Annotated in this window: 52 protein-coding genes and 1 riboswitch (2 of these 53 cut by a window edge); of the genes, 27 read left to right on the top strand and 25 right to left on the bottom strand. The window is 40.4% G+C overall.

The features are described from left to right. From T7867_RS03105 to T7867_RS03095, 3 genes are all read left to right on the top strand, one after another. A protein-coding gene (locus T7867_RS03105) for a segregation and condensation protein A (protein WP_273277394.1) crosses the window boundary here: on the top strand, nt 1–424 show its 3' portion. The gene continues 341 nt to the left of window position 1, outside the view; the window shows 424 of its 765 coding nt (coding positions 342–765); its start codon lies off the left edge, out of view; the stop codon is at nt 422–424. Further along, nucleotides 417–1,448 (top strand): lysylphosphatidylglycerol synthase transmembrane domain-containing protein, encoded by a 1,032-nt coding sequence (locus T7867_RS03100; protein ID WP_273277396.1) that lies wholly within the window; start codon nt 417–419, stop codon nt 1,446–1,448. Before T7867_RS03105 ends, T7867_RS03100 begins: the two co-directional genes overlap by 8 nt. Nucleotides 1,449–1,857: 409 nt before the next feature. Then, on the top strand, nt 1,858–5,403 hold the full coding sequence (locus T7867_RS03095) for a prolyl oligopeptidase family serine peptidase (protein ID WP_157717471.1): 3,546 nt from the start codon (nt 1,858–1,860) through the stop codon (nt 5,401–5,403). 36 nt (nt 5,404–5,439) lie between these two features. On the opposite strand, the gene T7867_RS03090 is transcribed toward T7867_RS03095, so the two are convergent. Continuing rightward, nucleotides 5,440–5,859 (bottom strand): nucleoside-diphosphate kinase, encoded by a 420-nt coding sequence (locus T7867_RS03090; protein WP_068215652.1) that lies wholly within the window; start codon nt 5,857–5,859, stop codon nt 5,440–5,442. A 190-nt stretch (nt 5,860–6,049) separates the two neighbouring features. Here T7867_RS03090 and T7867_RS03085 point away from each other — a divergent pair, with 190 nt between their 5' ends. The 7 genes from T7867_RS03085 (at nt 6,050) to secDF (ending at nt 13,164) form a co-directional block, all read left to right on the top strand. Then, the gene (locus T7867_RS03085; protein WP_068215650.1) at nt 6,050–7,075 is read left to right on the top strand and encodes a DHH family phosphoesterase; all 1,026 of its coding nucleotides are present in this window, start codon (nt 6,050–6,052) and stop codon (nt 7,073–7,075) included. Further along, the gene (locus T7867_RS03080) at nt 7,072–7,947 is read left to right on the top strand and encodes an FKBP-type peptidyl-prolyl cis-trans isomerase (protein WP_068215648.1); all 876 of its coding nucleotides are present in this window, start codon (nt 7,072–7,074) and stop codon (nt 7,945–7,947) included. Before T7867_RS03085 ends, T7867_RS03080 begins: the two co-directional genes overlap by 4 nt. After that, the gene (locus tag T7867_RS03075; protein ID WP_068215646.1) at nt 7,947–8,414 is read left to right on the top strand and encodes an FKBP-type peptidyl-prolyl cis-trans isomerase; all 468 of its coding nucleotides are present in this window, start codon (nt 7,947–7,949) and stop codon (nt 8,412–8,414) included. The genes T7867_RS03080 and T7867_RS03075 overlap by 1 nt, the downstream gene beginning before the upstream one ends. Nucleotides 8,415–8,425: 11 nt before the next feature. Beyond that, the gene (gene rdgB / locus T7867_RS03070; RefSeq protein WP_068215644.1) at nt 8,426–9,007 is read left to right on the top strand and encodes an RdgB/HAM1 family non-canonical purine NTP pyrophosphatase; all 582 of its coding nucleotides are present in this window, start codon (nt 8,426–8,428) and stop codon (nt 9,005–9,007) included. A 26-nt stretch (nt 9,008–9,033) separates the two neighbouring features. Then, entirely contained in the window at nt 9,034–9,660 is a 627-nt protein-coding gene (udk, locus tag T7867_RS03065) for a uridine kinase (RefSeq protein WP_068215642.1), read from the top strand. Nucleotides 9,661–9,695: 35 nt separating this feature from the next. Next, a complete protein-coding gene (locus tag T7867_RS03060) occupies nt 9,696–10,058 on the top strand; it encodes a hypothetical protein (RefSeq protein ID WP_068215640.1) in 363 nt (120 codons plus the stop codon). A gap of 82 nt (nt 10,059–10,140) precedes the next feature. Then, complete coding sequence (gene secDF / locus T7867_RS03055; protein WP_322299830.1) at nt 10,141–13,164, top strand: protein translocase subunit SecDF; 3,024 nt, start codon at nt 10,141–10,143, stop codon at nt 13,162–13,164. 565 nt (nt 13,165–13,729) lie between these two features. Here the strand turns inward: secDF and T7867_RS03050 are convergent. Continuing rightward, the gene (locus T7867_RS03050) at nt 13,730–14,281 is read right to left on the bottom strand and encodes an REP-associated tyrosine transposase (protein WP_322299829.1); all 552 of its coding nucleotides are present in this window, start codon (nt 14,279–14,281) and stop codon (nt 13,730–13,732) included. Nucleotides 14,282–14,475: 194 nt separating this feature from the next. Here T7867_RS03050 and T7867_RS03045 point away from each other — a divergent pair, with 194 nt between their 5' ends. Then, entirely contained in the window at nt 14,476–14,952 is a 477-nt protein-coding gene (locus T7867_RS03045; protein WP_322299828.1) for a hypothetical protein, read from the top strand. A gap of 334 nt (nt 14,953–15,286) precedes the next feature. Here the strand turns inward: T7867_RS03045 and guaB are convergent, their stop codons facing one another. The 3 genes from guaB to T7867_RS03030 form a co-directional block, all read right to left on the bottom strand. Next, on the bottom strand, nt 15,287–16,756 hold the full coding sequence (guaB, locus tag T7867_RS03040; RefSeq protein ID WP_322299827.1) for an IMP dehydrogenase: 1,470 nt from the start codon (nt 16,754–16,756) through the stop codon (nt 15,287–15,289). 105 nt (nt 16,757–16,861) lie between these two features. After that, a complete protein-coding gene (locus T7867_RS03035) occupies nt 16,862–18,022 on the bottom strand; it encodes an aminotransferase class V-fold PLP-dependent enzyme (RefSeq protein ID WP_322299826.1) in 1,161 nt (386 codons plus the stop codon). Then, a complete protein-coding gene (locus tag T7867_RS03030) occupies nt 18,022–18,591 on the bottom strand; it encodes a thioredoxin family protein (protein ID WP_068215632.1) in 570 nt (189 codons plus the stop codon). The genes T7867_RS03035 and T7867_RS03030 overlap by 1 nt, the downstream gene beginning before the upstream one ends. Nucleotides 18,592–18,603: 12 nt before the next feature. Between T7867_RS03030 and pnuC the strand changes: the two genes are divergently transcribed. From pnuC to T7867_RS03005, 5 genes are all read left to right on the top strand, one after another. Further along, entirely contained in the window at nt 18,604–19,242 is a 639-nt protein-coding gene (gene pnuC / locus T7867_RS03025) for a nicotinamide riboside transporter PnuC (RefSeq protein ID WP_322299825.1), read from the top strand. After that, on the top strand, nt 19,243–19,752 hold the full coding sequence (locus T7867_RS03020; protein ID WP_322299824.1) for an ATP-binding protein: 510 nt from the start codon (nt 19,243–19,245) through the stop codon (nt 19,750–19,752). 37 nt (nt 19,753–19,789) lie between these two features. Further along, a riboswitch (TPP riboswitch) is annotated at nt 19,790–19,903 on the top strand. A 49-nt stretch (nt 19,904–19,952) separates the two neighbouring features. Further along, on the top strand, nt 19,953–22,409 hold the full coding sequence (locus T7867_RS03015) for a TonB-dependent receptor (RefSeq protein WP_322299823.1): 2,457 nt from the start codon (nt 19,953–19,955) through the stop codon (nt 22,407–22,409). A 199-nt stretch (nt 22,410–22,608) separates the two neighbouring features. After that, the gene (locus tag T7867_RS03010) at nt 22,609–23,607 is read left to right on the top strand and encodes an ROK family protein (protein ID WP_068215625.1); all 999 of its coding nucleotides are present in this window, start codon (nt 22,609–22,611) and stop codon (nt 23,605–23,607) included. Between the two features lie 89 nt (nt 23,608–23,696). Continuing rightward, the gene (locus T7867_RS03005; RefSeq protein ID WP_322299822.1) at nt 23,697–24,344 is read left to right on the top strand and encodes a hypothetical protein; all 648 of its coding nucleotides are present in this window, start codon (nt 23,697–23,699) and stop codon (nt 24,342–24,344) included. A gap of 63 nt (nt 24,345–24,407) precedes the next feature. Here the strand turns inward: T7867_RS03005 and T7867_RS03000 are convergent, their stop codons facing one another. The 5 genes from T7867_RS03000 to prmC all read right to left on the bottom strand — a co-directional run bounded on the left by T7867_RS03000 (nt 24,408) and on the right by prmC (nt 30,573). Beyond that, entirely contained in the window at nt 24,408–25,604 is a 1,197-nt protein-coding gene (locus tag T7867_RS03000) for a 6-bladed beta-propeller (protein WP_322299821.1), read from the bottom strand. A gap of 99 nt (nt 25,605–25,703) precedes the next feature. Then, entirely contained in the window at nt 25,704–27,425 is a 1,722-nt protein-coding gene (locus tag T7867_RS02995; protein ID WP_322299820.1) for a M56 family metallopeptidase, read from the bottom strand. Beyond that, on the bottom strand, nt 27,425–29,191 hold the full coding sequence (locus tag T7867_RS02990) for a M56 family metallopeptidase (RefSeq protein WP_322299819.1): 1,767 nt from the start codon (nt 29,189–29,191) through the stop codon (nt 27,425–27,427). Before T7867_RS02990 ends, T7867_RS02995 begins: the two co-directional genes overlap by 1 nt. Further along, on the bottom strand, nt 29,191–29,559 hold the full coding sequence (locus tag T7867_RS02985) for a BlaI/MecI/CopY family transcriptional regulator (protein ID WP_273514972.1): 369 nt from the start codon (nt 29,557–29,559) through the stop codon (nt 29,191–29,193). Before T7867_RS02985 ends, T7867_RS02990 begins: the two co-directional genes overlap by 1 nt. Before the next feature lie 153 nt (nt 29,560–29,712). Continuing rightward, nucleotides 29,713–30,573, bottom strand: a complete 861-nt coding sequence (gene prmC, locus T7867_RS02980; RefSeq protein WP_322299818.1) for a peptide chain release factor N(5)-glutamine methyltransferase — start codon at nt 30,571–30,573, stop codon at nt 29,713–29,715. On the opposite strand from prmC, the gene ribD reads away from it, so the two are divergent. Both ribD and T7867_RS02970 read left to right on the top strand, forming a co-directional pair. After that, complete coding sequence (ribD, locus tag T7867_RS02975; RefSeq protein ID WP_322299817.1) at nt 30,572–31,633, top strand: bifunctional diaminohydroxyphosphoribosylaminopyrimidine deaminase/5-amino-6-(5-phosphoribosylamino)uracil reductase RibD; 1,062 nt, start codon at nt 30,572–30,574, stop codon at nt 31,631–31,633. The two genes, prmC and ribD, sit on opposite strands and share 2 nt — an antisense overlap. A 382-nt stretch (nt 31,634–32,015) precedes the next feature. Continuing rightward, a complete protein-coding gene (locus T7867_RS02970) occupies nt 32,016–32,498 on the top strand; it encodes a GAF domain-containing protein (RefSeq protein ID WP_322299816.1) in 483 nt (160 codons plus the stop codon). A gap of 105 nt (nt 32,499–32,603) precedes the next feature. Here T7867_RS02970 and T7867_RS02965 read toward each other — a convergent pair whose 3' ends face one another. The 5 genes from T7867_RS02965 to T7867_RS02945 all read right to left on the bottom strand — a co-directional run bounded on the left by T7867_RS02965 (nt 32,604) and on the right by T7867_RS02945 (nt 36,652). Continuing rightward, nucleotides 32,604–33,266, bottom strand: coding sequence for a phosphatidylserine decarboxylase family protein (locus tag T7867_RS02965; protein WP_273276355.1), 663 nt, complete (start codon nt 33,264–33,266; stop codon nt 32,604–32,606). Between the two features lie 4 nt (nt 33,267–33,270). After that, complete coding sequence (locus T7867_RS02960; protein WP_068215607.1) at nt 33,271–34,548, bottom strand: Glu/Leu/Phe/Val family dehydrogenase; 1,278 nt, start codon at nt 34,546–34,548, stop codon at nt 33,271–33,273. Between the two features lie 82 nt (nt 34,549–34,630). After that, nucleotides 34,631–35,443, bottom strand: coding sequence for a phosphatidate cytidylyltransferase (locus tag T7867_RS02955; RefSeq protein ID WP_322299815.1), 813 nt, complete (start codon nt 35,441–35,443; stop codon nt 34,631–34,633). Further along, nucleotides 35,436–35,648, bottom strand: a complete 213-nt coding sequence (locus T7867_RS02950) for a putative signal transducing protein (protein ID WP_068215602.1) — start codon at nt 35,646–35,648, stop codon at nt 35,436–35,438. The genes T7867_RS02955 and T7867_RS02950 overlap by 8 nt, the downstream gene beginning before the upstream one ends. Then, nucleotides 35,645–36,652, bottom strand: a complete 1,008-nt coding sequence (locus tag T7867_RS02945) for a CPBP family intramembrane glutamic endopeptidase (protein ID WP_322299814.1) — start codon at nt 36,650–36,652, stop codon at nt 35,645–35,647. The genes T7867_RS02950 and T7867_RS02945 overlap by 4 nt, the downstream gene beginning before the upstream one ends. Nucleotides 36,653–36,687: 35 nt before the next feature. Between T7867_RS02945 and dusB the strand changes: the two genes are divergently transcribed. Next, on the top strand, nt 36,688–37,683 hold the full coding sequence (dusB, locus tag T7867_RS02940; RefSeq protein WP_068215597.1) for a tRNA dihydrouridine synthase DusB: 996 nt from the start codon (nt 36,688–36,690) through the stop codon (nt 37,681–37,683). 53 nt (nt 37,684–37,736) lie between these two features. Further along, nucleotides 37,737–38,639 carry a DMT family transporter gene (locus T7867_RS02935; protein ID WP_068215596.1) on the top strand — a complete coding sequence of 301 codons (903 nt, stop codon included), beginning with the start codon at nt 37,737–37,739 and terminating at the stop codon, nt 38,637–38,639. A gap of 182 nt (nt 38,640–38,821) precedes the next feature. Here T7867_RS02935 and T7867_RS02930 read toward each other — a convergent pair whose 3' ends face one another. Then, nucleotides 38,822–39,682 carry an endonuclease/exonuclease/phosphatase family protein gene (locus T7867_RS02930; RefSeq protein ID WP_068215590.1) on the bottom strand — a complete coding sequence of 287 codons (861 nt, stop codon included), beginning with the start codon at nt 39,680–39,682 and terminating at the stop codon, nt 38,822–38,824. 122 nt (nt 39,683–39,804) lie between these two features. Between T7867_RS02930 and T7867_RS02925 the strand changes: the two genes are divergently transcribed. Next, complete coding sequence (locus tag T7867_RS02925) at nt 39,805–42,207, top strand: ABC transporter permease (protein ID WP_322299813.1); 2,403 nt, start codon at nt 39,805–39,807, stop codon at nt 42,205–42,207. 40 nt (nt 42,208–42,247) lie between these two features. Here T7867_RS02925 and T7867_RS02920 read toward each other — a convergent pair whose 3' ends face one another. From T7867_RS02920 to T7867_RS02910, 3 genes are read right to left on the bottom strand one after another with little or no spacing between them, the layout of a single operon-like run. Continuing rightward, entirely contained in the window at nt 42,248–42,427 is a 180-nt protein-coding gene (locus T7867_RS02920; RefSeq protein WP_068215585.1) for a hypothetical protein, read from the bottom strand. Between the two features lie 28 nt (nt 42,428–42,455). Continuing rightward, nucleotides 42,456–43,019: a DinB family protein gene (locus T7867_RS02915; protein ID WP_068215583.1), complete on the bottom strand. Its 564-nt coding sequence runs from the start codon at nt 43,017–43,019 to the stop codon at nt 42,456–42,458. Between the two features lie 54 nt (nt 43,020–43,073). Next, nucleotides 43,074–43,706 (bottom strand): Crp/Fnr family transcriptional regulator, encoded by a 633-nt coding sequence (locus tag T7867_RS02910; RefSeq protein ID WP_157717469.1) that lies wholly within the window; start codon nt 43,704–43,706, stop codon nt 43,074–43,076. 112 nt (nt 43,707–43,818) lie between these two features. Here T7867_RS02910 and T7867_RS02905 point away from each other — a divergent pair, with 112 nt between their 5' ends. After that, nucleotides 43,819–44,349, top strand: a complete 531-nt coding sequence (locus tag T7867_RS02905; RefSeq protein WP_273515745.1) for a hypothetical protein — start codon at nt 43,819–43,821, stop codon at nt 44,347–44,349. A gap of 161 nt (nt 44,350–44,510) precedes the next feature. Here the strand turns inward: T7867_RS02905 and T7867_RS02900 are convergent, their stop codons facing one another. The 5 genes from T7867_RS02900 to T7867_RS02880 form a co-directional block, all read right to left on the bottom strand. Further along, the gene (locus tag T7867_RS02900; RefSeq protein WP_273276331.1) at nt 44,511–45,257 is read right to left on the bottom strand and encodes a sulfite exporter TauE/SafE family protein; all 747 of its coding nucleotides are present in this window, start codon (nt 45,255–45,257) and stop codon (nt 44,511–44,513) included. Nucleotides 45,258–45,273: 16 nt separating this feature from the next. After that, nucleotides 45,274–46,731, bottom strand: a complete 1,458-nt coding sequence (locus tag T7867_RS02895; protein WP_273515746.1) for a M28 family peptidase — start codon at nt 46,729–46,731, stop codon at nt 45,274–45,276. Nucleotides 46,732–46,800: 69 nt separating this feature from the next. Then, nucleotides 46,801–48,114, bottom strand: coding sequence for an MFS transporter (locus tag T7867_RS02890; protein WP_089082257.1), 1,314 nt, complete (start codon nt 48,112–48,114; stop codon nt 46,801–46,803). A gap of 50 nt (nt 48,115–48,164) precedes the next feature. Beyond that, nucleotides 48,165–50,567, bottom strand: coding sequence for a glycoside hydrolase family 31 protein (locus T7867_RS02885; protein ID WP_068215575.1), 2,403 nt, complete (start codon nt 50,565–50,567; stop codon nt 48,165–48,167). A 116-nt stretch (nt 50,568–50,683) separates the two neighbouring features. Next, on the bottom strand, nt 50,684–51,730 hold the full coding sequence (locus tag T7867_RS02880; RefSeq protein WP_068215573.1) for a LacI family DNA-binding transcriptional regulator: 1,047 nt from the start codon (nt 51,728–51,730) through the stop codon (nt 50,684–50,686). A gap of 388 nt (nt 51,731–52,118) precedes the next feature. Here T7867_RS02880 and fbaA point away from each other — a divergent pair, with 388 nt between their 5' ends. After that, the gene (gene fbaA / locus T7867_RS02875; RefSeq protein WP_068215571.1) at nt 52,119–53,183 is read left to right on the top strand and encodes a class II fructose-bisphosphate aldolase; all 1,065 of its coding nucleotides are present in this window, start codon (nt 52,119–52,121) and stop codon (nt 53,181–53,183) included. A gap of 74 nt (nt 53,184–53,257) precedes the next feature. Here fbaA and T7867_RS02870 read toward each other — a convergent pair whose 3' ends face one another. Further along, nucleotides 53,258–54,340, bottom strand: a complete 1,083-nt coding sequence (locus tag T7867_RS02870) for an alkene reductase (protein WP_068215569.1) — start codon at nt 54,338–54,340, stop codon at nt 53,258–53,260. A gap of 105 nt (nt 54,341–54,445) precedes the next feature. On the opposite strand from T7867_RS02870, the gene T7867_RS02865 reads away from it, so the two are divergent. The 4 genes from T7867_RS02865 to T7867_RS02850 form a co-directional block, all read left to right on the top strand. Next, a complete protein-coding gene (locus T7867_RS02865; RefSeq protein WP_068215567.1) occupies nt 54,446–55,315 on the top strand; it encodes a pirin family protein in 870 nt (289 codons plus the stop codon). A gap of 11 nt (nt 55,316–55,326) precedes the next feature. Next, nucleotides 55,327–56,232 carry an AraC family transcriptional regulator gene (locus T7867_RS02860; protein WP_157717467.1) on the top strand — a complete coding sequence of 302 codons (906 nt, stop codon included), beginning with the start codon at nt 55,327–55,329 and terminating at the stop codon, nt 56,230–56,232. A 110-nt stretch (nt 56,233–56,342) separates the two neighbouring features. Continuing rightward, nucleotides 56,343–57,245: a nuclear transport factor 2 family protein gene (locus tag T7867_RS02855; protein ID WP_068215564.1), complete on the top strand. Its 903-nt coding sequence runs from the start codon at nt 56,343–56,345 to the stop codon at nt 57,243–57,245. 2 nt (nt 57,246–57,247) lie between these two features. Further along, nucleotides 57,248–57,671 carry the 5' portion of an alpha/beta hydrolase gene (locus T7867_RS02850; protein ID WP_068215563.1) on the top strand. The gene runs 569 nt beyond the window's last position, so only the first 424 of its 993 coding nucleotides appear in the window; the start codon lies at nt 57,248–57,250; the stop codon falls past the right edge of the window.

Here is a 57,671-nt window from a genome sequence, read left to right as displayed (position 1 = left end):
GGCTCGATCTCAAAAGGAATCTAGAGGTAATATTGTTCGCGAGCTGAAGAAGTTGGCAGAAGGGAATGATGTGGAATCTGAACTTCAAGATGTCGATTTGTATAAGCTGCTGAAGGTGTATCAACGATTAATGTCTCGTTATGAATACGAGCAGAATAAGCCAAAGCATGAAGTAGTCCAGTATCCTTATACTATCTCAGGGCAGCGAGACTATATTATTGAGAAGCTTCAGGAAGCACCAAGGCTTTCTTTTGAAGAACTGATTGCCATGGAGCCAAATAAAATTGCTGTAATATTCAACTTTCTCTCCATTTTGGATTTACTGCAAATGAGACAAATTACCATGCACCTTGGGGAAGGCTTTAATAATTTCTGGATAGAAAAAATCGAAGAAGACCTGGTGACGCAAAATCAAAATGGATAACGGCAAAGCGCAAAAAGTTCTCAATCCCAAAAGCGTTTGGCTGCCTGTTTTACTCGGTTTTGTAATTATTGCTTTTCTCGCATATCGCGATGATCAATTTTCAAAAGAATCTCTGCTTCTCTTTTCAGATTTTCGTTTAGTCAACATTCTAATAGTTCTGCTATTTATAGTTTTTAAGGATGGATTGAATGCTCTTAGGGTACGACTACTATCTCATTCTGAAATTGATTTTTATCCAGCTATTCGGGTTGTCTTGTTGTGGGAGTTTGCTATCGCAGTAACACCGCCAGTGATTGGTGCTGCAGCTGTTTTGGTTTTCATAATATTCAAAGAAGGTCAGCCATTTGGAAAGGCACTTGCCTATACACTATTGCTTGCCATTTTGGATAATCTATTTTTTCTAACGGCCTCCCCGCTGGTTATTTTGGGAGCCTCTGAAAGTGTTTTTCCATTGGTCGACACCACTAATGAATGGTTAGAGGATGGTGTGAGCAAGGTCTTTTGGCTTAGCTATTCTTCGGTGGTTGCTTATACTGCCTTTATGCTTTCTGCTCTACTGTTTTTTCCTAAGACAGTGCGGAAAATTCTTTCTAGCATTATGAATCTGACGTGGTTTCAAAAATGGAGAGCTCCTGTGATGAAACAAAGTGATGAAATGATTTTGGCTTCTCAGGTGCTAAAGGGGCAGTCTCTCCTCTATTGGTTGAAACTACTCGGTCTTACTTATCTCATCTGGATATTCAAGTTTGCCTTGGTTAATGCGTGGGTTGGAGGCTTTGCCTATCTAACCTTGGATAACCAGCTGCTCATGTTGAGCAGGCATTTAGTAATGTGGGTGGTAATGCTGGTTTCTCCATCGCCAGGTAATGCAGGTACAGCGGAATTGATGTTTAGTGTCTTTTATCAAGATTTTGCAGGTAAATACACCTTCGTTTCAAGTATACTTTGGAGGCTCTCCACCTATTATCCTTATTTAATAGCTGGTGTTATTTTGATGCCGAGGTGGTGGAAGTCCGATAAATAAGAATGTACTGAACTTTCCTTTGTTGAGAGGCTATTCTGTTTGGTAACTGTTGCTCTATCAGTTTTTTTGGTTGAAGCTAGGCGTGGGAAGGTAACTTAGCCTTGTTGGGTGCCACGTTCTTCACTGTAATAGCCTAATCGAAAGAGTATTTCTTCCAGTTTGCATTTAGTATAAACATTCTTTCGAAGTAAATCCCCTTGGCCTTTTAGAAGGTCATTTTTCTAGAGTAAAATATCTAGAGAGTTTTTCAATATGGTTAGTTATAACAGACGGAAATAACTGATTAGCCTTATCTCTTCTCAAAAAAAGGAAATGATTATGATGCAATAACAACGGAGTTCTTAGTGTTTATAATTAAGTTTAATAATAGAAAAAGTCTATTATTTTTTTCACACATAATAAAAACGTTTTGAGGTTCTTCGCATCTCTATTTCTATACCTTTTGGTTTCCTATTCTGTTTTTGCTCAGACTGACAAGCGCTTTAAAGGGCAGGTCTATATGCATGGTAGTGATGAGCTAATTCCATTTGCCACACTGAGAATAAAGCATACCTATTTGGGGAGCATCTCTGAAGAAGATGGAAGCTTTGCCATAAAAATACCTTATGCTTATCGGAATGATACACTCGTTTTTTCCTGTATTGGCTATGAACCAAAAGAGGTTCCAATATCTAGCCTGCGAGAGCAAGAAGAGAATAGAGTGTTTTTGAAAATCCATATTCAAGAATTGGCAGATGTTGTGGTTTCTCGTGGAAGGCAGAAGAACCCAAAAAGGGTTCTAAAGAAAGCATTGAACAGAATTAAGGTTAACTATCCGAAAGGCCAGTTTATTTATGATGCTTATTACAGAGAAAGGATAGAAGAAAACGGGGCGACTATCAAGTTTTCTGATGCATCTGTTACTTATTCCCAAACGGGATATACAGGCAAGCGCTTTAGGCAGTCTATCTATGGGGGTGTTTTGCTAAGTAATAGTAGGGTGGGGACTATAGGTGGCATTCCTTCATTTAGGTCACTCTACTCTCATTGGGGAGAGCGGTTACACGATCATTTTGGGCATAGAACGGCTAGAGAAGATAAAGTTAAAATTCATGATTCAAGATCGAGTCTAAATCTAACAAAAGAAGGGTTAGAGGCTAATATAGAAGGAGGTCCTTTAGGGATAGTGAGTAAGGACCTAGTAAAGTACATTCATTATTTTTTAGATAAGAAGTCTTTCAAAAGCTATCAATACGAACTATTTGAAGAGTATTTGGAGAATAAGGGTTGGACCTACCTAATTAGGTTCGAGCCTAAGAAAGAGCCAGCTTCTTTGAAAACAATTCAGGACAAAAAAGCTAAGGGGAAAAGAACCAGTCGGTCCGATATTCTCTCAGGCGAAATCTATATAGACCAAGATTCTTATGCAATAGTAAAGCTAGCTTACCGAGTAGAGCAAGACTATAGAAGGCATATTTGCAATCTTGGTGACATGAATATTCAACACTATGGCTATGAGGTAAATGTAGACTATAAAAGGAACCTTGACTCTAGGTGGCAAGTAGACCGTATTTTCAGAAAAGATGAGTTTATTTTTAAAGACACGGTTAGTCAACAAACTACTCCTTATGCTACTATTGCCGAAATGTATGTAACAGAGTCAAACTCTGCTATCCAATCCATTCTGCCCACAGAAAGTTTTCTTAATCATGATGCCAATTCGCTTTACGATTATGCCGTTGAGTACAATCCTGAATTCTGGAAGACTTACGAGCGAACCAACCCCATTGCAGCTATTGACTCGGAAATAAGAAGCCACATGGAAATGACGGACTCTCTTGAAAAGCAATTTGCAATAAAGCATATGAGAGATGAAAGCCTTAAGCCTCCTGTGGCTGAAGTTATACCAACTCAAATCACTTTGCATGGGAAGAACCTAGTAGATAATTATTCTTGGTTAAAGGATCGTAACCCAAAATCCAATTCAAAAATCATGGATTATATAAAAGCGGAGAATGTCTATACCGATAATTATTTGATTCCACTTAGAAAGAATATTAGGGAATTGTCGAATGAGATATTCAATAAAATGGATGTAGAGAGTAAAACAGATTCTGTCTTAGACTATGGGTATTGGTACTGGTCACTATATGAAGGATATAATGATCATAGAACCATTTATAGGAGAAAGAATGAATCTGGGGCTCCAAAAGAGGTGCTTTTGAATCTTACTTCAATAGCAGATAGTGCTGATTACTTTCAGTTCGGTTTTTATGATGTAAGCCCGAATAATCAATACTTGGCTTATGCAATAGATACGGTAGGCAATGGTTCACTTACTACATATATTACGGATTTGACTTCAGGTGAAGTTCTACAAGATTCTAGCAGCAATAGCTCTGATTTTATGTGGTCTGAAGATTCAAAAGGTTTTTTTTATTCAAGCAAAGACAAGAGTACTAATCGAAAACACTCCATTTTATATCATCGAATTGGAGATCAATTCTCTCAAGACACGACTTTTTTTCATGAGCCAGACCCAGCTAGGAATGTAGCGATATGGAAATCATTCAATAAGGAGTTCTTATTTGTATCAAGTAGATCTGCTACTAGTAGAGATTTATATATGGCTAGGAATAAAGTACCATATGATTTCAAACTAATTAGTGCTACAAAGGGGCGGGAAGTGCATTCTATTTCTCCTGTGGAGGATAAAATGTATGTGCTTACAAACCAAAATGCGCCAAACGGAAAGCTAATGGTTGCAGATACCACAAGCTTTAGCATTAAACACCTAATAGATGTTGAAGAGCCAGCGGAAGGGGTTGTTCTAGAAGACTATGCCGTGTTTCGCAACTTTTTTGTTTTTCTTAAGAGAGAACAGATGCATCAATATATTGAGGTTAGAAACAGGTTTACTGGCGATAAGTACAGAATAGAGTCAGACCATGATAAGCTTCGGGCCTATGCTCTGGGAAGAAATGTAAACATAGATACAGACACTCTTCGGTATTTTGAAACGGCTCCGAACTACAGTACTCAGCGCGTTCTGTTCAATATGAATAATAAAAAAAGTAAGAGCGAGACAGTTTCGAAAAGAAAGGGTTATGATTTGAGTAGTTTCTTTAGGGTGAAATTACTTTGGGTTCAAGCCAGAGATGGAGCTCAAATACCTGTCTCTATTGTCTATTTTGGATCAGATAAAATGAAGAATCTTGAAAATAGACCAGTTTTTATTGATGCCTACGGTGCGTATGGTTTAGGAAACCGCCTCACACATAATGCGTCTATTGAGCCCTTGATAGAAGAAGGGTTTATTTATGCATATGTTCATGTACGTGGTGGTGATGAGTTGGGGGATGACTGGTATGTACAAGGTAAGCAATTCAATAAAATGAACTCTTTCTATGATCTTATTGATGCTGTAGATTTTATGAAATACACGGGTATTGGGCACTCTCAGAGGTTTTTTGCCAATGGAGGAAGTGCAGGAGGACTATTGATGGCAGCTGTAATTAATGAGCGTCCTGAAATGTTTGCAGGTGCTTTTTTGGACGTTCCATTTCTCGATGTAATTAATACAATGCTCGATGAGTCACTGCCTTTAACAGTAGATGAGTTTGACGAATGGGGGAATCCTAGGAGAAAGAAAGATTTTAATTACATGCTCCAATACTCTCCTTATGAGAATATTAAGCCACAAGCTTATCCTAAACTTATGTTTCAAATAGGTTTAGAAGATAAAAATGTGGGGTTTTGGGAAGCAGCTAAAATGGTTGCAAAGCTACGTGCTACTAAAACTGACGATAATGTGTTACTCCTACAAACCAAACTTAGTGAAGGTCACAGTTTGTCAAGTTCTAGAATGCAAGGGGTACAAGCTTTAGCTCAAAAGTATTCCGTACTCTTCGAATGGCTTAGAGAAGTGAATTATGAAATCGCTAAAGAGCAAGAGCAACAAAAAAAGCGACCTTAAAGTCGCTTTTTTGTTAAATCTTTAGCAGATTCTTAATTAGAATCTCTCGAATTGGCTGAAGAAGAAGTTGCCCTCAATTTGAGCATTCTCATCTGAATCAGAACCGTGAACTGCGTTTTCACCAATAGATTTAGCATACAGTTTTCTGATGGTTCCTTCAGCTGCTTCTGCAGGGTTAGTAGCACCAATCAAAGTTCTGAAATCTGCAACGGCATTGTCTTTTTCAAGAATTGCAGCCACAATAGAACCAGATGACATGTACTCTACTAACTCACCATAAAATGGTCTTTCTTTATGTACTTCGTAAAACTTACCAGCCAAATCAGCAGAAAGTCTAGTGTACTTCATAGAAATGATTTTGAAGCCTGCATCTTCAATCATTTTCAAAATTGCTCCCATGTTGCCATCAGCTACAGCATCAGGCTTAATCATTGTAAATGTTCTGTTTCCTGCCATTTTTCTTTATTTAAAGTCGTTGCGTTTCAAAATTCGGTCGCAAAAATAGAAGATAATTTCGATTTACACTGTTCGCCTCCATTTCTTTTAAATTCTTAATAATCAGATAATCAAGGACTAGCATTGTTTAGTAAAACAATTCTTGTCAACTTTGCCCCTTCTTTCAAAGACCCGCAGGGTTGCTGATTGCATGCAAGAGATAGAACTACTTAAAGAAAAACTCGCTAAACCCTCCAGAATCGTCATTACTACTCACGATAAGCCAGATGCCGATGCATTAGGTTCGTCTTTAGGAATGGCCAATTTGCTTAAGAAGCTGGGACATGATATTACGGTTATTACTCCTTCTGATTATCCTGGTTTTTTACATTGGATGAAAGGCAATGATGAGGTAAAGATTTTTACAGATGAAACCCCACAAGATTGTCAGCAATGGGTAAATGATGCAGATATCATTTTCGCGTTAGACTTTTCTGTGCTAAGCAGAATTAATGAATTAGGAGAGATGGTTCGCCAAGCACCTGGCTACAAGGTAAATGTAGACCATCACCTAGACCCAGAAGACTTTGCCGATTTCCGTTATTGGAGTACCGAGGCGGCAGCTACTTGTGAGCTTTGCTATGAACTACTGGTAAGCCTTGGCTATGAAGAGCTCATAGATAAAGATATTGCCGAATGCCTGTACGCTGGTATTATGACAGATACTGGTGGATTCAGGCACCCCAATACCACAAAGAATGTGCATGAAGTGGTTGCTCAGTTAATCGAGAAAGGCGCAGATAACAGTCGGGTTTCCAAGAATATTTACGACAAAAACTCTCTAAACCGATTAAGGTTTATTGGCTATGCTTTGAGCGAAAATCTTAAAATCATACCTGAATATCAGGTGGCTTACTTTGCCATTACAGAAGAAGAGCTTGCTAGGTTTGAGTCAAAAACCGGAGACACGGAAGGACTCGTGAATTATGCACTTTCTATAGAAGGTGTAACACTAGCAGGGTTATTTAAAGAGTCTGAAGACAAGGTTAAGATCTCTCTGCGTTCTATTGGAGAGTTCCCTGCAAACGAGGTGGCTGCCAGATTTTTCAATGGCGGAGGTCATAGAAATGCAGCAGGAGGAAGAGTAGAAATGTCTCTAGAAGAGACTATGAAATTATTTAAAAGCATACTTCCTGAGTATGCCCAACAACTAGAAGAAGAATCAAAAAAAGTATGAGAAAAGTAAAAAGTGTAATGTTAGCTGGAGCGCTTCTGGCAACTGTTTTTGCCTGTGATTCCACTCCTGAATTCACTGAGCTAGAGTCTGGATTAAAGTACAGAAAGCTTAATGAAGGTAGCGATAAAAGAGCTGAAGAAGGAGAAATCATGAATGTGGTAATGACACACACCTTGGAAGATTCAGTGCTCTATGATTCTGGCAACGAACCTGGCTATTTTCTAAACCCTGCTTCGAGCTTACCTCCAAACCTTTCTGAGGTGTTTAAGCTTTGTGGCCCTGGAGATAGCGTTCAAATTAAAATGCCATTTGCAGAGTATGCTCAACTTACTGGTTTTCCTGTTACTGCAGAAGACAGCTCGAAAGTAGTAATGTGGAATTTCAAAGTTAATGAAATAGCTACTGAGCAGGCTTTTGTTGAAAAGTTTCAGGCTGAGCAGAAAGAGATAGATAAAGGTATTATAGAAGAGTACCTTGTTAACAATAATTTAGAAGCTAACTACACTGAAGAGGGTATTGCCGTTGTAACTTTGGAGTCTGGAAACGGTGAGTATCCTGAAAACGGTGACCTAGTTAAGGTAGATTACGCAGTAAGATTGTTAGATGGCACCTTGGTAGATACAAGTAATGAGCAATTAGCTCAAGAAAATAACGTGTATAATGCTCAAAGAGAATACAAGCCATACGAGTTTACTTTAGGTAACAGAGAAGTAATTCAAGGTTGGGATTTAGGAGTGCCGAAAGTAGATAAAGGAGGAAAAGCTAAGCTTTTAATACCTTCTCAGTATGCATACGGTGCTAGAAATACTGGTGGTCCCATCCCTCCAAACGCTGTGTTGGTATTTGATATTGAAGTAGTTGATTTTGAATAATGAATAAGATTAAGTTTTTGTTGGTGATAGTTCTCGCGGCTTTCATGGCCTGCGATTCCGAAGAGGTGTTTGATGAGCAAGAGCAGTTGGCCATCGACAGGCAACTTATTACCGAGTATTTAGCAGATAATAATATCACTGCCGAGCAGATTGGTGAGACAGGTATCTATTACGCTATTAGCCAGTCTGGTACTGGCGATAATGCGGAGTTTGCAAGCTCAGTGTATGCTGACTACCGAGGCTATCTTTTAGATGGAACTGAATTCGACTCTGGAACTATTGACTTTGTTGTGGGAGCAGGATCGGTAATTCAGGGATGGGAGCTTGGTTTTCAAGAGCTGAATAAAGGAGCTAGTGCTACGCTTTTTATTCCATCGAAATACGGGTACGGAAGCTCGCGCCAAGGGACGACAATACCAGCTAATTCAGTATTGTTGTTTGACGTTACTGTGGTAGATATTAGATAAGCTATTTTGGAATGAAGATTTGCTTCACCACAAACAACGCCCATAAACTTCAAGAAGTAAAGGAAATATTAGGGGATAGCATTGAGTTGCTATCCCTTTCTGATATTGGCTTTGAAGGAGATATTCCCGAAACTCATGAGACACTAGAGGAGAACTCTTTGGAGAAAGCGCAATACATCTTCCAGAAATATAGAATTCCTGTGTTTTCTGACGACTCTGGTTTGGAAGTAGTCGCACTAAATGGTAAGCCAGGCGTTCATACGGCTCATTATGCAGGCAGCAGAGATGCGGTCGCTAATATGTCTAAAGTACTTTCCGAACTCGAGGGACAGACTAACAATAGAGAGGCGAGATTCAGAGCCGTTATCACTTACATTGATTTGGAGGGTAAAGAACAACAGTTCGAAGGCATTGTAGACGGTCAAATAGCTCCTGAGATGTCTGGCGCAGAAGGTTTTGGCTACGACCCAATTTTTATCCCTCTAGGTTATGAAAAAACATTTGCCGAACTCTCTTCAGAAGTGAAGAATACTATTAGCCACAGAAAAAGAGCATTAGAAAAGCTCGTTCAATTCTTAAAAAGCACTACATAATTCATTTGCCTTTCTAAATTTGCACGATGGAAAAACCATACATCATTGGTATTACTGGTGGAAGCGGTTCGGGTAAAACCCTTTTTCTAAGCCAACTCAAGAAGAATTTTGATGCAAAGTCGGTTACTTGTCTAGCTCAAGACGATTACTATATGCCGCGCGAGTATCAACTGGTAGATAAAAATGGCCAGCACAATTTCGATAGACCTGAGTCTATAGATTACGAACATTTTGCGAGTGACCTGAAGGCGCTAAGCGAGGGTAAAGAAATTGAAAAGGAAGAATATACCTTCAATAATCCTAATGTGGAGCCTAAGAGAATCATCAGAAGACCTGCGCCAGTGATTTTAGTAGAGGGGATTTTCATTTTCCATTACAAAAAAATAGCGGAGCTGATAGATCTTAAGATTTTCATTGATGCTAAAGATTATATTAAGCTGCAGCGAAGGTTAAAGAGAGATAGAGAGGAGCGTGGCTATGATGCGGACGATGTGCTCTACAAATATGAAAACCACATTATGCCATCTTTTCAGAAGTATATTGCTCCGTATAAAGAAACGGCAGACCTTATTGTACCAAATAATACCAACTTTGATAGTGCTTTGAATGTGATTAAGGCACTCATTACATCGAAAATACCAGTGAAGAGCTGATTTTTTCACATCAATTGCTACATTTGTTGCGCATTATGAGAACCGAAAACAACCTAAAGAAGCTAAAACAAGGACTGGTGTTCTTGCTAGGGCTTTTTGTGGCTGTTTTTGTTGTTTCTCAGGAGGTTGTAAACGTGCATTGTGAGGAGATTGCAGATAAGCAAGAGCAATCAGATGCTGATAGTGATTCTTCTCAAGAAGACATAGTTTACGAATATACCTGCAACGCCCTACTACCTATAAGTGGTATTTCTATTGAGCCTTTTCAGGCAATTCTTTTAGCAGAAATAGAGTATGAGTCGCCAGAGGAGGTGCATCCGGTAACAGATGTGCCACTTAGTGATTCCCATTACTATAAGACCTTATTCCGTCAAATCATATCGCCTAACGCGCCCTAGTTAGCACCTTGTTTCGGAAACTGAGAACATAGGTTCTCCTCTATTTACTACCCTAATTATTGCTAAAAACACAATTACTAATATGAAAAATAAGAATACCATTGTCTTTTTGACAGTCATAATCACGGTTTTGTGCGTGTATTATTTGTCAATTACCTTCTTCTCTAGAGGTATTCAGGCCGATGCCATTGAATACGCTAAAGACGAAGCTGGAATTATTGACCAACAAAAGAAACAAGCTTATCTAGATTCTATCTGGATGGAGCCAGTACTTAACCTTTTAGGTGCTGAATTTACTTACAAAGACATCAAAGAGCAGGAGTTAAACCTTGGGCTTGACCTTCAAGGTGGAATGCATGTTACTTTGGAAGTTTCTCCAGTTGAGATCATCAAAGGTCTTTCTGGCAACAGCCAAAATGCCGATTTCCAAAGGGCTTTAGAACTTGCATCTGAGCGTCAGAGAAATAGCCAAGCTTCATACACTCAATTGTTTGAAGAGGCATGGAACGAAGTGGCTCCAGAGGGCAGGTTGAGCAGAGTGTTTGCTAATGCTGCCAACAGAGGTAGAATCAGCTTCGAGTCTTCTAACTCAGATGTAATGGAGCTTATCAACGAAGAAGTTGATCAAGCTATTGACAGAGCATTTCAAATCTTGAGAACTAGGGTAGACCGTTTCGGTACTTCTCAACCTAACATTCAGAGAATTCAGGGAACTGGTAGAATTCAAATTGAGCTTCCAGGGGTAGATAACCCTGCAAGGGTAAGAAAGCTTTTACAAGGAGTTGCAAAGCTCGAGTTTTGGGAGGTTTATTCTCCATCTGAAGTTAACCCAACGTTATCTGCAATCAATGATGAGCTATTAAGAATTGAAAGAGAGCAAAAAGGTACTAGCCTTAATACTGAGGCCACAGCTAACCCAAGCAATGATGAGTCTTCTAACTCATTGGAGGCTCAGATGTCTCAAAATGACAGTACGGCTTCAGATACTAATAGCTTAGATTCAGACTCAGGAGTTTCAAGCTTCTTCAGCCTAATGAGATCAGGGCCATACGAGGGTTTTTACTATAATTTAGCTGATACAGGTACTATCAACCGCGCGTTAAAGCATGAGAGAATTAAAAGGTTGATACCTGCGAATGTGTCTTTTAAGTGGTCTGTTAAGCCAGTTAAAGACACTGAGTTACTTCAGATGTATGCAATTAAGGCTACTAGAGGAGAGGCTCCTTTAACTGGTGAGGTTGTTACAGATGCTAGAGTGTCTTTAGATGACAGAGCACAACCTGCAGTAAGCATGAACATGAATACAGTAGGTGCAAAAAAATGGAAAAACCTTACTGCTCAGAATATTGGTAGAAGTGTGGCAGTTGTTTTGGATAACTACGTTTACACTGCTCCAACCGTACAGGTAGAAATTGCGAATGGTAGCTCTCAAATTTCAGGTAATTTTACTCAAGAAGAGGCTGACGATTTAGCGAATATCTTGAAGGCAGGTTCACTTCCTGCTCCAACCAGAATTGTAGAAGAAGCTGTTGTAGGTCCAACTCTAGGTAAAGAGGCACAAGCGCAGGGTGTTACTTCAATTGTAGCAGGTCTATTGATTGTAGTAGTGTTTATGATTTTCTACTACTCTAAAGGTGGTTTAGTAGCTAACGTTGCACTATTGTTCAACATCTTCTTCATTCTTGGAATTTTGGCTAACATTGGTTCAGCACTTACACTTCCTGGTATTGCTGGTATTGTATTGACCATTGGTATGTCGATTGATGCTAACGTACTAATCTTCGAAAGAATTAGAGAAGAGTTAAGAAACGGTGTTCCATTGCTTCAGGCTATTAATTCTGGTTATCAGAAAGCTTACAGCTCAATCATTGATGCTAACGTTACTACTTTATTAACAGGTATTATCTTGTTCTGGTTAGGTCAAGGCCCAATCAAAGGTTTCGCTATTACCCTAATCATCGGTATTATCTGTTCATTCTTCTCTGCAGTATTCATTACCAGAGTAATTGTTACTTGGATGACTAGAAAGGGTAACGAGAGCAATATTTCGTTCGAGACGCCTCTTTCTAAAGGAATGTTGAGCAATATTAACCTAGATTTCTTGGGTAAGAGAAGAATGGCTTACATGATCTCTTCTGTGATTATTGTAGTAGGTATTGCTGCACTTCTAACAAGCGGATTGAGGCTTGGTGTAGACTTCAAAGGAGGTCGTTCTTATGTTGTTCAGTTCGATGAGCCAATGACTGCTTCTGATGTTAAAACTTCTCTTTCTAGTGGAGTATTTACTGATGATGGTGTTGAGGTGAAAACTTACGATGCAAGTAACATTTTGAAGATTACTACTTCATACAGAGTAGATGAAGAGTCTACCGAGGCAGATCAGGATGTTAAAGACGCATTAACAACTGGTTTGGCTGATGCTACAGGTAAGCAGTTTATCGATGGAACGGTAGACTTACAAGATGGTCAGTTTACCATTATAGCATCTTCTAAAGTAGGAGCTACTATTGCCGATGATATTAAGAAATCTTCTTTCGAAGCCTTCGGTTTATCTATTCTTGCAATCTTCGTTTACATCCTCATCAGATTTAGGAGATGGCAGTTCTCACTGGGTGCCATTGTTGCCCTAATTCACGATGCAATCATCGTAATGTCAGCATTTGCCATTGCAGGTTGGTTCGGAATTTCATTTGAGATAGATCAGGTATTTATAGCAGCATTGTTAACTATTATTGGTTACTCGATAAACGATACCGTGGTTGTGTTTGACCGTATTCGTGAAACACTACAGTTGAAGGGTTCGAAAGACTTGATCAATACGTTCAATATCTCTATCAACTCTACTATTAGCCGTACATTAATTACTTCAGCTACTACAATGATTGTGGTATTGATTCTATTGATCTTCGGTGGCGAAGTATTGAGAGGATTCTCATTCGCTTTATTGATAGGTATTTTGGTGGGTACTTACTCATCTGTATTTATTGCAACTCCTACAGTAGTAGACTTAACTAAGAAGTCACTTGGAGCTGCTGCTGACAAAGAGCAAGCTTCTGCAAGAGCAAAAGCTGCCGCTAAGGCAGAGGCTACTGCTCAGCAGGGATAATAGATTTCAGAGGCTAGACGTCAGATAATAGACGCTAGATTTTAGAAAATAGAAAAGCCACTTCTCAAGAAGTGGCTTTTTTTGTCGGTTTAGGTGTACTGTCATTCCCGCGATTCCGATGGCTATAGGGCGGAATCTCTCTGATTTATCCCACTGGTCTTAGCGTCACGCTGAGACCAAACAAGATAGTATAAAGCCAACTTCAGCAATGGAGTTGGTTTTTTTAATATAAGAATTCAATTTAAGGATTATTAGTCTTAGCGAGACACTAAGACTAGAGTGGGAATGAGTAATGGATATGTATAATTTTTTAATTGGGGTTGTTTTTATACTGGTTGCTGTAGTAATCACAATAATTCTAGTGAAAATGCAGACCTACAAAAAAGAGAATCAATTCTGGGGAAGTGCCAAACTGTTCTCAGCAGCCCTTATCTCCTATATGGCCGGGATATATCTGATTGTGACATCATTCTAGTAAAAAGCCCGCTGCGTGAGTAGTGGGCTTTTACTTAATTACCCCACTGGTCTTAGCGTCAGGCTGAGACCAAACAAGGTTGATTTTGTTTTAATACAAGAATTCAATTTCTAAAATACCTTTTTCATCTTCATAATCCCTTGCACTGCTAAACACCCAATCGGTGGGGTTGTCCACAAAACCGGCCGTTACAGGGTTATTGTGAATGTAATCAACGCGTTGTTTGGTTATTGCAATGTCAGAAAGTTCAATAGGGTGGTTGTGTTGTTGCCAAAACTGAAAGTCCTTGTTGTTAGATTTTTGTTCACCAGCTTGTTTCATAAGGGGTAGCATCCATTCCTTTCGGCTTTCATAGGGGCTGGCTTCAATGTATTTGCGTATATGTCGGGCCGTATAACTTTTAAGGTCACGCACAATATGTTCAAGCGGCATTTGTCCGTTTGTGCCAATAGCCATATGCACGTGGCTGGTCATATTGCACCAAGCGCCAATCAATAAACCCTTTTCTCGTTGGCAGTACTTTATAGAGTCGAGTAATATATTTCTATACTCTTGGCGGATGAATACGTCAATCCAACCAACCACTGTAAATGTTACAAAGTAGAATTCCTCTTGGTTTCTAATAGCGTATTTCCGTCCCATGGTGTTATGTGTTTAATACAAGAATTCAATTTAAGAATTATTAGTCTTAGCGAGACGCTAAGACTAGAGTGAGTTGATTATTTTAGAGACATGGGGACAAGTGTTAATGTTATTGGAGGTGGGAATTAAGAGCTATGAATAAAAAACTGTTTTTAATATTAGGACTAGTGTTGATATCATTCACGACAGGCTGTTTGTCTAAGACAGAATTCTCAGAATCCGATTTGGTTTGGATGAATATTTATAATGAGGGTGACACTCTGATTTTTCAGTCTAATAATGGAGATTTAGATACCTCAATCATAGTTTCAAAAGAGATAGGCTATCCAGAGCCCAATCCAGTAGAAGTTCACGATGACTATTTACCTCATACGGGTATTATTTGGTATACTAACAAAGCACTTAGATATAATCCTGAAGGCGATCAACTAATAAGTTTGGTCAAAAAAACACCTAAAAAAATCACGTTGATGTTTAACTATCTATACAATAGTGCCGTTGTTGACAACCTTAATGATAACACTCTTGAAGGTGTGAAAGATGGGTCCATTTACGTTTTAGATTTGGGAGATTCGGGTTACGATAAACCAAGAGTACTTTATTGGCACGAAACCAGAGGTTTAGTTAAATATATCACGGGCGATAATATAGTCTGGAACCGAATTAACTAATAACTAGAAACAATGACATAAACCCAGCTTCTTTTTAGAGGCTGGGTTTTTTATGAGTATCCTGTTTAGCTTTAAAGTCTCTCAGTAGTGCATCCCCCACTGGTCTTAGCGTCACGCTGAGACCAAACAAGATAGTATAAAGCCAACTTCAGCAATGGAGTTGGTTTTGTTTTAATACAAGAATTCAATTTAAGAATTATTAGTCTTAGCGAGACGCTAAGACTAGGGCTCACTTCAAGAGATGTGTTGATTGGCTAATGACGGTTGCTTTACTAAAAACAAAAGCCCATGCAAATGCACGGGCTTTCTTTATTTTTCTATGACGTTCGTCTAATTATCTGCTATAGTTAGGGGCTTCACGAGTAATGAACACATCGTGCGGGTGACTTTCTCTTACACCAGCTCCTGTGATTTTCACAAATTTAGCATGCTGCATTGCCTCGATAGTTCCAGCTCCACAATAACCCATACCAGCCTGCAAGCCACCAACAATCTGATAAAGCACTTCTTGAACCAATCCTTTGTAAGGTACTCTACCCACAATACCCTCTGGTACTAATTTCTTAATGTCGTCTTCAGCATCTTGGAAGTAGCGGTCTTTAGATCCGTCTTCCATAGCTTCTACTGAGCCCATACCTCGGTAAGATTTGAATTTTCTTCCTTCGTAAAGAATAACCTCGCCTGGAGCCTCTTCAGTACCTGCCAATAATGAACCGATCATAATGGTGCTTGCACCAGCAGCAATCGCTTTTACCACATCGCCTGAATAGCGAATACCACCATCGGCAATCACTGGAACACCACTTCCTGCAATAGCTTTAGCCGACTCATAAACTGCTGAAAGTTGTGGCATACCCACACCAGCAATAATTCTTGTAGTACAAATACTACCAGGGCCTACACCAACTTTAATGGCATCTGCACCAGCGTCAACCAATGCTTTTGCTGCTTCTGCAGTAGCAATGTTTCCTACAATTACATCCAAGTCAGAATATGCTGCTTTAATTCTTTTAGCGGTGTCGATAACACCTTTAGAGTGGCCATGAGCGGTGTCGATACTTACTACATCTACTCCAGCATTAACTAGGGCTTGAATTCTTTCGTCAATGTCAGGAGTTACTCCCACAGCTGCACCAACTCTTAGTCTGCCAAAGCTGTCTTTACAGGCATTTGGTCTATTTCTGTTCTTAAGAATATCCTTATAAGTGATGAGGCCGGTGAGTTTACCTTTTTCATCAACAATAGGGAGCTTCTCTATTTTGTACTCTTCCAAAACACCTTCAGCTTCATCTAAGCTTACTCCCATTTTTGAGGTAACCAAGTTGTCCTTGGTCATGATTTCTCTCACAGGAGTGGTCATGTCTTTAATGAAGCGCATGTCGCGATTAGTGACAATGCCGACTAAGTTTTTGTCGCCATCAACTACAGGAATACCGCCAATTTTGTTTTCACGCATAATTAGCTCAGCCTCGCGAGCAGTGCTGTCTACATGAAGCGTGATTGGATCTAAGATCATTCCACTCTGCGAACGCTTAACCTTTCTTACTTGAAGGGCCTGCTGTTCTACAGTCATGTTTTTGTGAATGAAACCAAGGCCTCCTTCAAGCGCCATGGCAATGGCCAGCTTGTATTCGGTAACAGTGTCCATAGCTGCTGAAACCAATGGAATATTCAACTGAATATTTCGCGTTAGCTGCGTTTTGGTAACTGTATTTCTTGGTAAAACTTCGGAGTAACCCGGCAGAAGAAGCACATCGTCATACGTTAGCGCTTCAAAGAGGAATTTTTCTGTATCGAGTGGCATAGCAAATAAATACTTGGTTTTATTTGCCGGACAAAAGTACAGAGATTGAAGGATTGAAAAAAGTATGTTTCAACAAATAAATTCCAATCCCTCAAATTGAACAATTTAAGCAGGTGTGTTCACCTTAAAGCACTCGATAAGTCTTTGTAAATCTGCCTCTCCATTGTATAGGTGTGGTGAAACTCTGATGGAATTACCTCTGATAGAAACATAAATTCTTTCAGCATCAAATCGTTTTTTCACGTCTTCCATTACCATGTGGTCAGGAAGTCTCAAACCAAGCAAATGTTCAGCTCTGTAGGCTTCATCTTCTACAGCGATTCCAATGTTTTGCAATTCATTCAGGAAAGGAGCCGTAAGGTTTTTACAGTAAGCTTGAATATTCTCTGGCTGCCATTCATTTATTTGTTGAATAGCTCGGGTGAGCATAGGTGTTAGAATAAAGTTGGCGCTTTCTCCAACCTCATAGCGGATGGCACCGGGCTGATAGTCGTCTTGATAGTTGATTAGGTTTCGGAAGTCTTCGCTATTCAGGCGATTCATCCAGTTATTTTCTATTGGCCTTCCATCTCTGAAATATTCACCAAAGTAGGCTACGCCTGAAGAATAAGGCCCCATCAACCATTTATAGCCTGATGCAACAACAGCATCGGGTCTAAATTTCTGTACATCGAAGGGGAGTGCTCCAATAGATTGAGTTCCGTCAATCACAAGAATAGCGCCCATTTCATCCGCTCTTTCTCTAATGGCGCTTAAGTTGAACTTTGTGCCATCGGCCCAATGAACATGGCCAGTAGCTACCATTTTGGTATTCGAATCAATGGTTTCTAGGATTCGTTCATTCCAAAGTTTGCCTCTGCCTTCTCTTGTATTTGGTGCGCTAACATATTTCAGCTCAATGCCTTTTTCTCTTTCTAGCTCCTTCCAAGCATAAACATTGCTAGGAAATTGCTCATCGGCAATTACAATGTTATCTCCATGGCCAGCCTTTAAGTTTTTAGCCACATTGGCTAAGGCATACGACACTGATGGCACTATGGCACAGTCGTTACCAGACTTTGCATTAATGAGTTTAGCAAACTCAGCTCTGAGAGCAGAGGTGTTTTTAAAGAAGTCTTCTGGTTTTACAGAGGTTGGGTCTTCCTTACCATAAAGTGCTCTGACTCCTACTTCGGCCACACTCTTTAGCATTGGAGACATGTAGCTGCAATTGAGGTAAGTTATGTCGTCTGGTAGGTTAAAGAGGTCTTTTTGGTTGTTCAGCATTATTGATTAAAAATTAGCTCCATAGAATGCTCGAAAGATATTTCAGGTTCTTCTAAAATTCTGGCTATTTCTTCTCCATCTCTCAAAAAAATGATGGTCGGAGTTTTTCTTACATCCCAGCCCTTTTCTTCTTCTAGCTGGCTTGTTTTATTTACATCAACTCCATAGAGTTCTAAATTTTCGTAGATGCCGAGTTCTTCGCAAACTCTCATCAACCTAGGTATTTCACGGTTGCTATCGTGACACCAAGTGCCCATAAAGGCTTTTATAGTCACTCCTTTTAGATTTCTTTTCTTAATGTTTTTGAGAGTCTCAGTATCTACCAAATAGGTTTTATAATTGGTGTTGAACCAGATTTTATATGGCATTTGCTGAAGCCCCTCTTTGGTAATTGGGCCGTTCAATATTTTTTCTACATACTCAGAAACACTTTCTGTTTCTACATTATACTTACGCTCTTGAGCCGATGTCATTAAAGGAAAAATCCATAGAATAATGATCAGGGCGGCTATTACTTTGTACATCTCCATAAATACTTTTTCAACCAACGAAATATACCAATTAATCATATCTTTGGCGGCATGGAGCTCAGCCAGATTTGGCAAGACATTGTTGCCAATGTTCAAGCATTCGATTTTTGGGGCTTAGTTGCTTTTATCTCAGGAATACTTGCCGTTGCTTATTTAATACGGGAAAGCATCTGGACTTGGCCATTCGGCATACTCTACACAATTATTTCGCTATTTGTATTCTACGAGTCGAGGCTCTATGGCGATCTGTTTCTTCACGTTTTTTTCTTAGTGCTTAATATTTATGGTTGGGTACATTGGATAAAAGGAAAAGACAAAAAGGAAGATGATTTACCGGTAACACGGCTTTCTGTAAAGCATGCAGGGGTGTATTTACTAGCGTCAGCGGTAGGTATTTATCTGTTTGCTCAGTTTTTAATAATGCTGCCTTCTTGGTTTGAGGGGATAGATGAACCGAGTTTGCCGTATTGGGATAGCACTACATCTATTTTGAGTGTAACAGCTATGTGGCTAACAGCCAGAAAGAAAATAGACAACTGGTATTACTGGTTTGCCATAGATATTCTGGCTACAGGAATTTACTTCTACAAAGAACTTTATTTCTACTCAATACTTTATTTGATATACATTGTTATGGCTGTTATGGGCTACTTGGCCTGGAAGAAAAGCCTTAATCTCAACCGTGCTTAAATGATAACTGTCGGAATTGTGGGGCCGGAAAGCACCGGTAAAACAACATTGGCGAAAGGTTTGGCAGAACACTTCAATACGCTATGGGTGCCAGAATATGCTCGAGAATTCCTCTCTGACCTTGATAGACCTTATGAGAAGAAGGATTTGGTGGCCATTGCTAAAGGGCAGCTAGAGTCTGAGCGGCAATACAGAAAAAATGCTAAAGACATCCTCTTCTTAGATACCGACCTTTTTGTAGTTAAAATCTGGAGTGAGTTCAAATATGGAGAATGCGACCCTTGGATTCTTCAACAGCTGGGAATGAATAAGGCGAGTGTTTATTTGCTGACACACTATGATATGCCTTATGAACCAGACCCATTGAGAGAAAACCCTAGTCAGAGACCTGAACTCTTCGATCTGTACGAAAAGGCTCTGAAAGAAGCGGGTGTTTTATATGCTGTTATTCAAGGTAATAAGCACAAGCGCATGGATACTGCAATCCAAAAGATTAATTCAATTATCTAGTTAGGCTGGTTTTATAATTTTTCATCGCTACTTTTGCGCCACAATTAAGGGGTGCCCTTTTCCGAACAATCGGAATGAAATACGGGCTGAGATTATACCCATTGAACCTGATGCAGGTAATGCTGTCGCAGGGATATGGTGGTCTAACGTTTAGGTAGGCTTCCCCTAGCCTCCATTGTTGAACCATTTTAAAATTAAAAATGAGAAAAGTTTACTTATTGGCAGTCTTAGTACTGACAATGGCGCAAGCATTGGCGCAAAATGTTGTAAAAGGTAAAGTGGTAGATGACGCTACTGGTGAGCCTGTTTATGGAGCAAGTGTAATGCTAACTCCAAGTAACAAAGGTACTACAACCAACAGGTTGGGAGAGTTCTCTTTGGAGAATGTGAGTACTGGTAACTATGTATTAAAGGTCTCTATGATCGGTTTTGCGAGTCTTGAAAAGAGTATCTCGGTTCAGGGTGATCAAAACATTAGTTTGAGACTGACCCAGAGAGCTCAAAATCTGCAAGACGTGATTGTTACTGGTACAAGGGCTACTGAAAAAACACCTACTACTTTCACAAATGTGACTGCCGAAGAAATTGAGAAGCAAAATCTTGGTCAAGACTTGCCGTTTTTGCTTAATTGGACTCCTTCGGTAGTTACTACTTCAGATGCTGGAGCTGGTGTGGGATACACCGGAATTAGAATCAGAGGAAGTGACGGTGCAAGAATAAACGTGACCATCAACGGTATTCCTATTAACGATTCAGAGTCTCAAGGTACTTTCTGGGTGAATATGCCAGATATCGCCTCTTCTACTTCTTCCATTCAGGTACAAAGAGGAGTTGGTACTTCAACCAACGGAGCGGGAGCATTCGGTGCTTCACTGAACATCTTAACCAATGGAGTTAGCGCAGAACCAAAGGCTCAGCTAAATACTAGCTACGGTTCATTCAATACACAAAAGTATAATGCAATCTACAGTACTGGTCTGTTAGAAAATAACTGGGCTTTTGAGGGTAGGTTATCTAAGATTTCTTCTGACGGGTATATTGACCGGGCTTCTTCAGATCTTACTTCATACTATATCTCCGGAGGGTATTTTGGTGAAAAGACTAGCTTTCAACTGATTCACTTCGGTGGCGATGAGAAAACCTACCAGAGCTGGTGGGGTACACCAGAGGCTAAATTGAACAATGATGCTGCTGGTATAGAAGAGGTGATTGCTAATAATGGTTACGATCAAGAGCAGGCAGAAAACCTTAGAAACTCAGGCAGAACTTTCAATTACTACTTGTACGATAATCAGGTAGATGATTATGGTCAAGATCACTACCAATTTCACTTTAGTCAGGAATTGGCTGCTGAGTGGAATGTGAACGCTGCACTACACTATACTAAAGGTGCCGGATTCTATGAGGAGTTTAGAAGAGATGATGACCTAGCGGACTACGGGCTTCAAGATGTTACCCTTGGTGGAGAAACTATTTCTTCAACAGACCTTATAAGAAGAAGGTGGTTAGATAATGATTTCTACGGAGTTACTTATGATTTGAACTACGAGAATTCTAATATTCAAGCTACGCTAGGTGGCGCATATAACGAATATGATGGTTTACACTTTGGAGAGGTTATTTGGGCGCAATATGCGAGTAACGGAAGCATAAGAGAAAGATATTATGAAAGCCGTTCAGATAAGTCAGACTTCAACACTTATTCTAAGTTGAATTATCAGGTAACAGATGGGCTTAACTTGTTTGGCGACTTGCAGTTGAGAAGAATTACTTACTCAGGTTTCGGGGTAGATAACGACCAACGTGTTATTGACTTCGACACAGACTTCACTTTCTTCAACCCTAAATTTGGTGCTACCTATAACTTGACGGAGAGTAGTAGTATTTACGGTTCATTTGCTGTAGGAAATAAAGAGCCCAATAGGTCTGATATTATTGATGCTACCCCAGGCACAGAGCCAAAGCACGAAACGCTAAATAACATTGAGGTTGGTTATAGAAAAAGAACAGGTAGAACGGTTTTTGAAGCCAACTACTACCTTATGGACTATAAGAACCAATTGGTGCTTACTGGCGAGGTGAATGATGTAGGAGGAAGCATTAGAACAAATGTGCCTGATAGTTATAGAATGGGTGTTGAGCTTGTTGGCGGAATGCAGCTAAACTCTTGGTTTGGTTTTCAAGCAAACCTTGCTTTGAGTAGAAACAAAATTAAGTCTTTCCAAGAGCTGATTTTTGACTACGGAGCAAACTTTGATGAGTATAACGAAGTGAGAACGGAATTTGAAGATACTGATATTAGTTTCTCTCCTTCAGTAGTGGCTGGTAGCCAAATTACGTTCACACCAGTTTCAAACTTGGAATTAGCCATTCTTTCTAAGTATGTAGGCGACCAGTATTTGGATAATACCTCTAACGAAAATAGAAAGATTGACGCCTTCTTTGTCAATGATTTAAGAATCAATTATGGCTTCAATACCAAGTTTATTAAGAGAGTAAACTTGAGCCTATTGGTGAATAACCTGCTAAACGAGAAGTATGAAACCAATGGTTATACCTTCGGATATTTTGGTGGTCCAGATTATGAAGTGAGAGAGAATTACTTCTATCCGCAAGCTGGCACTAACTTTTTGTTTTCCGTAGGACTAGACTTTTAATCATAGAAAATTGAATCCCTCCGAGCCCTTGAGCTTGGAGGGATTTTTTTATGCAATCGTTTACTTAAAAACTATTGACTAAGCTCCTGCTTATCAATTCCTAATCCTCATATTGTACTAATTTTGATATGCTGTAGCCGTAGACCGATAATTTCGATTACTTCGCAGGCAGTATTGATCGTTATGAAAAAGTGATGTCATGAGAGAGACGGCCATTGGGATAGATATTGGCGGAACTTTCACAAAATTCGGACTTACCGATGTGGAAGGTAATGTGTTGATGGAAGGTTCAATTCCTACCTATACGCATAAAGAGATAAAATCTTTTCTGGATGCTTTAAGTCAGGCTATTAATGAAAGCTTGGATGAGCTCAATGAGCCTATCGAGATTTTGGGAGTAGGTATTGGAGCGCCTAATGGCAATTACTACAAAGGTACTATTGAGCATGCCCCCAATTTGCATTGGAAGGGTATTGTGCCGTTTATAGATATGTTCAAAGAGTACTTTGACCTACCTATGGTGCTCACTAATGACGCTAATGCAGCAGCTATTGGAGAAAAGGTCTTTGGTGGAGCTAAAGACATGGATGACTTTATTGTTATCACCTTGGGAACTGGCCTGGGCTCAGGCTTAGTAACGAGAGGCAAGCTCATATATGGTCACGATGGTTTGGCTGGCGAATTGGGGCACACAAATGTTTACCCTGATGGCAGAGAGTGTAATTGCGGTAAGAGAGGGTGCTTGGAAACCTATGCTTCGGCTTCAGGAATTAAGAGAACCGTTTTCAAATTACTCGCTACCAATAATGTAGATACTCCACTCAGAACTTACACTTACGAATCTCTCACCTCTAAGAAAATCACCGAAATGGCTTTGGAGGGCGACCCGATTGCACTTGAAGCTTACACCTATACATCAGATATATTGGGGTTAAAGCTTGCCGATGCAGCAGCTGTTACTAGCCCACAGGCAATATTTCTATTCGGAGGTTTGGCAAAAGCAGGAGATATTCTTGTAGAAGCCACCAAAAAATCTTTCAACGAGTATTTGTATCCAGGATATAAAGGTAAGATAGAGATTAGATTATCTGACTTAATGGATAGAAATGCAGCTGTTTTGGGAGCAAGTGCTTTGGTGTGGAGCGAAATTGCCCATAGCGAAAGCATAAGAGTGCCCCAACAAGCTAGGGTTGTGTAGCTGTTTCTTTGAATAGTCTTCCTGAAACTTTTTGAGTAGAAAATTGAGGAGAACTTCGATAGCCAGAGGTTCTGTTTTTAATTTCGCGTATGTCTTCACATCATATTGTACGAGACGAGCAAGAACCTGCTTTGCTAGTTGATGATGCTTCTGTACTCAGCTTTGAGTTTGTAGAGCTTCTGCTAGAGTGGTCGCCAAAACTAATGGTCACCTCTAATGCCGTAGACGCAGTCCTTAAGTGGGGCGTAAAGGTTGATGCTGTAGTTGCCAGGCCTGAGCAATTGGAGGAGCTTAAGCCTAAACTGAAACCGCAATCACCAGTAGAGGTGTTACTGTTTGAAACTAGTGATCTTCTCAATTCAGCTTATATAGTTTTGCAAGACCAAGGTCATAAGGCAGTGAATGTTTTGGCCGATACTTTCAATAGCTCTTGCTTAGACACCATCAGAGATTATGCTGAGGCCATGGACTCTGTACTTTACTACAATGATCAGAAATGGGTTTATGAGTCGAAAGGAGCCTTTCAGAAATGGGTGAATATTGGCGATGTCTTTGGCGTTCATCCGATAGTACAAGGCACATTCTTCAAAACTGAAGGCTTTTACTCCAACTTAGACAATGAGATGTATCTAGAACCTTTTGAGCTAACCTCAGAGATAGAAGGAAAAGTAAGAGTTCAGTCTAATCAGAAACCATTCTGGCTGATAGAGACCTTAAAAACAGATTTGTATTTGTGATTGATCTCTGAGTTATCGATTTAGGGTAGTTAGCATTTCAAGCGCTAAATGCTCCAGACATAATTAATTTTTAGGCTTTACAATCATTACTATCGGGTTGTCTTCTGGGTCGATGTTTTTAAACCGCTTTAAATGTTCAGGGAGCTTGTTAGCCTTCGATCTGTTAGACTGAAACCAAGTGTAGACATTTTCTGCACTTATTGTTCCTACCAAATAGCCTTCTTGAGTTCGGAAGCTTGGTATGAAGGGAACAAAGTTGTCTAAGTCGTTATAGAACCCGTTTAAGTCGTCTGACTCTGGGTCAGAAATTAGCGTTTGATTGGTCTTTTTGTTGAATAGGCCAACTCTGTATTGTTGTTGATGATACAATTCGAAATAAACAAAATGTGAGTCTTCTTGAAGAAGCTTGATGAACATTAGCCTGTTACTTTCATCATCTGTCAGAAAGTCTTGCCTCTTGTAGGGAGGGCTATACTTTCCGGTATTGAATACGTATTTAGGCTGAATTTTTTGTGAGTTGAATTGAAAAGTAGTATCTGAGAAATACTCTTTATGATATCCGGCATTGTCGAATTCATAATAGGAGTTAGACTGCACTTTCATGTGCTTTGGATCCTTTTTCTCAAAAGTCTGTTTGTTTTCAAAGAACTTTATAATCTGGCCGTCACGGCTGAAGAGGACTACTTTGATCGGGTCTTTACCTGAAAGGTTTGTTACTAAGCCGACAAAGTATCCTTGCTCTGACCAGTAGTTCATGTTGATTTGAGTGTCTGTATATGCGCCACTTGAAAAAGTAGTTCGAACCCCACCAATCTCCATCAAATCGGGAACATTGGTTTCATGTACAACTTTATCTGATGCTAAAGAGTATTCAATTATCTTACGATAGCCATAAACAAATACATTTCCATTATCTGTATTAAAGCCCAAAGGGCCAGGTCTTTGATAACTATCGGGGTCTTGCCCTATGTGTCCTATATCTCGAATGAATGAGCCCGTCTTTCTGTTGAAAATCGAAGTTCGGTTCATGGATTTAACTAGAATGATGGAGTCGCCTTGGATTCCCCTTACAGTAGGATAAGAGTATAGTGTCTCATCACTGGTTTCCAATTGAATATATTCAATGGATTCTGCAAAAGTGCTGAGATTGATGCGGTCTCTGTCTTTGTAAGCTTCAGCTACTTCAATGGTTTTTAGGTCTTGGGCGGGCAGTTCGTATGCCAATAAAAAGAGGAGGGAAGTGACTAGTATTCTGTGCATTTCCGAATATAACAATTTCGACTATTTGTTTGGTTGAAAAAAAATAGGGCTGTCAACAACTAAGTTAACAGCCATTCAACCTTAACTAAATCAAAACTCCTACAACATATACTTTGTAGGAATTGAAATCTTCATTCTAACCAATACCTCTTTACCATCCTTGATGCCACGCTTCCAAGGGTAGATGCTAGAAATTTTCATTCGAAAGTCATCATGCACTTCTCGGAAGAATTGGTAATAGGGTTTGTTCTTCTTGTCGGAGCCTTTCAGATTATTCAATAAATTAATATGGGTAATGCTCTTGCCGCCCTGTACTACAAATTCGAATTCTATATTTTCAGGGAGTTTATTTCTGTCTAGGTGTTCAGGCACTTTTATATCTAGTGCTATAGTTTTAGCCAAATTTTCAATTCCCCCCATAACAATCGGAGCTTGATCTACCTCTTCTAGATTCAAGATTTCAGAGTCATTGTAGACTGTAGGTTTGTCTATATATTCATAAATCATAATGTAATTCACATTATTCTTGATGGCATCAGATACATCTGGTGTAAAATCACTGTATTTGAATGTGAAGTCATCAGATCCCATTCCAATATTTTCGCTCATATTGATTATGGTGGAGTCAGTTAAATAGATTCTTGTAAGTGCCTCTTTGTCGCTCTGGCTCATGATAGATGTGAAGAGAGGGTGTCTTTGAGGTATGAAATTGTCGTAGTAAGATTTAAAGCTAGACTCTTTATAGTATTGAAATCGAATTTCTTTATCAGGGTTTTCGGCTTTAATAACTTCCATTATTTTCTGATGCTTTGGTGTTAGTTTGTTTGAGATCAGAAGGGGGATCATTGATTTGAATTTAGTTTGGGCTTTTTCAAAAGATTCCGTTCTACTAGTTATTGCCTCTTCCTGTCCCTTCAAAGAGCTCCATCCAATAATTCCGAATGAGAAAAGGGAAATAGCCACAATGGATAATAGAGTGGTTTTGAGTTTTGTTCTGTGTGTTTTCATAAGTTTTAACCTTTTAGAGAACGATGAAATAACTGCGAATGAGTGGGCTACTGGCAATTGGTAGCCAGGTAAACTCACTTGCATTAGTGTTTGGGCATAAGCACTAAACCCGATGTTTTTCAATACTTCTTCATCGGCCTGAGCTTCGTGGACTGTTCGCAAATCTTTTTGCAATAAATAGATGATTGGGTTGAACCAAAAGAGTGCCTGTAATAGGCGAGCGAACAGTAAGTCTAAACTGTGTCTTTTATCTATATGAGCTTGTTCATGGATGGAAATGGTTTTCCAAGTAGTATCTGAAAAGTCATGTTTCTTAGGAATGAAAATTGTTTTGTTGAAGGAGAAAGGAGAAGTAATCGAGCTATGAGCTATTACATTTCTGCCCATCTCAGGTGCTCGGCTTCCTGTGAATTTTAAATAGACTACTTTCCCCAACTCGAATAGAAGAAGCGCAAGAGAAACCAAAATGCCAATGAGATAAGCATACAGAATCACCGATCTCCAATCGATGGTTTGTCCTTGCCCCTCTGGTGTTGCGTGTGGTTGAATTGATACCTCTTGAATTGGAGCTAGCTTAATTTGACCTATAGTACTAGACTTCAGCTGAGCGGCTTGTTGAATGATTACGGGTTGTTCTTCCTGAGAAACCTGAATCTCGAATAATGGTGCCAAACAGCTTAGTCCAAGAATGAGCAACAGAAGGGTTCGCCTTAGTTTAAAAACGGTATTGTTTCTAAAAAGAAAGTAGTAGCAGGCAAATACTATTGCTAGTATCGCACTACTTTTTAGACTCCAAATTAATAATGCTTCCACTAGAATGACGATTTAGGAATTTCTAATCGGTAGTTCGTAGCTACTCTCTTATCCGCTTTTTTGGCGCTGTTCCATCCATACAGATTGGAAAGATTAAGTATCTGCTTATTGATGGCTCCAAGTGCTTCAAATTTTTTGTCTTGAGTAGCTTCATCACCAATTACTTCAGTAGCTAATTCTAAATTACTGATCGCTCCATTTATTCCCACTACTAGGTTAAAGGCAACGTCTTCGTCTAGAACAGACAGGTCTACAGAGGAGGAGGCTTCCTTAAGAATATTGGTTAAGAAGCGTTCAAGACCACCTTTGGGGCTTGGAAGTTGATCTACTTCACTAACCTGAAGTACTCTCTCGTCTGAATTGAATGGAAATTGTTCATCGTCAGGAGAGAGAATGATCATATACTTATACTTGATAAACTCAGGCTCTGAGATGAACTTTTGCTCTGGATATATAGGTCTCACATAATTGTTGAACCAGTTTTTAGAAAGGTCGTACATGGCCACTAGCTCATCTGTAGTCAACTCAAATTGTGTATGTACCTTGTTGTTAATACTAATAATTGGAGATTCTAGTAACTCTGTGGCTTCTCTTGTTTTTGATAGCTTTAAAAGGGTGTTTTGAAGGAAAAGTTCATCGTCTTCTTGACTTGAGATTGCTGTAATTATATCGGCTCTTTTTTTAGTCAATATAATTGGGATGTACTGTGATGCAGCATAGTTCTGAATCCAACCATCTGCTGTTTTTTCAAACCGGTCTTTAATCTTAATAGTTGAGAAAGTAGAACCATCGTCACCATCAGTTGTAAAGAATAATGTTCCATTACGAAACATATCTTCTTTATGAGACTCTTTATCTTGTCCATAGATATTAGCCTGTAGAAAAGCCAAGGTTCCTATAAGAGAGAATGCGATTACATTTCTAACTGTCTTCATGGTATTTGTTTTTTGTGTTTTCATTAAAATCAATCGTGCAGAAAGAGAAGACTTGAGTGCCATATAATGGCCAAGGGGTCTTTCTGGTTGAGCAAGGCTGATGTTGAGAAGTGTTTGGGTGTAGGTTTTAAGGTTTATGCTTTTCAGTGTTTCTGAATCGGCAAGGGCTTCATGGTTTAACTTGATGTTTCTGCTTAGCCAGTAGCAGAAGGGATTGTACCAACAGAAAATCAGTAGAATTCTCGAAATCAATAGATCAGCTGTGTGCCATTGGTGGATGTGTGCTTCTTCGTGTGTTTTGATTGCCTTCCACGTATCGGAATTGTAATTGGCGCCATCGGGTAGAAAAATCCATTTCATAAAGGAGAAAGGAGAATGTATTCTCTTATGAAAGATTACCTTTCGGTTTAGTATTGACCCCTTTGTTCCAGATTTCTTCAGCCTGAATAATCTGTATATTTCTAATGCTAGCAGCGTGGCTGATACCAAAATACCAGCCAGGTAAAGGTTCATGGCCAACTTCCACCAGTTGAATGAAGGTTCTGCAATGGGTGGTTCTACCTGAGCCTGTTCTAACCTTAATTTGTCTACTGTTAATTCAGTGCTTTCTGAGTCAAGAGCAGGGATTATTTGAGTAAGCTGAGGTCTGAAAGAATCTAGTTTCAATTCTACCCGAATAAGTGGGAAGGAGACTGTGCAGAGTAGGATGATGAGCAGAATGCCTCTCTTCAATTGGGCTCTTGAGTTGTTCCTAAACAATAGCCAATAGGCTAAAAATAAGAGGCTGCATATAATGCTGGCTTTTAAGCTCCAGATTAGTAACTGTTCCATTATTCCTCTTCTTTTTTGCTTTCTAGAATCTTAATGATCTCATCGAGCTCGTTGATGTCTATCTTCTTACGGTCGGCAAAGAACGAGACGAGTCTTGTGAGTGAACCTTCGAAGTACTTGCCCATTACATTACTCATGGCAAAGTCAGAGTATTTCGATTTGCTGATGAGTGGATAGTACTGTTTGCTGTTTCCAAGCATTTCATGAGCAACAAAGCCCTTTTGCTCGAGCACAGTAAGTACGGTAGCTACGGTAGTATAGCTTGGCTTTTCTTTTTTGAATTGCTCTAATACCTCGCGAGTGAATGCTTTCTCAAGATCCCAGACAATCTGCATTACACGCTCTTCTGCCTTTGTTAATTCTTTCATGGATTCTAATCTACTATAAAAATAGTAGATAAACTATGTAAATAGTAAATCTTCGATAAAAATAGTAATGAGTGAGCTGTTGGGGAGGGAGTTCCTATAGCTGGTTATTAAAGAAAACTCACATTAGTATCAAAGAAAATAAGAAGATTGATGTCAGGCTTGCTTCGAATAAAAAGCCCTCACCATTCGGTCCTTTCCCTGTAAATCTTGCTTGATGGTTATGTCCGAATAACCTTCTGACTCTAGTAAGGCTTTAGTGGCATCACCATAAGCTTCGTGGATTTCAAAATAGAGCTGACCATTCTTAGAAAGAGCTGTTTTGGCCTTTTGTGCTATGGTTCTGTAAAACAGAAGCGGATCGTTATTCGGCACAAATAACGCCAGTTCAGGTTCGTGTTCTAACACATTGCTGTGCATTTGAACTTTGTCCGATTCAGGAATATATGGTGGATTGCTGACTATAATGTTGTATTGGCCATTCAACTCTTCCTTCAAAATGTCTAACTGATGGAAAGTTGTATTGGCTTTCAACTGTTCTGCATTTTTACTGGCTAAGCTCAAAGCTCCTTCAGATATATCTATCCCTTGTGTTTGGATTTTTGGTGCCTCAAGTCCAAGCGTTATTGGAATACAACCAGTCCCCGTTCCTATATCTAAAACACTAATTTCCCAGTTTCCCAGTTCCCCAATTCCCTGTATTATCCAATCTACAAGCTCCTCCGTTTCAGGTCGAGGAATTAATGCTTCTGGTCCGCATTTAAATCTACGGCCATAGAATTCGCCAAAGCCTACTACATGCTGAAGAGGGGTTGCCGCTCGGAGCAGTCTAAGATCGTGAAGCATCAGCTTTTCATCGAAGTGAATAGGGCTATTCATGGCTAACTTCATAGAGTCAACATGAAATCGATCGTGCAAATAATGTCTGGCTAGGGCCGATACTTCACGCTCTTCATACAAGTTTGCCAATTCATTAATAACTTGACGCAGCAAATCCTTCGCGGGCTTTTCTGACATGGTACAAAGTAAAGGAAATATCGAATCAAAGAATTTCAATGAAGCCGATATTCGCTATATGCGAAGGGCCTTAGAGCTTGCTGCCTTGGGAAGAGGTTTTGTAAGCCCTAACCCAATGGTGGGCTGCGTAATTGTTCATGAAGGAAGAATTATTGGCGAAGGATGGCACCGAAAATATGGCGAAGGCCATGCTGAAGTTAACGCCATCCACTCGGTTGAAGATGAGTCATTACTAAGGGAAGCGACTTGCTACGTTACGCTAGAGCCTTGTGCTCATCACGGTAAAACTCCACCTTGTGCTGATCTACTCATTTCAAGAAAGGTGAAAAGGGTAGTAATTGCCGCTTTTGACTCTAATCCACTGGTTGGAGGGCAGGGGATTGAAAGAATGAAAGCAGCTGGAATTCAAGTGGAAACTAGTTGTCTGGAGCAAGAGGCTTTGGCTCAGAATGTGCGCTTTTTCACCCTCATCGAAAAGAAACGGCCGTACATCATACTCAAGTGGGCAGAAACGGCCGATGGTTTTGTAGCCAGAGGTAACTTCGACTCTAAGTGGATCAGTAATGCATATTCGCGAAGCATGGTACATCAATGGCGGGCCGAAGAAGATGCTATTTTGGTGGGACGAAATACTGCGCTTTATGATAATCCTACACTCAATGTACGAAGCTGGGTGGGAAATGACCCTCTAAGGATACTCTTAGATCGAAGGCTTCAGTTGGTTGATGACTTGAACCTCCACAAGGGGGATATTCCTACCTTGGTCTTCAATTATAGTAAGTCAGAGCAGTCTAATAACCTCGAGTTTATAGCTATAGAACCTTCTAATTTCATGGAAGACTTGGTCTTGGAATTAGGGAAAAGAAAGGTGCAGTCAGTTATTGTTGAAGGGGGAGCGACTACCTTAAATGCTTTCATTGAACAAGGTCTTTGGGATGAAGCTAGAGTGTTTAGTTCGAGGGGCAATTTTGGAGAAGGAATTAAGGCTCCTCAGTTGAAAGGACAATTGATCTCAGAAACAGATGTGATGGGGGATAGGCTTCGGGTTTACCAGAAATAGTTTACAATTATCAGTAGGGAGATCTCTCATGCTCGATTGCATCGAGGATGCCATAATCGTCAGTTTATATCCGACAATAGTGAGCTATATTTTATTTCAGCTCTTTCCGAGGCTTTAGAAAATTGATTATCTGATTATCCTGTAGTAAAGTAAAGTCGTCAGACCACTTCAAGTGGTCAGACGACTAGTTTCCTTTCAATAATCGACAAACATATTCTTGGGATGCTCAGTTGAAGCGCTGTAAATGGAGGTTAGCTCGGCACTTCAACGTATCTCTCTTCGATTGTCTTCTTGAAATGGAAGTCAGGAGACTAGGCTATTTTGATTTTTTGAACCGAATTTCCGTTCTCTCGGTTACCTTTGCATTCCAAAATCAAGAGTTATGGCAGAAGAGCTAATCGTAAACAATACCGCTACCAAAGAAGAAAAGTATCAAAGCTTAATTCCTCAGATTGAAGCTTTGGTTACTGCTGAACCAGACTTGACCGCTAACCTAGCTAATATTGCTTCAGCTCTTAAATATGGTATGGGCTTCTTTTGGGTAGGTTTCTACTTGGTAAAAGACGATGAATTGGTGCTTGGGCCATTTCAAGGGCCAATTGCTTGTACGAGAATCAGAAAAGGGAAAGGTGTTTGCGGAACTAGCTGGGAAAAAGCTGAAACACTCTTAGTACCTAATGTAGACGAGTTTCCAGGGCACATTGCTTGTAGCTCAGACTCTAAATCGGAGATTGTTCTGCCAGCCATAAAGAATGGTGAGGTAGCCCTTATTTTAGATGTTGACTCTGACCAACTGAATGACTTTGATTCAGTAGATCAGGAGCATCTAGAAAAACTTATGAGAGTTGTTGAAGGGCTGCTGTAATGCCCCTGTTGGTGTTTTTACCGACAAGAAAGTCGTTATTCGTTGGTCACAAGACCAATAAAGGCAGTCAACGCTAAGAAAATGGCAAGAGAGGAGTTAAAGAGATTACTTTAACTCCGCAATTACAGTTTGGCCACCTTTAGTAATTTGGCCATTGGTAACTTTAATTTCAGCATCTAGTGGTAAGAATAAATCTACCCTGGAGCCAAATTTGATAAAACCGAATTCTCTTCCCTGAATAACGCTGTTGCCTTCTTCTATATACCATTTTATTCTTCTTGCGGCAGCTCCTGCTACTTGACGTATCAGGATTTCTACGTTTTTATGAAGTTGGTATACTATGGTAGTTCTTTCGTTTTCAGTGCTCGACTTAGGGTGCCAAGCCACCAAGTACTTACCTGGGTGATATTTGAAGTACTTAATGAGCCCAGTTACAGGGTTTCTATTTACGTGCACATTTACTGGCGACATAAATATTGAAACCTGAATACGCTCTTTGCCCTTAAAGTACTCGTCTTCGGTGGTAGTTTCAATCACCACAACTTTTCCGTCTGCAGGAGCTAAAACGTACTTTTCATTGAGCTCAATTTTTCTGGTAGGATTTCTGAAAAACTGAAGAAAGAAAAGAAAAACCGCTAGCGATACTCCTCCAACAATATATTTGATGAGTTCGGGGATTGGTGCCAGATAAATGATTCCGGCATTCAATACTATTAAAACAAAGAAGAGGATTGTTAAGAATCCTCTTCCTTCATGATGTACTTTCATAAGATTAAAAACCTCCTCTAAACTTGTAGGTTTCAGCCACTTTCTCAATTGCTACAACATAAGCTGCAATACGCATAGGTATGTCGTACTTCTGAGAGGCATTGTATACTTTATCGAAGGCATCTTTCATAATTCTGTCAGATCTTCTGTTTACCCTTTCACGAGTCCATTTATAACCTAAACGGTTTTGTACCCATTCAAAGTATGAAACAGTTACACCACCAGCGTTGGCCAGAATATCTGGTACCGCCATAATGCCTTTTTCATTTATAATTTTATCAGCTTCGGCAGAAGTTGGGCCATTGGCACCCTCTACAATAAGCTTAGCTTTTACTTGATCTACGTTGCCAAGGTGAATTACATCTTCAACGGCTGCAGGCACTAAAACATCTACATCAAGAGTAAGGAGGTCTTCAGGCTTGTCCATTAAGGTGGCTCCAGTAAAACCTTCTAAAGTTCCTTTATTGCCATCTCTGTATTCAATGGCTTTCTTAATGTCTATTCCTTTTTCGTTGTAATACGCGCCAGAAATGTCGCTTATAGAAACTACAGTACAGCCTCTTTCTTCTAAAAGAAGAGCAGCAAATGAACCTACGTTTCCAAATCCTTGAACTGCAATAGTAGCGTGGTAAGGATTGATTTTAAGTTTTTCCATGGCTGCTAAAGCAGAAACCATAACGCCTCTACCAGTAGCCTCTACGCGGCCTAAAGAGCCACCAAGTACCAAAGGCTTACCCGTTACAACAGCATTGACCGTGGTTCCCATAGAGCGTGAGTACTCATCCATCAGCCAGGCCATTTCTCTTGGGCCAGTTCCCATATCTGGTGCAGGTATGTCCCTATCAGGGCCAAAAACGCCAGTCATTGCTTGTGTATAAGCACGGGTTAATCTTTCGATTTCTCCAGCAGACATGGCTCTTGGGTTACATCTAATGCCACCCTTTGCACCACCATACGGAATGTCCACAACGGCACATTTCCATGTCATCCACGCAGCAAGTGCTTTTACCTCGTCCAAGTGAACATCCATTGCATAGCGAACACCACCTTTAGATGGCCCCAAAATGTTGGAGTGAATCACACGGTGACCTTCGAACACTTGAATGGAACCATCGTCCATAGTGATAGGCAGTGAAACAGATACTTGCTTTGAGGGTGACTTTAAAACATTATAAACTTGTTCGTCCAGTCCCAGCACCTCGGCTGCAATATTGAACCTGGACATCATTGACTCGAAAGGATTTGATTTGTCCTTAATCGGAGCCGGTTCTATGTAACCCATAGGGAATATTTTGTTTAAGACGGGTCAAAATTAAGGAAAATTTAAGCGAATATGTCCAAGACCAAGGCGCTAATTTTCCCGATTAAAGTATCAAGTGCAGATAGGCTGTTGTGAATGGTAAACTTAACAGTAAACCATCGAATCTATCTAGAAAACCTCCATGCCCTGGCAAGATGCTTCCTGAGTCTTTTATAGCCAATGTTCGCTTAAAAAGAGACTCGGTTAAATCGCCTAATGTGCCAAATATGGCCGTGATTGCTCCCAATCCTAGCCACTCCATTAAGCCGATTTCACCAAATAGCTCGTAAAAACCGTAAGCAATTACCAAAGACAGTAAAAAGCCCCCAATGCTACCTTCCCAAGTTTTGTTTGGAGAAACGCGTTCGAAAAGCTTTCGCTTTCCAAAAGTCTTGCCTGCAAAGTAAGCCCCAGTATCGTTTGCCCACTGAAGAAAAAGAATACCCAAAATGAGTACATAGCTGTAAGTTCCTCCTAGAAAGCCAATACTATGTAGTAATGAGAATGGAATGGCAATGTATACCACACCAAAGGTTGAAAGAGCCGTACAGTTAATGGCATGCGACTTTTTTATAGCTTGAAGCGGATAAATTAGTACTGTTGCAAATAGAGCTGGAAGTAGCCAAAACAGTTTAGTGGAAAGCTCTAGCTGAAAGTAACAGAACATGAGGGCGTACAGAATAAGGGAAAAGGTTAAGCCCCAAACCTCGTACGGATGGTTGCCTGAGTTTTTCGCTAGTCCGTAAAACTCCTTTAGTGTGAGTAACATAATTAGGGCGAAGACTATAGCAAAGGCCCATGGAGATAGAACGGTTGCAGCAATTATAGCGCCTACGCCAATAAGAGCTGTAACAATTCTCAATGCCAGATTATTCATTATTGAAGCTGATCTGTTCGTTGATGATTTTTAGAGCACGCATAACACTATCCGGATTAACCTTTACCTCTAGCTGACCAAACTTGTATGAATGGTCTTGAAGGTTGAAGACAATGGCCGCAAACCCTTCATTGATTAATACGTCTTTTACGATTTCCGCCTGATGCGGGACAGATGTTGTATAAACGGTTTGCCAGCTACTCACTCTAAAGATTTTCGCCTAAGATACAGATTTCTGAAAATAACCATGATAGCAACAAAGGCTACTGCAGCTACTATTTGGCCAACTACTGGTACGGCTTCCGTGTCGTCTAAATTGACACCGTTTTCGGAGAACTGAGCAGAATAGGCAATTGTGACTCCAATTCCATTATTAATAGCATGTGCAATTATAGGATACCAAATATTTCCAGACCAAACATATAAATAGCCAAAAACGGCCCCTAACATCATTCTTGGAACTAGGCCAAAGAACTGCATGTGAATGGCTCCAAAAATAAAAGCACTAACCCAAATGGCTATATGAGGGTTTTTAGTCCACCTCTGGAAGCTGTTTTGCAGCACACCTCTAAACATTAGCTCCTCGCCAATGCCTGGAAGAATAGAGATGACGAGCATAGCGAAGAGGTACTCACCAACATTATTAAAAGACGTAAAGTACTTAGTGGCTTCTGCTAACTGCTCTTCTGTAGTTCTGGCCCACTCTTCAAAACCAGCCATAAATTCTGGAAATTGTATCCCCTCATTCCATTCAATAAAATACGAGTTGACAATCATAAAGGCGAAGGTGCCAGCTGCGGTCAGAATTAATGGAAGCGGTTCTATTTTTTTGTTCGGACTTAATGAGCCCAGTTTCTTGTTGGCTACAACCTTTAAATAGAACCAAGGAGTGAAAAATGTAAAGAACAGGGTGTATAGCATTTGAGAAGACAAGGCTTCTGTAAGACTCATATAAGAGTAAAGGCTATTGGGGTTGTTCAAGATGTCGCCAAGTTCTGCCCCATTGACAGCCGCTAAGCCTATGGCTACTGCGCCAGCAATAAACTGCCCAACAAAAAAGCCAACTAGCATAAAGCCAATTACTATCAACAGGTTTTGGCCAGCAGCTATCTCTCTGGTTTTCTTCCTTACGGCTACTTTCTCCTTTGCATCGCTCATAGAAGCTAAATCGATGCTTGCCTCTATTTTCTCGTTATCATTTCTCACCATAATGGCGTAAATTTACGCTAAAATTTGAATAGCACTTGGTACGAATAGGAAACATAGAGGTTGGTGAATTCCCGTTGCTGTTGGCTCCCATGGAAGATGTGAGCGACCCACCGTTTAGAGCGGTGTGTAAAGAAAACGGGGCAGATTTGATGTACACCGAGTTTATCTCTTCAGAAGGACTCATTAGAAATGCTGAAAAGAGTGTTCAAAAGCTCGATATATACGACTATGAGCGCCCAATTGGTATTCAGATTTTTGGCGATAAAATCGAATCTATGCGCCAAGCAGCTGCCATTGCTGAAGAAGCGCAGCCAGAATTGGTAGATATTAATTACGGTTGCCCAGTTAAGAAAGTAGCATGCAAGGGGGCTGGGGCTGGAATTCTGCTAGATATTCCCAAAATGCAGAAGATGACCGAGGAGATTGTAAAGCAGGTGAGCCTTCCAGTTACTGTGAAAACGCGCCTTGGTTGGGATGACAGTACCATTAAAATTGTAGAAGTTGCCAAGCGACTGCAAGATGTTGGAATCAAAGCTTTGACCATTCATGGCAGAACCCGAGTGCAGATGTACAAAGGCATAGCCGATTGGACTAAAATAGCTGAGGTTAAGAACCATCCAGATATTCACATTCCAATTTTTGGTAATGGAGATATTGATTCACCCGAAAAGGCACTAGAGTATAAAAACAAGTTTGAAGTAGATGGTATTATGATTGGCCGTGCGTCTATCGGTTATCCGTGGATCTTCAATGAAATTAAGCATTTCATGAAAACAGGTGAACTGCTCGCGCCACCTTCTATGGATGAGAGAGTCAGAACTGCCAAAAAGCACCTAGAGTTTTCTCTGGAATGGAAAGGGGAGAAGCAGGGTATTTACGAAATGAGAAGGCATTACACTAACTACTTTAGAGGTATTCCTAACTTCAAGCCTTATAGAACTCGATTGGTTGAATCTGAAAATCCGGAAGAGCTATTCGGAATTTTAGATGAGGTGGGAGGCATATTTGAAGATGCCTATTCAATGGCCTAATTTCTCTTCGGAACGTTCACTAATTATTCTACATTTGGGCTTCTTTTAGAAGCATGAAAAATACCAACGTTTTAGCCTGGGGTATTCTGGTAATTCTTTCTTTGGTGTGGGGAACCAGCTTTATTCTAATCAAAAGAGGTTTAGAGGTTTATGATGCCGGTGAGGTAGGAGCCATCAGAATTTTGGCAGCTTGTCTTTTCTTGGTGCCAGTGAGCATTCCTAGAGTAAGGAAACTAACTAGTAAGCAGGTTAAACTTCTGTTCCTGATTGGTATGGTTGGTACTTTTGGCCCAGCATTCTTTTTTGCTATTGGTCAAACCCGTTTAGATAGTGGTATTACTGGTGTACTCAACGGCCTTACTCCCATTTTCACCCTTGTAATTGGAGCACTTTTCTTTAAGCAGAAGTTTAATAAGGCCAATTATTTAGGGATAGTGCTGGCTTTTATTGGGACCGTTGTTCTGCTTACTGCCGGAAGCGGAGGTAAATTCAGTGAGTTTAACTTCTATGCTTTTTTTGTAGTGCTGGCCACGGCTTGTTATGGAACCAATCTTAATGTGATTAAGTATTATCTGGCCGACTTGAGTCCGTTGGTAATTACTAGTGTTAGCATATTGTTAGTGGGGCCTTTAGCTGGACTTTACTTGGTGTTTGGAACCGATTTTTCGGTAACATTGGCCACTCAACCAGGAGCGGTAAAAGCCTTAGGCTATGTAAGTTTATTAGGTATTATGAGTACGTCTTTGGCTCTAATACTTTTCAACAAGCTGGTACAGCTTACTACTCCAATATTTAGTAGTACGGTTACTTATCTTATCCCTATAGTGGCTTTAACATGGGGCGTGTTAGACGGAGAAGTTGTGTTGATAGGGCATATTATTGGAGTATTAGCTATTTTACTTGGAGTATTTATTAATAATAGACGCAAAGCAAAAGCCGCTAATGTTAAAGTCTAAAAAGGAGCTTCTAAGTATCTATATATTTTCTGCCATAGGCTTAGCCTCTCTATTGATCATCTTGTTTTCTGACCAGGATAGTTGGGCAAAAGGATTTTTCATCGGAGTTATGGTCTCAACTATTCTCGGACTACCTTATTTTATCTATTCCTATTTCAGAGAGAAGAAGAGAGAAAATCAGTCTAGTTGAAAGAAAAGTTTGCGACAATAGGATAGTGGTCAGAAGGGTAGAAATATTTGTTCTTCCATCTATCTATCTCAAAACTATTCAAGCTTAAGCCTTCTGATTTTTGATAGAAAATATAGTCTATTCTATCGCAATGGCTGCCTCCGTTCCAGTTGTGATAAGTACAGCCTTCCAGTTCATCTCCAGAATAGGTATCAGTAAAGTATTCTTTTATTCGTTGAATGTTTTCACCTTCAGGCGTTTCGTTCAGGTCGCCTAAAAGTATAGTGGGCATTGGCTCCACTTCTGTCATTAATTTTCTAAGAATCAATTCAACACTTCTTTCTCTGCTATAGTCCGACCGATGGTCTAAATGAGCATTAAGCAGCCGAAGTTTCTTGCCACTGCTTTTGTGTTCAAGAACAACGATAGTAGCAATTCTAGGTAGTGTATTGCCCCAGCTTTTGGTTGCTGGTTCGTTTGGGGTGTCGGAAAACCAAAATGTTTCATCATTGACAACTTTCCAGGTTTTCTTGTTGTAGAATACCGCATTAGACTCCCCCTTCTTTTCTTCTAAGGTTCTAGACCTAAAGACGACATCGAGTTGAGAGACTTCATCCAAAATTTGATCTATTTGTAAAGGCAAGGCCTCTTGGGTGGCAATTATTCCATCTCTGTATTTCTTGAAGATGGTCATTACTCTGTCCCTTCTACTTTTCCATTTATTTTCTCCATCACCTGGAGTGCCATAGCGGATGTTGAAGGAAGTTACCTCAAATTCTTGCGCCATGGAGGGAACTTCAAGTAGAGACAGTAAAATAATGCATGTGGTAAGGGTGAAGCGCATGTTCAAAGCTGCAAAATCCTGATTTAACATTCAAATAATTGTAGTTCTTACCATAACCCGATAAGCTGCAACCTTGCTATATTTTTTTGGTCATTATGAATATGTTTCTCAATTCGTTTAATTGAGAGTTGTTAAAACTCAAACCAACGGTCATGTTTAAAAATTACTTTAAAGTTGCGCTCAGAAATCTTCTGAAGCACAAAGGATTCTCATTTATCAATATTTTAGGTCTTTCTGTAGGCCTTACCTGCTGCTTACTCATCGGTCTTTACATCAATGAGGAAATGAGTTATGATACGTTTCATGAGAATGCTGACGAAACCTACCGATTCACTCGCGAATTCATGAGTCAAGATGGAACCACTTCTTTACATCTTTCACGGTTAGCCCCTCCATTTGGTCATTATTTGAAAGATTATTATGAAGGTGACATAGAGAAAATTGGTCGTTTTCTCACTACTTCTGGCACCATCGAATACGGTGAGAAGCTTTTCAATGAAACTGATTTAGCTTTTGCCGATCCTGAAATTGTGGACATTCTTACTTTCGAAACTCTTCAGGGGAATCTGAAGGAAGCCTTGCAGAAACCAGGATCAGTGGTGCTTTCTGAAAGCCTCGCCAAGAAATATTTCGGTAACGAAGACCCAATGGGGAAGTCTATCCGTGTGTTCGATCAAGCGGAATTATTAGTGCAAGGAGTCTATAAAGATTGGCCAGACAATTCCAGTTTTGAGCTGAATATGTTGGGTGATTTCTCAGTGATAGAACAATTCTATGGAGGAAGAGAAAACCTCTTAGGCGCGTGGGGCAGTAACAACTTTACTACTCTTTTTACACTCACAGAAACGGGGTCTATCGATGGAATTATGGATAGAATGGAGGAGTTTCTTACTATTCAACTGGGAGAAAATGCCAATAGCTGGACAAGATTGCATGTTCAGAAGTTGACAGATATTCACTTACACTCTAATCTTTCTGATGAACTAGGAGAGAATTCAGACATTACTTACGTCTACATCTTTACTTCAATCGCGGTACTGATTCTGCTGATTGCCTGTATTAACTACATGAATTTGGCCACGGCCAGATCGGCCAGAAGGGCCAAAGAAGTAGGGATGAGAAAGGTATTCGGTGCCGGAAAAGGGAACCTTATCAATCAGTTTTTGACTGAATCTGTTGTACTTACACTTTGTGCTTTGTTGCTCTCTGTTGGGCTCACTTCAGTGATTCTGCCATTCTTTAGAGAGTTTACTGCATTGAATTTGGAGTTCAATCTAGTCCAAAATGCGGGTCTAATCGCAATTATTTTCGGAGCCGCCTTGTTGGTGGGTGTTTTGGCAGGGAGCTATCCTGCATTCTACCTTTCTGCATTTAAGCCGCTAGAGGTAATGAGAGGCAGTAAGGGTTCTGCACCAGGGAAGTCGGGATTATTAAGGAGAGTGCTTGTAGTGGCTCAGTTCTCAATTTCTGTGGTTTTGATTATCTCTACGGTTGTGGTAGTTCAGCAGCTAAATTATATGCAGAACAAGAATCTTGGCTATGACAAAGACCAGATGATGATCTTGAATGTGAGTCAAGAAATTGGCAACAACTTCCAGACTTTTAAGAATGAGCTTAAAAATATTGCTGGGGTGAAATCTGCCGGAGGTTCTAGTCGTGTGCCTTCTGGTCAGTTGCTCGATTCTCAAGGAGCGCAAGCCGAAGTGGATGGCCAAATGCAGCCGACTCAGGTGGTGATTAAGCAGCTTCAGGTCGATCCTGATTTTGTGTCGAATTACCAGATGGAAGTAGTAGCAGGTAGAAACTTCACCGATGATTGGCAAAGAGATTCAGCCAACTTTATTCTAAATGAGAAGTCGGTAGAGATCATAGGTTGGTCTAGCCCTGAAGATGCTATTGGTAAGCGCATGAATTATGGTGGTGTTGCTGGAAGAGTAATTGGTGTGGTTGAAGACTTTCACTTCGAGTCGCTTCAGAGTGAGATTGTACCAGTAATTATGGCAAACAATAGAAGTAATATGCGTTTCCTTTCCATCAAAATTGAAGGCCAAAACCTGAGAAGTTCTGTGGCAGAAATTGAGCAGAAGTATGCAGAGTTTTCACCTAATTCACCCATTCAGTACAACTTCTTAAATGAGCGGTTCGATACTCTTTATGAGTCTGAATCTCAGCGAAGCGAGTTGTTCACTATCTTCTCAGGTTTGGCTATTTTCCTTGCTTGTCTTGGTCTGTTTGGCCTGGCATCATTTACGGTAGCTCAAAGGGGCAAAGAAATTAGCATTAGAAAAGTGCTTGGAGCGTCTATTAATCAGATTGTTTCAACCTTAAGTAAAGAGTTCATCATTTTGGTGGGAATAGCCATGCTACTGGCTGCACCGGTTGGCTGGTACTTTATGAGCGATTGGCTCGATGGTTACGCATACAGAATTGGTTTAGGAGCCTTGCCATTTATTGTTGCTGGCGGAATTGCGCTACTTATTGCTTTTGTAACAATTAGTATGCAAACCTTTAAAGCGGCATTTTCTAACCCCGCAACAAGGTTGAGAGAAGATTAGGGTTAATCAAACAAGAGAATGAGATAGGGACTGGCCTTTGCTAGTCCTTATTTTTTTGCCTATTAATAAACTCAAACCCGAAGCCCATAGCTATACCTACTCCAACGCCAATGGCTAGATTATCCATAGCAACGCCTATTCCTACTCCAATGGCAATTCCGGTTCCTATTCCCCTACCACGCGGTCGTCTGCTGGAGCCAGTGTTCTTCTCATCCTTCATTACTTGAAGGTAACGAATAGATATAGGTTTAGACTACCGCAGCTTTGATTCTTTTGAGCTGGAGAACGTGCCTGTCGAGATGACCTAGCAGAAAGCGAAAGGCATCGCCTAGTCTGAGTTTCACCAAAGGACCTAGGGCGGTGGGCACTTTCACTTTGTTTAGGCTGTAGTTTTTGGACTTTCGGATTAGTTCAGCTAGCTCTCGGTGAGTGGAGAAAAACTCTTCTATGGTTTCAGTAGCGTTAAGGGCATTTGCGGGATCCATAGACTTCATTGTCTTCATACTATTCTTTACTTCGCCTGTGTCTTTAGGGGAGATCATTTTGGTGAAGTAATCGCCCTTCCAGTGAGAAGAATAGGTTTCTTCTGGCTCTTGAGGATATTTCTGATGTGCCTTTTTAATATTCTCAACATAGATTTTGTTAGCAATGCTTAAATGCTTTAAGCACTGAAGGATACTCCATTTTCCATCGGCTTCCTGAGTGTTTAGTGTATTGTCATCGAGACCAGCGATGAGTTGCTCTACTTCGGCCAAGGCTTTTTCGCATTGTTCTACGGAGTTCTGAATGTGGGTTGTTGCTTTGAGTTTCATTTTTTGCGATAAAGTAAGTGAGTCGCTACAAGTTTCGTCTTGATATAGATCAAGTTAAGTCGCCCATTTCTTTCTCATTCGGGAAAAAGTTTCGGGAGTCATTCCTAAATATGAAGCTAAGTGTTTCTGCGGAACAATCTGAATAATGTGTGGACTCTGAGTCATCAGTCGTTCAAACTTCTCTTCCGCAGAATCGGCCAATAAGCTCCTTATAAATATGCCCAGTCCAAACATTACTTGCTGGTTGAACTTGAACAGCCATTCCTTGATTACTGGAAATCTCTCTTGCAACTCTACCAATTGGTTATGGTGAAGTTTGAGCCCAACGGTGTCTTCCAAGGCTTCCACATTCCAGTCAGATGGTTTCTGAAAAATTAGTGAGTCATAAACTCCACTGAACTCGCCATTGTAGGAAAAGCCCATGTTGTACTCTTGGCCATTCTTCTCGAAATAGCCTCTGAGTAGTCCATTGTCTATGTAATAGAAATACTTTTCTACTTCACCCATGCTAGTTACGGGTTCGTTTTTGTGGAAGGAGAAGCTTTTCCAAGCGAAGCGAATTTCCTCCCATTCCTCATCTTTTAGGGTCACGAATTTTTCAATGCTCTTCCGAAGACCATGATGCATTTCTTCCATGTTGGAAAATATTAAAAGGGAATCATTTTTGATAGCTTTAAGTATGGCCAAGGAGGTGAAGTTTCATAAAAATCATGACGAAGCTGAACGCTATGTTTTAGAACAGGGCTTTGAAAGGACACCCAAGGAACGGATTCTTTGGTTGCTCAAGCATGTCAAAACAATGCACAAGTTTAATTCGGTGCAGAAGGAACCCAAGGGCTTACTATTGAAGAAGAAAGATGATTTCTATTTGAAAGTAATTGACGCCTTCAATCAGGAGGAAGTGGAGTACATGGTAGTCGGTGGCTTTGCAGTCAACTTCCATGGTTACAATCGGTCTACAGGAGGTCTGGATTTATGGGTATCGAAGAGGGATGATAACCTTCAAAGCATTCAGAGGGCAATTGAAACCCTAGGTTTTGAATTTCCTGTAGAGGCAATTACTGAGCTTAAAGAGGAAAGAATGGTTTCTTTTTCTGACTCAGGTTTTTTGGTTGAACTGATGACCAGATTGAATATCAGCAATGAAGTCACCTTTCAAGAAGCGTATCAGAATTCCGTCATTAGATTGGTGGATGGAATAAGTATTTGGGTGATTTCCATAAACGAACTCAAGCAAGAGAAAGCGAGGTCTAAACGATACAAGGATTTGGACGACCTTTCCAAGCTAGAAGAAGCTGAAGCTTATTATGCTCGGAAAGGTAAGACATGAGTTTTAACTCTTAAAAACCTTATTGTGCTTCAGTTAGCTGTCCGGAAGATCCCTCGGTTCCTCGGGATGAAAAAAAGGTGAAATGTGTAACCTAATAAGCTCACGCAGTTTTATTCTATCCGACTTCCGACTTCCGACTTCCGACTTCCGACTTCCGACTTCTACCCAAAGAACAGTTTAATGGCAAATGCAATAGCTGTAACCATCACAAAGTAGCGGATGTACTTTTCGTTTACCTTGGTGCTCCATCGGCTGGTAAGCCAACCTCCGGCACCATTTCCTGCCGCCAAAGCAAGCCCTAGTTCCCAGTTAATCAGTCCCGAGTAGATGAAAACGCCCAGGGCAGAAAGGGTGTAGATTAGTACTGTCAACGACTTAATCATGTTGATTTTTACCATGCCATAGTTGTGGATGAAAGACATGGACGCAATGATTAGATAGCCTACTCCAGCCTGAATAAACCCACCGTAAATACCAATAAAAAAGAAGGTAATGAGCCCAATGATTTTAGATTTCTTGGTGGTTTTAACTCGGTCACCAGATTGCAGTCTTTTGCCAAAGACCATATAGGCCACAATAAATACAATGATTGCCGCTAAGATTCTATTAAAGGTTTCTCCTTTGATGTCTACCGCTACATAAGACCCTAAAATGGCTCCAATAAAAGAAGTGGCACCCAGCCAGAGATCATATTTTTCGGCTTTTACTCCTTTAGAATGATAGCCACCCCAAGACATCAGTCCATTGAAGAAAACCCCGATTCTGTTGGTGGCATTGGCAATGTTGGGAGGTAGGCCAAGGAAAATAAGTGCGGGCAAAGTAAGTAATGAACCTCCTCCCGCCAAAGTGTTAATAACACCGGCAATTAAACCGACACCAAAAAGCAGGAGGATGTTCGTTATGTCCATTTCTAAAAACTAGAGATTAATCTTCCCATCTCCAGTCTCCACCAATCTGAAGCTTTAGCTTAAGGTTGTGACCTTCTAGAAACGCTTTTGTTTCAGCATCATTTAGCTTTTGGGCTGGAAGCTGATCTGCATCTGCTAAAGCATATAGCATCATTGAGCTAAACCTTACATTATTCACCATGTGCTCCTTGTTCACTAGATCAAAATCGTCACAATCTGCATGGTAGCAGCCATAAATGGCTCTATCTAATCTAGAGGCTGGAGAAGTATAAGGTATACCCTGAAGCATAAACGGCTGATGGTCACTGTGGAGGCCTGCGCCATTAGAAACAACATTTTTGTATGTAGTAGAATCAATGGCCATGATTTCTTTTCCTACTTCTTTGAAGAAAGCTTCAGCTTCAGGTCTTCCTCCAGTTCCAAATCCTGCAGGGTTGCCAGACATGTCTTGGTTCATGATATATTTAATCTGGTTGATGGTGCCGTTCTCAATGGCCTGATCAACCATGTATCTTGAGCCAAGCAATCCTTCTTCTTCACCCATAAACATTACAAACTGAACAGTTCTCTTTGGTTTTAAGTCTAGTGCAGCAAAAGTTCTGGCCATGTCAATAATTGCAAAAGAGCCAATACCATTATCTATTGCTCCTGTGGCTAAATCCCATGAGTCTAGGTGGCCGCCAACAATAACTTTTTCTTCAGGTAACTCACTGCCTTTGATTGTAGCAATAACATTGCGAGCGTTGATCAAACCAGATTCGTTAGTCATTTTGATAGAAGCATATTGCTTAGACTTCTTCAAGGTTTCTTTTAGCTCCATGCCATTTTCTTTGCCTATGCAAACAGCAGGGATGGTAATGAGGCTACCAGTAACTGAAGCGGTACCTGTTAGAAGAACGCCACCATCTACTTGGTTAATAATGATGATGCCAATAGCGCCATACTTGGTTGCTAAAGCAGTTTTTTCAGATCTGTGAAGTCCAGGAGTTCCTTCTGGGCTATTCGGAAGTGTTCCGATATAGACTAGCGCAATTTTACCTTTCACGGCATCAGGGTTGGCTTCATAGTCAGCATCTACACCGTTGCCCATGTCCACTATTTCTGCTGTGATATCTGCTTCAACAGGAGAGTGAGCAAGGGTTACTGCAGGCATTTCTTCTAGCTTGTTTTTAGAGCCAATCTGAACTTCAATCTCACCTCTAGACCAAGATTCTACCTCAAAGGGTTGGTATTCCACTTCAAGCCCATAGCTTTTAAATAAGTTGTAGGTGAATTCTTCAGCTTTGGCGCCTTCTGGTGACCCTGTCAGTCTGTGGCCAATAGTTTTAGTAGCTTCTTCTAGGTTTTCATAGGCCACTGAATTGGCTAAAGCTTCCTCGTTAATTTTCTTAAAAATGGTGGCTTGGTCGTCTTTCTTAGGTGTACACCCAAAGACAAGCACCAATACAAAAAATAAAATAGTTGTCTTTTTCATTAGTATTAGAGTTGTGTGGTGAAGATAAAAATAAAAAGCAGCGGTTAAGCTGCTTTTTAAATGATTGGTTTATGCTGTGAGTGCAGGATCGTCTTTGTCTTTAACAAACCGTAGTGTAAAAGCTGCCAGTATCATAAAAACGCCAGAGGTGATAATGGCGAACATTGGGTTGCCTCCGTACAGGCTTTTTACTATCGGCCCTCCTATAATGGCATTGATAATTTGAGGTAGAACAATAAAGAAATTAAATAGTCCCATATAAATCCCCATTTTCTTTAGCGGGATAGAACCTGCTAGAATAGCGTATGGCATGGCCAGAATGCTTGCCCAAGCTATTCCAACCCCAAACATAGAGCCTATGAGCCAATACTTATTTGGAGCGAAGTACATAGAGATTAGCCCTAAGCCTCCAATAATTAATGAAACAGCATGCGTGCTCTTTCTACCAATTTTAGCAGCAATTGATGGTAGTAAAAATGCATAGATGGCAGAAACTAAATTGTAAAAGCCGAATATGATTCCTACCCAATCACCTGCATCTTGATAGGCTTGGCTTGAGGTGTCATCAATAGGGAGCTTCCAAATATGATGGGCAATTGCTGGTGTGGTGTAAACCCACATTCCGAATAAAGCAAACCATGAAAAGAACTGAACTAGACCCAACTGCTTCATGGTGGTTGGCATGGCAGCAATGTCTTCTAGAACTTGGCCAAAGCCCTTTCTTTTTACTGCGCTTTCAACTTCAGTCTCTCTTTCTTCTTCAAAGGCAGCAGTTTCTTCAGGGCTATATTCTTTGGTAGTAAACACTGTAATTAGAATGGTGCCTATAAGTACTACCGCTCCACAGATGAATGAGATAATTAGGCTGGGAGGCACGGTGCCTGGCTCGGCAGTATTAGCAACACCAAACCAGTTGGTGATTGCCCAAGGTAGCCATGAGCCTATTACAGCTCCTATTCCTATAAGAACGGTTTGAATGCTGAAACCTAAAGTGGTTTGATCGCCTGGAAGTTTGTCAGCAACCAGCGCTCTAAAGGGCTCCATGGCAATGTTGAAACTGGCGTCCATGATCATTAAGAACCCTGCTCCAACCCAAAGCGCTGGTAAAAAGGCAATAAACATGTCGGCCTGAGGCATAAGTATTAGCCCAATTGATGCAAGAATGGCCCCTGTAAGAAAATAAGGTCTTCTTCGTCCTAGTTTTGTCCAAGTTCTATCACTGTAATGGCCAATGATAGGCTGAACGATCATTCCTGTTAACGGTGCCACAATCCAGAACCATGATAGTTCCTCTACATTTGCTCCAAAGATTTGTAGTATTCTACTAGCATTGGCGTTTTGCAGGGCAAAGCCCATTTGAATTCCGAGAAAACCGAAACTCATGTTCCATATTTGGCCAAAATTGAGGCGAGGTTTCGTCTGCATATTCTTGTTTATTTCCACGTAATGGTCAGCTCTGAGTCAGAGAAACCAGTTTCAATTACTTTCAGATTTCGGTTAACATAGTTTCGTTTCTCTCTTTGTGGGAGTGGGTCGAACTCTGTAACTGGTTCAATCAGTCTGATGTCTTCCATCTGGTAATTTACAGATTCACCATTTAATTCATAGCTATCTGATTCAAAACCATGTAGATATACCTTTAGAGTCTTGAATTCAGATTCGAAGTTTCCTTCTTTCGCTTCAATGGTTATTGAGTTAGACTCACCATCAAATTGAATCAGTCTTTTATAGAAGCTACCATCTTTGAAATCGTAGGTAGAACCATTGTCTTCGTAATACAGCTGTTCCGTTTTAGTATGGCCGAAATAGACATGCAGTCTAAGCGTTCCATCTGACTTTTCTTGCGTGGTTTGAACAGTGTTTTGCATTGGTATTATTGCACCAGCCTTGGCGTAAACCGGTAAGTCTTCTAAAGTAGTTTCAATTACATGATGACCTGAATTCACCTTTTCCCCGCTAAAGAAATGATACCATTCGCCCTCGGGAAGGTAGATTTTTGCATACTGTTGTTGGCTAGTAGTTGGACAAACCAAGAGCCATTGGCCAAGCGTAAATTCGTCTTGAGCGCTTCCACCATAAATGTTGTGATCATTGTAATAGTCTACTGCTAAAGATCTATTCAATGGAAGGCCAGTAGTGTGGGCCTCATAAGCCAAGGTGTATATGTAAGGCATCAGTTTATACCGTAGGCTGATGTAGTTCCTTGAGATTTCTTCTACCTCTTCGCCATAAGCCCAAGGCTCAGAATCACGAACGTTTACCATGCTGTGGACTCTGAAGAAGGGCGCAAAAGTGGCTATAGCTAACCAACGGGCAAACAAAGCTGGGCCTGACTCTCCAACAAAACCACCTACATCGTATCCTGAAATTGGTACACCGGCCATCCCTAAGCTGTTCACTAGTCGTACTCCGAGTAGCATGTGGTCATCGCCAGCTACATTGTCGCCAGTCCAAACGGCTGAGTACCGCTGAACTCCAGAAAAGCCTGCCCTAGTTAAGGTGAAAGGTCTTTTATTCCCGATGTGTTTTTTTGCTCCTTCAAATGTGGCGCGCACCATCTGAAAACCGTAAACGTTTCTAGCCTTTTTGTGTGATACTTGTTGGCCTTCATAGTCGAACTCAATGAGGTTCGGAACATCTTGCCCCCAGCAAGCGGGTTCATTCATATCGTTCCAGAAACCTTCTAGGCCGAGGTCTGTGTAGAATTTTAGTTCTTTAGCCCACCATTCTCTCCCCTTTTCAGAAGTGAAATCAGTGAAGTGGCTATTACCTGGCCAAACGCTCGCCTCATACTTTGTTCCGTCAGGGTATTTCACAAAGACATCTTCTTCCACACCTCTATCATAAGTGCCGTAGCCTGGTTTAGTGGCAATGCCTGGGTCTAGAATAACTACCACTTTAAAGCCTTGAGATTCTAGCTTTTCAATCAGCCCTTTTGGGTCTGGGAATCTTTCATCATTAAAAGTGAAGGCCATGTAGTCCTTCATGTAGTGAATGTCTAGGTAAATGACATCGGCAGGGATTTTCTTATTGCGGAAAGTATCGGCAATATTATACACCTCATGGTCTGGGTAGTAGCTATATCTGCACTGCTGAAAGCCAAGGCTCCATTTGGGAGGAAGCTCGCATGTGCCTGTAAGCTTGGCATATTGCTGAATAACTTGAGCCACAGTATCTCCTTGAATGAAGTAATAGTTCAGATCGCCTGCTTCTGCACTGAAGTAAGTGAACCGCTCATTATTTGAAGCACCAAAGTTGAAATGGCTTTTGTACGTGTTGTCGAAGAATATGCCGTAAGGTTTGCCTTCTCTAACTCCTATATAAAAAGGAGTAGACATGTATAAAGGGTCAGTCCAGTTGTCAAAACCAAACGCATCAGAATTCCAATGGTCGTAAGAAGAGCCTCTACGATTGAGACCACCGCCTTTTTCGCCCATGCCAAGAAACACTTCGTCATTGGCTAATGTCTTATAGTTGGTTACTTCATGGCCAAGCCAGCTAATGCCAAAGGCCGGGTCGTCTTGATTAAGGATAGCGCCTTCGGAATTTTTAAAAGTAAGCCTGAAAGGAGCCTTTTGAATTTCAACCTTGAGGTGTTCAGACTTTAATGAGATTTGCTGATCGTCTTCTTTGCCGTCAATGTTTACTTTTTCTGGCGAAAGAATTACTGAAAAGGGATAGTGTTCGAACTCAGACTGTCTAGAAGCTTGAATTCTGCAGATCTTTTCATTGTAAAAAGTAACAGCGAAGTGCTTATCTCCAGCAGCTCCTATAACGCCTCCATCTTTCCAATTGAAAGTTGAAATTGACCCAATAGACTCGTTTTTGAAATTCATGCGATGCGAAAGTTAAAGGCTAGTTAGCCTATGCTCCATTAGGTGAAAATAGTGCTTTTGCGCTCTTCCTTTAGGAAATCACCTAGGTATTCTCATCACAAACGTTTGCACGAAGTCTAATTTGCGAGCGGTTGTATTACGCCCAATTTGTTAGAAGACTCTCTAACTACTACCTCAGTATCGAGAATTTTAATGGTGCTTTTCTCGATGTTGGTCTTGTTTATTTCTTTGAAAATTAGCTTGCATGCTTCTTTTCCCATCTCATATCCTGGTTGAGAGACGCTAGAAAGTGAAGGGTTTACCAATGAACAAAACTGCCAGTCGCTATAGCCAATCACGGCAATATCTTCTGGTATTTTAAGACCTGCTTTTTTAATAGACTTCAGTGCGCCTAAAGCAGCCATGTCATTGTTTGCAAACACTCCATCTATTTTTTTGCCAGAGGCAAGTAGCTGATCCATGGCTTGCTCGGCTTCTTCTTGAGTTCCGTTTCGACACTCCACAATGAAGTCTTTTTTGATAGGCATCTCATTGTCTTCTAATGCAGAAGTGTAGCCCTCTATTCTTTTACGGCCAATAATTAGGTTTCCTGGCCCTGCCAGATGGGCTATGTCTTTACAGCCTTGTTGGATCAGGTGTTCAACAGCATCGTAAGCCCCTTGGTAATCGTCTACAATCACGGAAGGTGCATTCATGCCTTCTACGAGCCTATCGAAAAAAACCATTGGTACGCCTTCTTCCACTACCTTTTGCAGGTGAGCTAAGTCAGAAGTTTCTCTAGATATATCTACCAAAAGGCCATCTACTCTAGCGCTCATGAGGGCATCAATACTGTCTGCCTCTCTCTCAAAGCTTTCTATAGACTGACAAATCATCACATTGTAGCCCTCTTTCATGGCTTCGTCTTCAATACCGCTAATCACGGTAGAGAAGAAAAAGTGAACCGTTTCGGGAATAATGACACCAATGACATTGGTTCGTTGGTTTCGAAGGCTTAGTGCTACAGCATTGGGCCGATAATTATACTTATCGGCAAGCTCTTTTACTGCTTTGCGGGTATTAGGACTTATGCCTGGGAAGTCTTTTAGGGCTCTGGAAACAGTAGAACATGAGATGTTTAATTCCTTGGCAATGTCCTTAATTGTAACCTGTCCCTTCTTCATTGCTTGCTGCTTGGTAAATTAGCCTGACTTTTGGCTGAAATAAGTTTATATGTTTGGAATAAGCCAGTAAAGACAAAATTTTTTCGAAAAATAAATTCTTCCAAATAGTTAAAATTTGGCTGTTTCAAACGTTTGCATGTCTTTTGAATTGTCAATGTTGCCGCTTGCCAAATTGAAATCTATGGTTTTAATCCCTACTTTTATCTTCTGACACTGTATCTGTGAGATCATTGTCAGTAATTTCCTCCATTTCTATTATAGTTTACTTTACTTATAGCGCAATCCATTGCGCTATAAGTGTTTTAAAGCATTTCCGTTTTCGGTAGAAGGAATTAACTTCACAATTGCTTTCTTTGCAAACACTATCTAAAAACATAATTATTTCGACATGGGAAAATTCAGAAGCGGTGTATTGTACGGTCAAGAATTAAAAGACTGTCTTAGCTACGCGAAAGAAAATGAATTTGCTTTACCTGCGGTAAATGTGGTAGGTACCAACAGCATTAATGCAGTATTAGAGACTGCAGCAAAGGTTAACTCTCCGGTTATTATTCAATTCTCTAACGGAGGAGCCTCTTTCTACGCAGGAAAATCACTTTCTAATGATGGTCAGAATGCAGCCATTCAGGGTGCTATTTCTGGCGCAATGCACGTTCATCAGATGGCAGAGCATTACGGTGTTCCGGTAATTCTTCACACTGACCATGCCGCTAAAAAATTACTTCCTTGGATAGATGGTTTATTAGACGCTGGCGAGAAATTCTACAAAAAGAATGGTCAGCCGTTGTTCAGTACGCACATGCTAGACCTTTCTGAAGAGTCGCTTGAAGAGAACATTGCTATCAGTTCTGAATATTTCAAAAGAATGGTGCCTTTAGAAATGGGTATCGAAATTGAATTGGGTATTACTGGTGGTGAAGAAGACGGTGTAGATAATACTGACGTAGATTCTTCTAGACTTTATACTCAGCCAGAAGAAGTTGCTGAAGCATGGGATGCACTAAGAAAAATTGGTGACATCTTCACAGTTGCTGCATCTTTCGGAAACGTTCATGGTGTTTATAAGCCAGGAAACGTTGAGTTAAGACCTGAGATTTTGAAAAACTCTCAAGAGTATATCAAAGAGAAGTTCGGTACAGAAGATAAGCCGGTTTACTTTGTTTTCCACGGTGGCTCTGGGTCTGAGCCAGAAAAAATTAAGGAGGCTACTTCTTACGGTTCAATCAAAATGAACATCGATACAGATGTTCAGTGGGCCATGTGGGATGGTATCCACTCTTATTACAACGATAAGAAAGACTACCTTCAAGGCCAGATTGGTAACCCTGATGGAGAAGATTCTCCAAACAAAAAATACTACGATCCACGTGTTTGGTTGAGAAAGGGTGAAGAGTCTGTTGTGAAAAGACTCGAAAGAGCTTTCGAAGAGCTTAACGCCATTGGTAGAAACTAAGATTTCACAAATCACCACAAATAGAAAAGGCAGTCTCAACGGACTGCCTTTTTAATGCTTAATAGTGGAATATCTTAAGCCTTAGGATAATCTGTATAACCTTCTGCGCCAGGTGTGTAAAAAGTATCCTGATTAGGCATGGCTAAGCCAATACCATCTTTCATTCTAGTTACTAGGTCTGGGTTAGCAATGAACGGTACACCGAAAGCTACAAGCTCAGCTTTACCTGCTTCAATATCTGCATCAGCTTTTTCAGCATTGTATGATCCGTTAAGTATTATTGTACCACCGAATTTGGCCTGAATAGTCTCTTTGATTTCTGAAGGAACAGGCACTTGAGTCATGGCAGACATATCGGCCAAGTGGATGTATACTAGTCCAATTTTGCCAAGCTCCTCGGCCAATAGAGCATATTGCTCATCAATGCCATCAAATTCTCCCATACCGTTGAATACGCCATATGGCGAGAGTCTGATGCCTACTTTACTTGCTCCAATGGCTTCAACCGCGGCTTTGGCCATTTCTAAGACAAACCTGTTTCGGTTTTCATTTGAACCACCGTATTCATCAGTTCTTTGATTCGATTTTGGGTTCAGGAATTGGTTAGGCAAGTATCCGTTTGCAGCATGTAATTCTACCCCATCAAAACCAGCCTCAACCGCCAACTTAGCAGTGGTAGCAAACTCTTGAATGGTTGATTTAATTTCTTCGGTAGTCATTTCTTGCGGCTGACTTACTTCTAACATGCCCTCACCATCGACATACATTTTGTTGAAAGGTTCTGGAGCTGGTATTGCAGATGGAGCAATTACTTTTCCGCCTTCAGGTAGGTTAGCCTCGTGAGAAACTCTTCCTGAGTGCATTATTTGCAAGAAAATCTTAGATCCTTGAGCATGAACAGCCTCTGTAACTGGCTTCCAACTATCACGCTGAGCTTCGTTGAAAATGCCCGGGATTCTTGGGTAACCCAATCCGTTAGGCGAAGGAGAAACACCTTCTGTAATGATTAGTCCTGCCTCTGAGCGTTGCTCATAATAGGTTTTCATTAGGTCGTTGGCTAGGTTGTCTATAGCTCTAGATCTTGTCATTGGAGCCATAACTACTCTATTCTTCAGAGTAATGTCGCCTAGCTTAAATTCACCAAATAGTTTTGACATATTTTTATGTTTTTGATTTCTTCAAATGCGTATGCTTAACTTACTAGTGGCGCCTAATAGTTCCATGTATGTACATTAATTTAATGTTAATAGTAACTTAGAGACATGTCTAACACTGATTTAATAATTGAAGAACGAAGTAGAGATATAGGCGATTTTTTAGTGGGAAGGCTTATCCCTTTCCGAAAGAAGCGCATGGTAGGGCCTTTTATTTTCATAGATCACATGGGGCCATCTACTATGGGGCCAGGTCGATATTTAGATATTGGTCAGCATCCACACATTGGCCTTTCTACACTTACTTATTTGTTAGAAGGCGAAATAGACCATAGAGATACACTAGGAACTAATCAGCGAGTTCAGCCTGGTGGGGTGGGTTGGATGACTGCCGGAAAAGGTATAGTTCATACAGAAAGAACACCAGAAGACCTTAGAGATGGCAGTGAGTTTACCATGCATGGTTACCAGATTTGGGTGGCTTTGCCTAAGGCTCAGGAGCAAATGGAGTCTCAGTTTTCTTACACAGAGCCCGAGGCTTTACCTACTTGGGTTCAAGATGGGTTGAAGTTCAAGCTGGTTGCAGGCAAAGGCTTTGGCAAAGAATCTCCAGTGCCTGTATTCTCTCATCTTTTTATGGTAGATGTTCAATCTGAGCAAAAGTCTACACTCAATATTTCTGGTCAGTTGAAAGGAGAGATAGGGATCTGCATAGTTGAAGGTTATATAGAAGCCTGCGGAGAGAGAGTTGAGAAGGGAAATATGTTGGTTTCCAAAGAAGAAGATATCTGCTCAATAACTATGGGCGAAGATACTCATGTACTATTGTTTGGGGGAGAAGCATTTCCTGAAGAAAGATTTATCTTCTGGAATTTTGTCTCATCAGATAAAGACTTGATAGAGCAAGCCAAAGAAGATTGGAAAGCTAAACGTTTCGATTTGCTAGAAGGTGACGAAAGTTATATTCCATTACCTTAATCCTTTAAGCTTTGCTATCGGCTATTCCTCTATATAGAACTATTGACGAGTATAATCTTAATATCAATATTCCTTTGCCAAGGTATCCTGACTTTGACGTTCGTGATTTTGAGCAGAACATGGAAACGGTTAGGCTTGAGATGCCTTCTTTTCGCCATAATTTCTATCAGGTAGCTTTGTTAGAATCTGGTGGAGGCACAGTTACTTCTGCCGGTCAAGCTTTCGATTTAGATAATTTTACTATTTTTTTCATTCAGCCAGGCCAGATCAACTACTGGAATATTCCGAAAGATTGGCGCGGTTACTATTTCAGCATTTCCGAATCGTTTTACACCGTGCCGCTAGATGGTTTTAGGAGTCTTAACGATTTTCCATTCTTTCAGAAGTTTACACAAGGCTTTAAACTAAAGAGAGAAGAGGCCAAGGTGATACTAGAGCTGTTTGAAAGAATAAATCAAGAATATCATAGCCCTTCAATGTTTAACCAAGCCATTATAAAGTCATACGTTTGCTCAATTCTTGGCTATTGCATTCGCTTTTATGAGAGGGGTAGAGATGAAGAAAGGGTTGAGAAATTAAAGCTTGGTCTTGTAGATCATTTTCAAAAACTGCTCAGAGATTATGGGCAAGAAGTTGGTTCTGGCTTAATTACAGATCACAAGTCCGTAACAGATTTTGCCAATGAATTGGCTATTAGTTCAAAGCACTTATCTGAAGTGATTAAAAAGTCTACAGGCCAAAGTCCAATAGAGCATATTAATCAAGTTTTAATTGATGAAGCAAAAAAGCTTCTAATTACTACCGATATGGCTATAAAGGAGCTAGGGTATTATTTAGGTTTCTCCAGCCCTTCTTACTTTACAAGATTATTCAAAAAGTATACGGGCTCTTCTCCAGCTCAATTCCGAAAGGCTTAATACACTTCTTTTTTACAGATTCCGAAAATTGTGCAAGACAAGCCGAATTCTGTGAAATTCTTCCATTCCTCAGTTGGCGTCTTTTGTAATGTATTCTGAAAGAAAGAATCATGAAAAGAAAAATAACATCCGTGCTCATAACACTTCTAATGGGCATAGGAAGCTTAAGCGCTCAGAAAATGGAAATGATAGATGTAGTAAAGAACATTTTTGAAAGTACCGATGCTCTCGAATGGCAAAAAGTACAACAGTCTTTTGCCGAAAGGGTAATGTTAGACTATACATCAATGGCTGGAGGAGAGCCCGTTGAACTAACTCCACAAGAAATTACAGATAGTTGGAAAACCATTCTGCCTGGTTTTGATAAGACAAGGCATATGGTGGCACATTTTGAAGTAAAAGAGATTGGTGAAAAGGGATTTGTATCGCACGATGGAACTGCCACACATTACTTAAATGGAAGTAGCTGGACGGTGATCGGAAATTATGATTATCAACTGATCAAGGAAGGTGGATTGTGGAAAGTTAGTGCCATGACATTCAATTTGGAATTCGTGGACGGCAATACGGACTTGCCTCGCTTAGCTAAAGAACGTTTAGAAAATGGATCAATGAAAACTAACAAAGAATTGGTAGATCAGTTTTTTGTGGCACTTGAAACGCAGCAGTTTCATTTGTTGAAGAAGGTGTTTGCTGAAGATGCCAAGCAGCTGAATCCATATATACCCGAAGGGTTTCCGAAAAGCTTTGATGGCAGGGAGGCTATATACCAACAATATAATGGACTCACGGCAAATTTCGGTCAAATGAGATTCCCAAGGGAGATATTCTCTACTGAAGATCCCAATACCATTTTTGTGAAGTTCAGAGGAGAGATCGAAATAAAAGCTGGTGGAAAGTATGTCAATGATTATTTCGGGATTTTCCGCATAAAGGATGGTCAGGTTGTAGAATATCAAGAGTATTTCAACCCTATAGTTATGGCTAAAGCATTCAATATTGACCTAAAATAACAATGAAAAACGTAATCAAGATTTTAATGGTCATAACTGTTGTGGCCTGTTCAAATGTAAAAAGTGAAAATTCAACAAATATGGAAGAGCATAAATTTAAAGCAGGTAAAAACCAAGTAAGTTTTAAGAGTAACGGCAATCTATTAATGGGGCATCTTTATTTGCCTGCCGACTATGAGCATGGAAAAGAATACCCAGCTATAGTTGTGGGTGGATCTTGGACAACTGTTAAGGAGCAAATGGCTGGTCTTTATGCTCAAAAACTCAGTGAAAACGGCTTTGTAGCTTTAGCATTCGATCATACTAATTACGGTGAGAGTGAAGGTATAAAGAGGTTTTTTGAAGACCCTAAAGTGAAATCGGTAGATTTTGTAAATGCAATGAGCTACTTAAACTCATTACCAATGGTGTCATCATCTAAGACCG

This window comes from Roseivirga spongicola (assembly GCF_034376045.1).
GTDB classification, from domain to species: domain Bacteria; phylum Bacteroidota; class Bacteroidia; order Cytophagales; family Cyclobacteriaceae; genus Roseivirga; species Roseivirga spongicola.
This window is presented reverse-complemented; position numbering and strand designations above follow the sequence as displayed.

What these genes read in the sequence shown, in the direction of transcription:
- T7867_RS02890 (WP_089082257.1), bottom strand. Translation starts at nt 48,114, where the DNA reads ATGAGTTTCGGTTTTCTCGGAATTCAAATGGGCTTTGCCCTGCAAAAC.
- T7867_RS02920 (WP_068215585.1), bottom strand. Translation starts at nt 42,427, where the DNA reads ATGAAGGATGAGAAGAACACTGGCTCCAGCAGACGACCGCGTGGTAGG.
- prmC (WP_322299818.1), bottom strand. Translation starts at nt 30,573, where the DNA reads ATGTCAGAAAAGCCCGCGAAGGATTTGCTGCGTCAAGTTATTAATGAA.
- T7867_RS02955 (WP_322299815.1), bottom strand. Translation starts at nt 35,443, where the DNA reads ATGAATAATCTGGCATTGAGAATTGTTACAGCTCTTATTGGCGTAGGC.
- T7867_RS03050 (WP_322299829.1), bottom strand. Translation starts at nt 14,281, where the DNA reads ATGGGACGGAAATACGCTATTAGAAACCAAGAGGAATTCTACTTTGTA.
- T7867_RS03020 (WP_322299824.1), top strand. Translation starts at nt 19,243, where the DNA reads ATGATAACTGTCGGAATTGTGGGGCCGGAAAGCACCGGTAAAACAACA.
- T7867_RS02870 (WP_068215569.1), bottom strand. Translation starts at nt 54,340, where the DNA reads ATGTCAAAACTATTTGGTGAATTTAAGCTAGGCGACATTACTCTGAAG.
- T7867_RS03035 (WP_322299826.1), bottom strand. Translation starts at nt 18,022, where the DNA reads ATGCTGAACAACCAAAAAGACCTCTTTAACCTACCAGACGACATAACT.
- T7867_RS02885 (WP_068215575.1), bottom strand. Translation starts at nt 50,567, where the DNA reads ATGAATTTCAAAAACGAGTCTATTGGGTCAATTTCAACTTTCAATTGG.
- T7867_RS03085 (WP_068215650.1), top strand. Translation starts at nt 6,050, where the DNA reads ATGCAAGAGATAGAACTACTTAAAGAAAAACTCGCTAAACCCTCCAGA.
- ribD (WP_322299817.1), top strand. Translation starts at nt 30,572, where the DNA reads ATGGTACAAAGTAAAGGAAATATCGAATCAAAGAATTTCAATGAAGCC.
- T7867_RS03000 (WP_322299821.1), bottom strand. Translation starts at nt 25,604, where the DNA reads ATGCACAGAATACTAGTCACTTCCCTCCTCTTTTTATTGGCATACGAA.
- pnuC (WP_322299825.1), top strand. Translation starts at nt 18,604, where the DNA reads ATGGAGCTCAGCCAGATTTGGCAAGACATTGTTGCCAATGTTCAAGCA.
- guaB (WP_322299827.1), bottom strand. Translation starts at nt 16,756, where the DNA reads ATGCCACTCGATACAGAAAAATTCCTCTTTGAAGCGCTAACGTATGAC.
- secDF (WP_322299830.1), top strand. Translation starts at nt 10,141, where the DNA reads ATGAAAAATAAGAATACCATTGTCTTTTTGACAGTCATAATCACGGTT.
- udk (WP_068215642.1), top strand. Translation starts at nt 9,034, where the DNA reads ATGGAAAAACCATACATCATTGGTATTACTGGTGGAAGCGGTTCGGGT.
- T7867_RS02945 (WP_322299814.1), bottom strand. Translation starts at nt 36,652, where the DNA reads ATGGTGAGAAATGATAACGAGAAAATAGAGGCAAGCATCGATTTAGCT.
- T7867_RS02880 (WP_068215573.1), bottom strand. Translation starts at nt 51,730, where the DNA reads ATGAAGAAGGGACAGGTTACAATTAAGGACATTGCCAAGGAATTAAAC.
- T7867_RS02865 (WP_068215567.1), top strand. Translation starts at nt 54,446, where the DNA reads ATGTCTAACACTGATTTAATAATTGAAGAACGAAGTAGAGATATAGGC.
- T7867_RS02895 (WP_273515746.1), bottom strand. Translation starts at nt 46,731, where the DNA reads ATGAAAAAGACAACTATTTTATTTTTTGTATTGGTGCTTGTCTTTGGG.
- T7867_RS02935 (WP_068215596.1), top strand. Translation starts at nt 37,737, where the DNA reads ATGAAAAATACCAACGTTTTAGCCTGGGGTATTCTGGTAATTCTTTCT.
- T7867_RS03060 (WP_068215640.1), top strand. Translation starts at nt 9,696, where the DNA reads ATGAGAACCGAAAACAACCTAAAGAAGCTAAAACAAGGACTGGTGTTC.
- T7867_RS03010 (WP_068215625.1), top strand. Translation starts at nt 22,609, where the DNA reads ATGAGAGAGACGGCCATTGGGATAGATATTGGCGGAACTTTCACAAAA.
- T7867_RS03015 (WP_322299823.1), top strand. Translation starts at nt 19,953, where the DNA reads ATGAGAAAAGTTTACTTATTGGCAGTCTTAGTACTGACAATGGCGCAA.
- T7867_RS03100 (WP_273277396.1), top strand. Translation starts at nt 417, where the DNA reads ATGGATAACGGCAAAGCGCAAAAAGTTCTCAATCCCAAAAGCGTTTGG.
- T7867_RS03005 (WP_322299822.1), top strand. Translation starts at nt 23,697, where the DNA reads ATGTCTTCACATCATATTGTACGAGACGAGCAAGAACCTGCTTTGCTA.
- T7867_RS03030 (WP_068215632.1), bottom strand. Translation starts at nt 18,591, where the DNA reads ATGATTAATTGGTATATTTCGTTGGTTGAAAAAGTATTTATGGAGATG.
- T7867_RS02930 (WP_068215590.1), bottom strand. Translation starts at nt 39,682, where the DNA reads ATGTTAAATCAGGATTTTGCAGCTTTGAACATGCGCTTCACCCTTACC.
- T7867_RS02970 (WP_322299816.1), top strand. Translation starts at nt 32,016, where the DNA reads ATGGCAGAAGAGCTAATCGTAAACAATACCGCTACCAAAGAAGAAAAG.
- T7867_RS03090 (WP_068215652.1), bottom strand. Translation starts at nt 5,859, where the DNA reads ATGGCAGGAAACAGAACATTTACAATGATTAAGCCTGATGCTGTAGCT.
- T7867_RS02960 (WP_068215607.1), bottom strand. Translation starts at nt 34,548, where the DNA reads ATGGGTTACATAGAACCGGCTCCGATTAAGGACAAATCAAATCCTTTC.
- T7867_RS02985 (WP_273514972.1), bottom strand. Translation starts at nt 29,559, where the DNA reads ATGAAAGAATTAACAAAGGCAGAAGAGCGTGTAATGCAGATTGTCTGG.
- T7867_RS02855 (WP_068215564.1), top strand. Translation starts at nt 56,343, where the DNA reads ATGAAAAGAAAAATAACATCCGTGCTCATAACACTTCTAATGGGCATA.
- rdgB (WP_068215644.1), top strand. Translation starts at nt 8,426, where the DNA reads ATGAAGATTTGCTTCACCACAAACAACGCCCATAAACTTCAAGAAGTA.
- T7867_RS03075 (WP_068215646.1), top strand. Translation starts at nt 7,947, where the DNA reads ATGAATAAGATTAAGTTTTTGTTGGTGATAGTTCTCGCGGCTTTCATG.
- T7867_RS02900 (WP_273276331.1), bottom strand. Translation starts at nt 45,257, where the DNA reads ATGGACATAACGAACATCCTCCTGCTTTTTGGTGTCGGTTTAATTGCC.
- T7867_RS02965 (WP_273276355.1), bottom strand. Translation starts at nt 33,266, where the DNA reads ATGAAAGTACATCATGAAGGAAGAGGATTCTTAACAATCCTCTTCTTT.
- T7867_RS02905 (WP_273515745.1), top strand. Translation starts at nt 43,819, where the DNA reads ATGCACAAGTTTAATTCGGTGCAGAAGGAACCCAAGGGCTTACTATTG.
- T7867_RS03080 (WP_068215648.1), top strand. Translation starts at nt 7,072, where the DNA reads ATGAGAAAAGTAAAAAGTGTAATGTTAGCTGGAGCGCTTCTGGCAACT.
- fbaA (WP_068215571.1), top strand. Translation starts at nt 52,119, where the DNA reads ATGGGAAAATTCAGAAGCGGTGTATTGTACGGTCAAGAATTAAAAGAC.
- T7867_RS02925 (WP_322299813.1), top strand. Translation starts at nt 39,805, where the DNA reads ATGTTTAAAAATTACTTTAAAGTTGCGCTCAGAAATCTTCTGAAGCAC.
- T7867_RS02915 (WP_068215583.1), bottom strand. Translation starts at nt 43,019, where the DNA reads ATGAAACTCAAAGCAACAACCCACATTCAGAACTCCGTAGAACAATGC.
- T7867_RS02990 (WP_322299819.1), bottom strand. Translation starts at nt 29,191, where the DNA reads ATGGAACAGTTACTAATCTGGAGCTTAAAAGCCAGCATTATATGCAGC.